Annotated in this window: 54 protein-coding genes (2 of these 54 cut by a window edge); 30 read left to right on the forward strand and 24 right to left on the reverse strand. The window is 38.0% G+C overall.

Annotation, left to right across the window (positions count from 1 at the left end):
- The 3 genes from ACQY77_RS10615 to ACQY77_RS10625 all read left to right on the forward strand — a co-directional run.
- Nucleotides 1-104 carry the 3' end of a DUF5687 family protein gene (locus ACQY77_RS10615; protein WP_421942167.1) on the forward strand. Its footprint begins 1,369 nt before the window's first position, so 104 of the gene's 1,473 nt are visible here — the last part of the coding sequence; the start codon falls outside the window, past its left edge; the stop codon is at nucleotides 102-104.
- A 2-nt stretch (nucleotides 105-106) separates the two neighbouring features.
- Nucleotides 107-796, forward strand: coding sequence for an ABC transporter ATP-binding protein (locus tag ACQY77_RS10620; protein ID WP_421942166.1), 690 nt, complete (start codon nucleotides 107-109; stop codon nucleotides 794-796).
- 175 nt (nucleotides 797-971) lie between these two features.
- Nucleotides 972-1,649, forward strand: a complete 678-nt coding sequence (locus tag ACQY77_RS10625) for an OmpA family protein (protein ID WP_421942165.1) — start codon at nucleotides 972-974, stop codon at nucleotides 1,647-1,649.
- A 242-nt stretch (nucleotides 1,650-1,891) separates the two neighbouring features.
- Here ACQY77_RS10625 and ACQY77_RS10630 read toward each other — a convergent pair whose 3' ends face one another.
- A complete protein-coding gene (locus ACQY77_RS10630; RefSeq protein ID WP_421942164.1) occupies nucleotides 1,892-2,236 on the reverse strand; it encodes a hypothetical protein in 345 nt (114 codons plus the stop codon).
- 76 nt (nucleotides 2,237-2,312) lie between these two features.
- Here ACQY77_RS10630 and ACQY77_RS10635 point away from each other — a divergent pair, with 76 nt between their 5' ends.
- The 3 genes from ACQY77_RS10635 to ACQY77_RS10645 are packed head-to-tail and all read left to right on the forward strand — an operon-like array spanning nucleotide 2,313 to nucleotide 5,123.
- Nucleotides 2,313-3,365 carry a Gfo/Idh/MocA family oxidoreductase gene (locus tag ACQY77_RS10635; protein WP_421942163.1) on the forward strand — a complete coding sequence of 351 codons (1,053 nt, stop codon included), beginning with the start codon at nucleotides 2,313-2,315 and terminating at the stop codon, nucleotides 3,363-3,365.
- Between the two features lie 46 nt (nucleotides 3,366-3,411).
- Complete coding sequence (locus ACQY77_RS10640; RefSeq protein WP_421942162.1) at nucleotides 3,412-4,185, forward strand: zinc-dependent peptidase; 774 nt, start codon at nucleotides 3,412-3,414, stop codon at nucleotides 4,183-4,185.
- 32 nt (nucleotides 4,186-4,217) lie between these two features.
- Nucleotides 4,218-5,123 (forward strand): DUF6263 family protein, encoded by a 906-nt coding sequence (locus tag ACQY77_RS10645; protein ID WP_421942161.1) that lies wholly within the window; start codon nucleotides 4,218-4,220, stop codon nucleotides 5,121-5,123.
- Nucleotides 5,124-5,277: 154 nt separating this feature from the next.
- On the opposite strand, the gene ACQY77_RS10650 is transcribed toward ACQY77_RS10645, so the two are convergent.
- Nucleotides 5,278-6,267: an alpha/beta fold hydrolase gene (locus ACQY77_RS10650; RefSeq protein ID WP_421942160.1), complete on the reverse strand. Its 990-nt coding sequence runs from the start codon at nucleotides 6,265-6,267 to the stop codon at nucleotides 5,278-5,280.
- A gap of 539 nt (nucleotides 6,268-6,806) precedes the next feature.
- Here ACQY77_RS10650 and ACQY77_RS10655 point away from each other — a divergent pair.
- The 3 genes from ACQY77_RS10655 to ACQY77_RS10665 all read left to right on the forward strand — a co-directional run bounded on the left by ACQY77_RS10655 (nucleotide 6,807) and on the right by ACQY77_RS10665 (nucleotide 10,019).
- Entirely contained in the window at nucleotides 6,807-7,211 is a 405-nt protein-coding gene (locus tag ACQY77_RS10655; RefSeq protein WP_421942159.1) for a DoxX family protein, read from the forward strand.
- Between the two features lie 17 nt (nucleotides 7,212-7,228).
- Nucleotides 7,229-8,299: an NADPH dehydrogenase NamA gene (gene namA / locus ACQY77_RS10660; protein WP_421942158.1), complete on the forward strand. Its 1,071-nt coding sequence runs from the start codon at nucleotides 7,229-7,231 to the stop codon at nucleotides 8,297-8,299.
- A gap of 169 nt (nucleotides 8,300-8,468) precedes the next feature.
- Nucleotides 8,469-10,019 (forward strand): L,D-transpeptidase family protein, encoded by a 1,551-nt coding sequence (locus ACQY77_RS10665; protein WP_421942157.1) that lies wholly within the window; start codon nucleotides 8,469-8,471, stop codon nucleotides 10,017-10,019.
- A gap of 67 nt (nucleotides 10,020-10,086) precedes the next feature.
- On the opposite strand, the gene ACQY77_RS10670 is transcribed toward ACQY77_RS10665, so the two are convergent.
- Nucleotides 10,087-12,405 (reverse strand): TonB-dependent receptor, encoded by a 2,319-nt coding sequence (locus ACQY77_RS10670; protein WP_421942156.1) that lies wholly within the window; start codon nucleotides 12,403-12,405, stop codon nucleotides 10,087-10,089.
- Between the two features lie 549 nt (nucleotides 12,406-12,954).
- Between ACQY77_RS10670 and ACQY77_RS10675 the strand changes: the two genes are divergently transcribed.
- The 4 genes from ACQY77_RS10675 (at nucleotide 12,955) to ACQY77_RS10690 (ending at nucleotide 17,915) form a co-directional block, all read left to right on the forward strand.
- Entirely contained in the window at nucleotides 12,955-13,536 is a 582-nt protein-coding gene (locus ACQY77_RS10675) for a TlpA family protein disulfide reductase (protein WP_421942155.1), read from the forward strand.
- A gap of 175 nt (nucleotides 13,537-13,711) precedes the next feature.
- Nucleotides 13,712-16,603 carry a DEAD/DEAH box helicase gene (locus ACQY77_RS10680; RefSeq protein WP_421942154.1) on the forward strand — a complete coding sequence of 964 codons (2,892 nt, stop codon included), beginning with the start codon at nucleotides 13,712-13,714 and terminating at the stop codon, nucleotides 16,601-16,603.
- 146 nt (nucleotides 16,604-16,749) lie between these two features.
- Nucleotides 16,750-17,064, forward strand: coding sequence for a YgaP family membrane protein (locus ACQY77_RS10685; protein ID WP_421942153.1), 315 nt, complete (start codon nucleotides 16,750-16,752; stop codon nucleotides 17,062-17,064).
- 65 nt (nucleotides 17,065-17,129) lie between these two features.
- Nucleotides 17,130-17,915 (forward strand): 3-keto-disaccharide hydrolase, encoded by a 786-nt coding sequence (locus ACQY77_RS10690; RefSeq protein ID WP_421942152.1) that lies wholly within the window; start codon nucleotides 17,130-17,132, stop codon nucleotides 17,913-17,915.
- A gap of 103 nt (nucleotides 17,916-18,018) precedes the next feature.
- On the opposite strand, the gene aat is transcribed toward ACQY77_RS10690, so the two are convergent.
- The gene (aat, locus tag ACQY77_RS10695; protein WP_421942151.1) at nucleotides 18,019-18,651 is read right to left on the reverse strand and encodes a leucyl/phenylalanyl-tRNA--protein transferase; all 633 of its coding nucleotides are present in this window, start codon (nucleotides 18,649-18,651) and stop codon (nucleotides 18,019-18,021) included.
- A 34-nt stretch (nucleotides 18,652-18,685) separates the two neighbouring features.
- On the opposite strand from aat, the gene ACQY77_RS10700 reads away from it, so the two are divergent.
- Together ACQY77_RS10700 and ACQY77_RS10705 are read left to right on the forward strand one after the other, a co-directional pair.
- The gene (locus ACQY77_RS10700; protein WP_421942150.1) at nucleotides 18,686-20,155 is read left to right on the forward strand and encodes a DUF1800 domain-containing protein; all 1,470 of its coding nucleotides are present in this window, start codon (nucleotides 18,686-18,688) and stop codon (nucleotides 20,153-20,155) included.
- Nucleotides 20,156-20,182: 27 nt separating this feature from the next.
- Nucleotides 20,183-21,382 carry a DUF1501 domain-containing protein gene (locus tag ACQY77_RS10705; protein ID WP_421942149.1) on the forward strand — a complete coding sequence of 400 codons (1,200 nt, stop codon included), beginning with the start codon at nucleotides 20,183-20,185 and terminating at the stop codon, nucleotides 21,380-21,382.
- A 48-nt stretch (nucleotides 21,383-21,430) separates the two neighbouring features.
- Here ACQY77_RS10705 and ACQY77_RS10710 read toward each other — a convergent pair whose 3' ends face one another.
- A complete protein-coding gene (locus tag ACQY77_RS10710) occupies nucleotides 21,431-21,796 on the reverse strand; it encodes a hypothetical protein (protein ID WP_421942148.1) in 366 nt (121 codons plus the stop codon).
- A 118-nt stretch (nucleotides 21,797-21,914) separates the two neighbouring features.
- Here ACQY77_RS10710 and ACQY77_RS10715 point away from each other — a divergent pair, with 118 nt between their 5' ends.
- The gene (locus ACQY77_RS10715) at nucleotides 21,915-22,283 is read left to right on the forward strand and encodes a YccF domain-containing protein (protein ID WP_421942147.1); all 369 of its coding nucleotides are present in this window, start codon (nucleotides 21,915-21,917) and stop codon (nucleotides 22,281-22,283) included.
- Here ACQY77_RS10715 and ACQY77_RS10720 read toward each other — a convergent pair.
- Nucleotides 22,280-23,254 (reverse strand): App1 family protein, encoded by a 975-nt coding sequence (locus ACQY77_RS10720; protein ID WP_421942146.1) that lies wholly within the window; start codon nucleotides 23,252-23,254, stop codon nucleotides 22,280-22,282. The genes ACQY77_RS10715 and ACQY77_RS10720 overlap by 4 nt on opposite strands.
- Nucleotides 23,255-23,313: 59 nt before the next feature.
- Between ACQY77_RS10720 and ACQY77_RS10725 the strand changes: the two genes are divergently transcribed.
- The gene (locus tag ACQY77_RS10725) at nucleotides 23,314-24,168 is read left to right on the forward strand and encodes a diacylglycerol/lipid kinase family protein (protein ID WP_421942145.1); all 855 of its coding nucleotides are present in this window, start codon (nucleotides 23,314-23,316) and stop codon (nucleotides 24,166-24,168) included.
- On the opposite strand, the gene ACQY77_RS10730 is transcribed toward ACQY77_RS10725, so the two are convergent.
- The 11 genes from ACQY77_RS10730 to ACQY77_RS10780 all read right to left on the reverse strand — a co-directional run bounded on the left by ACQY77_RS10730 (nucleotide 24,154) and on the right by ACQY77_RS10780 (nucleotide 32,606).
- Nucleotides 24,154-24,552: a hypothetical protein gene (locus ACQY77_RS10730; RefSeq protein ID WP_421942144.1), complete on the reverse strand. Its 399-nt coding sequence runs from the start codon at nucleotides 24,550-24,552 to the stop codon at nucleotides 24,154-24,156. The two genes, ACQY77_RS10725 and ACQY77_RS10730, sit on opposite strands and share 15 nt — an antisense overlap.
- Complete coding sequence (locus tag ACQY77_RS10735; RefSeq protein ID WP_421942143.1) at nucleotides 24,552-25,202, reverse strand: energy transducer TonB; 651 nt, start codon at nucleotides 25,200-25,202, stop codon at nucleotides 24,552-24,554. Before ACQY77_RS10735 ends, ACQY77_RS10730 begins: the two co-directional genes overlap by 1 nt.
- Nucleotides 25,203-25,322: 120 nt before the next feature.
- A complete protein-coding gene (locus tag ACQY77_RS10740; RefSeq protein ID WP_421942142.1) occupies nucleotides 25,323-26,009 on the reverse strand; it encodes a peptidoglycan DD-metalloendopeptidase family protein in 687 nt (228 codons plus the stop codon).
- 3 nt (nucleotides 26,010-26,012) lie between these two features.
- Nucleotides 26,013-26,642, reverse strand: coding sequence for a PAQR family membrane homeostasis protein TrhA (trhA, locus tag ACQY77_RS10745; RefSeq protein ID WP_421942141.1), 630 nt, complete (start codon nucleotides 26,640-26,642; stop codon nucleotides 26,013-26,015).
- A 3-nt stretch (nucleotides 26,643-26,645) separates the two neighbouring features.
- The gene (gene rbfA, locus ACQY77_RS10750) at nucleotides 26,646-27,023 is read right to left on the reverse strand and encodes a 30S ribosome-binding factor RbfA (RefSeq protein ID WP_421942140.1); all 378 of its coding nucleotides are present in this window, start codon (nucleotides 27,021-27,023) and stop codon (nucleotides 26,646-26,648) included.
- A 63-nt stretch (nucleotides 27,024-27,086) separates the two neighbouring features.
- Nucleotides 27,087-28,274 carry a GTPase HflX gene (gene hflX, locus ACQY77_RS10755; protein WP_421942139.1) on the reverse strand — a complete coding sequence of 396 codons (1,188 nt, stop codon included), beginning with the start codon at nucleotides 28,272-28,274 and terminating at the stop codon, nucleotides 27,087-27,089.
- A 178-nt stretch (nucleotides 28,275-28,452) separates the two neighbouring features.
- The gene (locus ACQY77_RS10760) at nucleotides 28,453-28,845 is read right to left on the reverse strand and encodes a hypothetical protein (RefSeq protein ID WP_421942138.1); all 393 of its coding nucleotides are present in this window, start codon (nucleotides 28,843-28,845) and stop codon (nucleotides 28,453-28,455) included.
- A 149-nt stretch (nucleotides 28,846-28,994) separates the two neighbouring features.
- Entirely contained in the window at nucleotides 28,995-29,780 is a 786-nt protein-coding gene (trpC, locus tag ACQY77_RS10765; protein ID WP_421942137.1) for an indole-3-glycerol phosphate synthase TrpC, read from the reverse strand.
- 28 nt (nucleotides 29,781-29,808) lie between these two features.
- Nucleotides 29,809-30,393, reverse strand: a complete 585-nt coding sequence (locus tag ACQY77_RS10770; RefSeq protein WP_421942136.1) for an anthranilate synthase component II — start codon at nucleotides 30,391-30,393, stop codon at nucleotides 29,809-29,811.
- Between the two features lie 31 nt (nucleotides 30,394-30,424).
- Complete coding sequence (locus ACQY77_RS10775) at nucleotides 30,425-31,822, reverse strand: anthranilate synthase component I family protein (RefSeq protein ID WP_421942135.1); 1,398 nt, start codon at nucleotides 31,820-31,822, stop codon at nucleotides 30,425-30,427.
- 340 nt (nucleotides 31,823-32,162) lie between these two features.
- Nucleotides 32,163-32,606: a cytochrome B gene (locus ACQY77_RS10780; RefSeq protein ID WP_421942134.1), complete on the reverse strand. Its 444-nt coding sequence runs from the start codon at nucleotides 32,604-32,606 to the stop codon at nucleotides 32,163-32,165.
- A 111-nt stretch (nucleotides 32,607-32,717) separates the two neighbouring features.
- On the opposite strand from ACQY77_RS10780, the gene ACQY77_RS10785 reads away from it, so the two are divergent.
- The 3 genes from ACQY77_RS10785 to ACQY77_RS10795 all read left to right on the forward strand — a co-directional run bounded on the left by ACQY77_RS10785 (nucleotide 32,718) and on the right by ACQY77_RS10795 (nucleotide 37,680).
- Entirely contained in the window at nucleotides 32,718-35,738 is a 3,021-nt protein-coding gene (locus ACQY77_RS10785; RefSeq protein ID WP_421942133.1) for an amidohydrolase family protein, read from the forward strand.
- On the forward strand, nucleotides 35,728-37,035 hold the full coding sequence (locus tag ACQY77_RS10790; protein ID WP_421942132.1) for an amidohydrolase family protein: 1,308 nt from the start codon (nucleotides 35,728-35,730) through the stop codon (nucleotides 37,033-37,035). Before ACQY77_RS10785 ends, ACQY77_RS10790 begins: the two co-directional genes overlap by 11 nt.
- A gap of 189 nt (nucleotides 37,036-37,224) precedes the next feature.
- A complete protein-coding gene (locus ACQY77_RS10795; RefSeq protein WP_421942131.1) occupies nucleotides 37,225-37,680 on the forward strand; it encodes a PA2169 family four-helix-bundle protein in 456 nt (151 codons plus the stop codon).
- A gap of 59 nt (nucleotides 37,681-37,739) precedes the next feature.
- Here ACQY77_RS10795 and cphA read toward each other — a convergent pair whose 3' ends face one another.
- Nucleotides 37,740-40,355 (reverse strand): cyanophycin synthetase, encoded by a 2,616-nt coding sequence (cphA, locus tag ACQY77_RS10800; RefSeq protein ID WP_421942130.1) that lies wholly within the window; start codon nucleotides 40,353-40,355, stop codon nucleotides 37,740-37,742.
- A gap of 289 nt (nucleotides 40,356-40,644) precedes the next feature.
- Here cphA and ACQY77_RS10805 point away from each other — a divergent pair, with 289 nt between their 5' ends.
- The 4 genes from ACQY77_RS10805 to ACQY77_RS10820 all read left to right on the forward strand — a co-directional run bounded on the left by ACQY77_RS10805 (nucleotide 40,645) and on the right by ACQY77_RS10820 (nucleotide 45,585).
- Nucleotides 40,645-41,520 carry a cyanophycinase gene (locus ACQY77_RS10805; RefSeq protein ID WP_421942129.1) on the forward strand — a complete coding sequence of 292 codons (876 nt, stop codon included), beginning with the start codon at nucleotides 40,645-40,647 and terminating at the stop codon, nucleotides 41,518-41,520.
- Nucleotides 41,521-41,557: 37 nt separating this feature from the next.
- Nucleotides 41,558-42,400: an isoaspartyl peptidase/L-asparaginase gene (locus tag ACQY77_RS10810; protein ID WP_421942128.1), complete on the forward strand. Its 843-nt coding sequence runs from the start codon at nucleotides 41,558-41,560 to the stop codon at nucleotides 42,398-42,400.
- 30 nt (nucleotides 42,401-42,430) lie between these two features.
- Nucleotides 42,431-43,114 (forward strand): hypothetical protein, encoded by a 684-nt coding sequence (locus tag ACQY77_RS10815; protein ID WP_421942127.1) that lies wholly within the window; start codon nucleotides 42,431-42,433, stop codon nucleotides 43,112-43,114.
- A gap of 314 nt (nucleotides 43,115-43,428) precedes the next feature.
- A complete protein-coding gene (locus tag ACQY77_RS10820) occupies nucleotides 43,429-45,585 on the forward strand; it encodes a carboxy terminal-processing peptidase (protein ID WP_421942126.1) in 2,157 nt (718 codons plus the stop codon).
- Between the two features lie 414 nt (nucleotides 45,586-45,999).
- On the opposite strand, the gene ACQY77_RS10825 is transcribed toward ACQY77_RS10820, so the two are convergent.
- A complete protein-coding gene (locus ACQY77_RS10825; RefSeq protein ID WP_421942125.1) occupies nucleotides 46,000-46,935 on the reverse strand; it encodes an SPFH domain-containing protein in 936 nt (311 codons plus the stop codon).
- Between the two features lie 169 nt (nucleotides 46,936-47,104).
- Here ACQY77_RS10825 and ACQY77_RS10830 point away from each other — a divergent pair, with 169 nt between their 5' ends.
- Both ACQY77_RS10830 and ACQY77_RS10835 read left to right on the forward strand, forming a co-directional pair.
- Nucleotides 47,105-49,147, forward strand: coding sequence for a M13 family metallopeptidase (locus tag ACQY77_RS10830; RefSeq protein WP_421942124.1), 2,043 nt, complete (start codon nucleotides 47,105-47,107; stop codon nucleotides 49,145-49,147).
- 153 nt (nucleotides 49,148-49,300) lie between these two features.
- On the forward strand, nucleotides 49,301-49,486 hold the full coding sequence (locus ACQY77_RS10835) for a hypothetical protein (RefSeq protein ID WP_421942123.1): 186 nt from the start codon (nucleotides 49,301-49,303) through the stop codon (nucleotides 49,484-49,486).
- A 20-nt stretch (nucleotides 49,487-49,506) separates the two neighbouring features.
- Here ACQY77_RS10835 and ACQY77_RS10840 read toward each other — a convergent pair whose 3' ends face one another.
- Together ACQY77_RS10840 and ACQY77_RS10845 are read right to left on the reverse strand one after the other, a co-directional pair.
- Complete coding sequence (locus tag ACQY77_RS10840) at nucleotides 49,507-50,205, reverse strand: ATP-binding cassette domain-containing protein (protein WP_421942122.1); 699 nt, start codon at nucleotides 50,203-50,205, stop codon at nucleotides 49,507-49,509.
- Complete coding sequence (locus ACQY77_RS10845) at nucleotides 50,198-51,082, reverse strand: hypothetical protein (protein ID WP_421942121.1); 885 nt, start codon at nucleotides 51,080-51,082, stop codon at nucleotides 50,198-50,200. The genes ACQY77_RS10840 and ACQY77_RS10845 overlap by 8 nt, the downstream gene beginning before the upstream one ends.
- A 386-nt stretch (nucleotides 51,083-51,468) precedes the next feature.
- Here ACQY77_RS10845 and ACQY77_RS10850 point away from each other — a divergent pair, with 386 nt between their 5' ends.
- The gene (locus ACQY77_RS10850; protein WP_421942120.1) at nucleotides 51,469-51,693 is read left to right on the forward strand and encodes a helix-turn-helix domain-containing protein; all 225 of its coding nucleotides are present in this window, start codon (nucleotides 51,469-51,471) and stop codon (nucleotides 51,691-51,693) included.
- Between the two features lie 44 nt (nucleotides 51,694-51,737).
- Here ACQY77_RS10850 and ACQY77_RS10855 read toward each other — a convergent pair whose 3' ends face one another.
- From ACQY77_RS10855 to ACQY77_RS10865, 3 genes are all read right to left on the reverse strand, one after another.
- Entirely contained in the window at nucleotides 51,738-51,917 is a 180-nt protein-coding gene (locus tag ACQY77_RS10855; protein WP_421942119.1) for a hypothetical protein, read from the reverse strand.
- A gap of 42 nt (nucleotides 51,918-51,959) precedes the next feature.
- Nucleotides 51,960-53,057, reverse strand: coding sequence for a CapA family protein (locus tag ACQY77_RS10860; protein ID WP_421942118.1), 1,098 nt, complete (start codon nucleotides 53,055-53,057; stop codon nucleotides 51,960-51,962).
- A 120-nt stretch (nucleotides 53,058-53,177) separates the two neighbouring features.
- Nucleotides 53,178-53,735 carry a C40 family peptidase gene (locus ACQY77_RS10865; protein ID WP_421942117.1) on the reverse strand — a complete coding sequence of 186 codons (558 nt, stop codon included), beginning with the start codon at nucleotides 53,733-53,735 and terminating at the stop codon, nucleotides 53,178-53,180.
- Nucleotides 53,736-54,386: 651 nt separating this feature from the next.
- On the opposite strand from ACQY77_RS10865, the gene pdhA reads away from it, so the two are divergent.
- From pdhA to ACQY77_RS10880, 3 genes are all read left to right on the forward strand, one after another.
- Nucleotides 54,387-55,382 (forward strand): pyruvate dehydrogenase (acetyl-transferring) E1 component subunit alpha, encoded by a 996-nt coding sequence (gene pdhA / locus ACQY77_RS10870; RefSeq protein WP_421942116.1) that lies wholly within the window; start codon nucleotides 54,387-54,389, stop codon nucleotides 55,380-55,382.
- Nucleotides 55,383-55,413: 31 nt separating this feature from the next.
- Entirely contained in the window at nucleotides 55,414-57,066 is a 1,653-nt protein-coding gene (locus ACQY77_RS10875; protein ID WP_421942115.1) for a 2-oxo acid dehydrogenase subunit E2, read from the forward strand.
- 193 nt (nucleotides 57,067-57,259) lie between these two features.
- Nucleotides 57,260-57,671: the 5' portion of a cupin domain-containing protein gene (locus ACQY77_RS10880; RefSeq protein WP_421942114.1), read on the forward strand. The gene runs 140 nt beyond the window's last position; 412 of the gene's 552 nt are visible here — the first part of the coding sequence; its start codon is at nucleotides 57,260-57,262; the stop codon falls past the right edge of the window.

Genomic DNA, 57,671 nt, shown 5'->3' on the forward strand with positions numbered 1-57,671 from the left:
TTTTCGGAGTGATTATGCTGTTGCTCCGCGGATTTTGGGTAAATTTTATCACCAAAAAACTGGAAGAAAAAAGACATAAAATAGCCGAAGGCTTTAGAGAATAATTATGATAATTGAAGTAAGAAATTTAAAGAAGATTTACGGCGATAAGACTGTTGTAAACATCGAACATTTAGAAATTGCACAGGGGGAAACCATTGGTTTAGTAGGAAACAATGGTGCCGGAAAAACCACCTTCTTCCGAATGTTGCTCGATTTAATCCGGCCAAGCGAAGGAGAAGTATTATCCAAAGGAGTTGACGTAAAAGTTGGAGACAGCTGGAAGGATTATACCGCATCTTTTCTGGACGAGGGCTTTTTAATTGATTACCTCACCCCTGAAGAGTATTTCACTTTTATTGGTAGTTTGCAGGAGATGAGTGTAGCAGATGTAGGCACTTATTTGGCCCAGTATACAGAATTCTTTAACAATGAGATTTTAAACAGTGGGAAATATATCAGGGATTTCAGTAAAGGGAACCAAAATAAGGTAGGCATTGCCGCTGCTTTGATGCAAAAACCGGAAATCTTAATTTTAGACGAACCTTTCGCCAACCTGGATCCCACCACACAAATCAGGTTGAAAAAGCTGCTAAAAGAACAAGTGGGGATGACTACTTTTATTTCAAGCCACGATTTAAACCATGTAACAGATGTATGCAATCGCATTATTTTGGTAGAGAAGGGCAGGATAATAAAAGACTTTATGACTGATGAAAATACGCTACAAGAGTTAGAAAGTTATTTTTCTGCCTAGTTTTTTGTACTAAGAATGATACATTATGAAAGAGTGGATGAAAATCTGCTCTTTTTTATTTGCTGAATTTTATTCCTTTAGGCTATAAAGCCCTCAAATAAATAATAAATATAAGAGAAAAAATTTTTGGCATCGTGTTTGAATATAGTACAGGGAATTATAAACTATAACAATCATGAGTATTTCAAAAGTAAGAATAGCAACATTAAGTATAGGTCTAGCTGTAGGCTCAATGGCGCTTCAAAGCTGTGACAGTTTAACTAAAACACAAAAAGGTGCAGGCATTGGTGCAGCAGCTGGTGGTGTAATAGGAGCTTTAATCGGTAAAAAAGCTGGTAATACAGCAGTAGGTGCTTTAATTGGTGGTGCTATTGGTGGTACTGCTGGTGCTTTTATTGGTCGTAGAATGGACAGACAGGCAGCTGAAATCCAGAAAGCGATACCTAATGCAGAAGTAATTAGAGAAGGAGAAGGTATCATTGTAAAATTTGATAGCGGTATTTTATTCGATTTCGATAAAACAGCATTGAAAGATGCAGCGAAGACAAACGTTCAGAGCTTGGCTTCCTCTTTAAACCAATATCCTGATACTGATGTAAAAATTATTGGCCATACCGATAATATTGGTAAAGAAGCTTACAACCAGGGTTTATCTGAGCGCAGAGCAGCTGCAGTTAAAGCATATGCAGTTTCTCAAGGTGTTCCATCATCACGTTTGGTAACTATTGGTAAAGGTTTAACAGAACCAATTGCAGATAATACCACTGAAACAGGCCGCGCGCAAAACCGTCGTGTTGAAATCGTTATTGTAGCCAACGATCAGTTAAAAGCAGAAGCTCAAAAACAAGGCTAATTAAAGTATATTCCCTCTACCTATGAGGTCATTATAGATCCAACCCTGGTGCCTGCACCGGGGTTTTTATTTTTAGATATAAAGTGGAAAGGGATTATTTTACTATTTCAAGAGGATTTAGTACATAGCCGTCAGTAGTTAGATATTGTGCCTAACGCCTGTACCTGAGTCATGATTTCTTTGCTCTTTGTTCCTTATTCCTTGCTTCATATTCCCCTCGTCCTGATACCATCATCTTGATACTAAGAATAAATATCTTCAAAATACCCTACAATTAAAGATTTCATCAGCATTTCCTGCTCCAACATGGTATAAGGAGGAATGGTTCTGACCAATTTCCAATGTGGCCATCCATCCTGATCAAGGCCTTCGAGTTCATAAAACCCCATTTCGCTCAATAATCTGCAGGTTGCAATGTGCATCAATTCTTCTTTTTGACGCTTGCTGTACTTTTTAGGCCCTTTACCCAGTTCTTGAATACCAATCAGGAAAAGCATTACTTTTATATCGGGGGTATCTGAATCGAATTCGGCCGAAATCCTTTGTTGCAACTGTTTCCATTTCGTATTTATCTCTGAGGCTTTCATAGTTTGCAAAGATAGTGTAAAAAGGTTTATCAGCGGCTCAAATGGTTTCAGGTTTTGGTCAAATCGTTTCCTAGTTATGGTACATTTGGTTACTTTTATAGATATGGTTAATAGTTCGAATAAAATATTTAATGCCGGCTTGCTTGCCTATGGCATGTCGGGTAAAGTTTTTCACGCTCCGTTTTTAAACGAGCACCCAGGATTTAATTTAAAAGCCGTTGCTGAGCGGAGCACCAAAAAAGTGCAGGAAGATTATCCTCATGTTTTAAGTTATGATCATATTGATGAGATTTTCAATGATGAGGAAATTGATCTGGTAGTAATCAATACTCCCAATAACCTGCATTATGAACACTCAAAAACTGCCTTACAGCATGGTAAACACATTTTAGTAGAAAAACCATTTACCGCTACAACAGCTGAAGCCAAAGAATTATTTGCACTTGCAGATTCTGTAGGGAAAAGCATTTTCTTTTACCAAAACCGCCGTTGGGATAGTGATTTTAATGCTGTAAAAAAGATTATTGCAAGTGGTCGCTTAGGTAAGCTTGTAGAAGTTCATTTCAGATATGATCGTTATAGAAATGTAATCGGTCCGAAAGCTTTTAAAGAAAATCCTTTAGCTGCCAGTGGCTTACTATACGATTTAGGGCCACATTTATTGGATCAGATAATCAGTGTATTTGGTAAACCACTCAGCTTCAACAAGGTTTTAGGTTTTAATAGAGAAAACACCCAGGTGGATGATTATTTCCAGATACAATTGAGCTACCCCGATAGCTTAAATGTAACCGTTACTTCGAGTATGTTGGTGGTAAATCCACAGGCTGCTTTTGTACTGCACGGATCAAAAGGAAGTTTTATCAAACAACGAACAGATTCGCAGGAAGATCAGCTGCTTGCCGGAATGAAATTAAATAACCCCGAATTTGGAATTGAAAAAGAAGGTTCTGAAGGGATCTTAACTGTTATCGATGATAACGGTAAAAAAACCGAAGAAAAAATTCCCTCAGAACTGGGGCATTATTTACCCTTGTTTGATGCCATCTACCAAAATTTAAGTACCGGAGCTCCTTATCCGGTTACCAGAGAAAATGTTTTAACTCAATTAGAGATACTGGAACAATAACACACGCCATTGATCACGAACCAACACACCAAAGAAGAAGCTACTAATGAATTCCTTGCCATACGCCTATTTAATTCCAATTGTTCTCCTGGGCCTATATTTTCTCCTCAAAAAGAAAAAGCCTGCCATTGAGCCCTTAACTGATGATGATAAAAAAATACTGGAAGCTTACGTAGGCTTCTATCACAATTTAGATTCTACAGATAAACTGCGCTTTGAGCAGAAAGTGGCTGAATTTTTTAGTGCTGTTCGTATTGAAGGGGTAGGCTTGGAAATGACTACGCTCGATGAGTTATTAATTGCATCAAGTGCTGTTATCCCAATTTTTGGCTTTGATGACTGGCAATACCGCAATTTATCGAGCGTACTTTTATACCCGGATACTTTTAATAAGGATTTTCAGTTTGAAGGTGCTGAAAGAAATATAATGGGCATGGTTGGAACAGGTTACATGAACGGGCAAATGATTTTATCCAGATCCGCCTTGAGACATGGATTTTCTAAAAGCGCAGGTAAAGAAAATACAGCAATACATGAATTTGTACATCTTTTAGATAAATCTGATGGTGCAACTGATGGTATTCCTGAAAATTTAATGAGCCATCAGTACACCCTTCCCTGGCTTAAAATGATGCATGAGGAAATTGACCGCATTGCAGATAATAAATCGGATATTAACCCTTATGCGATCACCAACGAGGCTGAATTTTTTGCTGTGGTATCGGAATATTTCTTCGAAAAACCAGAGCTTTTAAAGGATAAGCATCCTGAACTTTATCATCAACTTAGTATTATATTTGCTCAACAACCAGCAGGATAATATTGATTTATCTAAAAAAACGTTCTTAAAAAATGAAATTTTTAAATTTATTGGCGCTATGCCTGCTTTCTGTTGGCACTTTTGCTCAAAAAGCATATCTATTGAAGCAAAACTTTCCCATTGGAAAGAAGTATGATTTCTCTCTTGTATCCGATCAGATTATTAATCAAAAAATTGGCGATCAGAAAATCAGTTCTACTCAAACCATTGGGACCGATTATACATTTGATATCCGTAACGGCGAGGACTCAGATAAAGATATTGAAGTAATTTATGGTCGCATTTTCATGAAATCGTCTGCAATGGGAAATGGGATAAGTATGGACTCAGAGGACCAGGATACCACAAAATTAAATCCGTTTAAAGGAATAAAAGGTGCAACATTTAATATGGTGATGGCTCCTGATGGAACCGTTAAGTCGCTAACAGGAGTAGATCAAATGCTGAATAACATGGCCTCGAAAATGTCAAAAGACACAGCCATGGTTAATCGCATTAAAGCTCAATTAAGTATGCAATTTAACACAGTAAGCATGACGCAAACCATGGAAGCTTCATTAAAAATTTATCCGGAAAAGCCTGTTAAAATTGGAGAGAGCTGGACAATTAGCAGCAAGATCAAAATGACGATGCCAATTGAAACCACCACTAAATATACTTTGAAAGAAGTTAAAGATGGCGTTGCTTATTTGTTGGTGAGTGGAAAACTTGTTTCTAAAGGAAGTTTCGAAACCATGGGAAACAAAATGGAAACTGATTTAAGTGGTACTAATTCCGGCGACGCAGAACTGGACGTTAAAACGGGTTTAATCCTTAAAAGCCACATCCGTACCGAAATGATTGGGAAAATGAAAGCCATGGGACAAGACATAGATTTTGAACTTCAGGGTATAAATAAAGTGATTGGTAAAGAGATTGCTGATAAGAAATTTAATTGATAGTATCAAGATACTGGTATCAAGTATCAAGACAAGCTGCCAGAGGAGGAAAGAGCAAAGAAATCATTCCTAATCATGTCACAGATATAGCCTAGGCGCAAGGTCTAACGACTAATGACTAAATACTAAGTACCCTTCGGATCTTACTTTTTACTTATAAACTTCCTGTTAAAGCAACTAGAAACTCGGTTTGTATTTCAACATGTGGGATATGCCCGCAAGCATCAAACTCAATAATCTTTGCATTGGGAATTTTAGCTGCCGTTTCTTTACCCAAGAACCGATATTGGCCATGAATGGCTTGCTGATCGGGCGTAAGCAATCCCTTACCCACAATGGTTTTGTCTTCTTTACCTATGAACAATACTGTAGGTACTTTAATATTATTGAATTCATAACATACAGGCTGCTCGTAAATCATGGTAAAAGTCATTGCTGCAACTTTTGCCCAGGTAGGGTAATCGGCACTAAAGGTAACACCCGCTGCTACATTTACCAAACTTTCATATTCTGGTTTCCACAAGGTGAAATAAGAGCTTTGATAATATTTCCGAACGCTTTCTGCTGTGGTTTTTAACTCTGTCTGATACTGCTGTTCAGTACTCACATAAGGGACGAAAGTTTTATAGTCTTCTAAACCAATCGGATTTTCGAGCAATAATTTCTCTGTTTTATCAGGATACATCAGCGCAAAGCGAGTAGCTAACATGCCGCCCATACTGTGCCCTAAAATACTTGTTTTTTGAATACCCAAAGTATCTAGCAATTTCTTATTCCAGCTTGCTAACTGATGAAAACTGTAATGTATAAAGGGTTTTGATGATTTTCCAAAACCAATTTGATCTGGAACAATTACCCTAAAACCATTATTACTTAAGGCCCTGATTACCTCTGTCCAATAGTACCCGCCAAAGTTTTTACCATGAAAAAGCATTACCGTACGGCCATTGGCAGTGCGGGCAGGTGCAACATCCATGTAAGCCATCTTAATATCTTGCCCCTCTGTATGTATCGGTAAATATTTTATTGGATATGGATATTTTACATTTTCGAGTGTTATGGAAAGGGTATCTACTTTTTGCGCCTTAGCATGCGTAAACAGAAACAGCGAGATGGTAATTACAAGTAAGAATTTCTTCATCATTAATGGGTTAATAACTGATATCAAAAGCTAATCGGCCTAATTTAATATTTAATTTATATTTTCGGCCACCCTGATATATTAAAAACCATGCCTGTTTTTATTATTGTTACACAAGATTTGAGATTCAACCAGCTTCAGGTAGATTGATAACCACATCCCCAGCTTAAATCATCAACATAAAGATTTGGAGATCAGATTTATGAAAAAACCAGATAGCAGATTACTGCTAAAATCAAAAGAGATAACATTTTAACGAGCGGTAAGACATGACTGCCTTACCGCTATGATACTAATTTCAACTTTTTTAATTATCTCCAAATTTTGGGTAAAATTATTTTGGCTTTAGTCACTCAATCCGTTCAAAATAAACCAGGTACACTACTCTTTTTCATGCTGAAGATTAATAAAATTATTTGTTCTGGCTTTATAGCTGTTACGTTAAAAGTCGCATCAGTCTTTTGTAAAAACTATTCTATTCTCGCTGTCGTTAAAACATCCTTAAAGGACAGATTGTATGTTTGTAGTAAAACGCTATAAAAATGAATATGAATTGGGCATACTTATTAGGCAGACTGGCTATTGGATTGAGTTTCTTTGGACATGGATTGGTTCGCCTGCCAAAATTAGCTGGGTTCAGCAATTGGATGACTGGGCAATTTTCAAAGTCCTTTTTACCAGAAGCATTAGTGCTTCCCTTCAGTTATATTTTACCTTTTGCAGAGTTTATAGCAGGAATCATGATTATCCTGGGCTTATTTACCAGGCTGGGGCTAATCTTTGCAGGCTTTATTTCGCTGACACTAATTTTCGGAACAACGGCTATAGAAAATTGGGATGCCCTACCCTCACAGCTAATTCATATAGCCTTTTTAGCTGCCCTATTGGGTCTTTTACCTCATAACCGCTTTGCGGTTGACCATATCATCAAAAAACAACAGCATTAACTCTTTATTCTAAATACATGTCAAAATTATTTTCTCCTTTAAAATTGAAGGATGTTACTTTAAAAAACCGGATCGTAATTTCTCCGATGTGCCAATATTCTGCCATTGATGGTTTTGCCAACGATTGGCATTTGGTACATTTAGGAAGTAGAGCTGTTGGCGGTGCTGGTCTAATTATCCAGGAGGCTACAGCGGTAACACCTGAAGGCAGAATTTCTTATGGTGATCTCGGCCTCTGGAAGGATGAACAAGTAGAAAAACTGAAACAGATTGTTTCTTTTATTCATGCCCAAGGCGCCATTGCTGGTATTCAGTTAGCCCATGCGGGCAGAAAGGCCAGTTGTGAGCTGCCATGGAATGGTGGAGAGCAGATAAGTGAAGGCGAGCTAAGCTGGCAACCTGTAGGCCCTTCGGCGGTTACTTTCAAAAAAGATCAGGTCCTTATTCCTCACGAACTCAGCATAAAAGAAATACAGGAAATTGTAATGGCCTTTAGGGCTGCAGCCCAGCGGGCGAAAGAAGCAGGGTACCAGGTAGTAGAAATTCATGCTGCCCACGGCTATTTATTACATGAGTTTGTTAGTCCAATCAGCAATAAACGTTCGGATCTTTATGGCGGCAGTTTTGAAAATCGCATTCGTTTGGTAATTGATGTGGTTGAAGCGGTACAATCTGTTTGGCCAGACAACTTGCCTGTATTCGTAAGAATATCTGCAACTGATTGGGTTGAGGGAGGTTGGGATGAAAATGATTCTGTACAGTTAGCCGCTGTTTTGAAAGATAAAGGTGTGGATTTAATTGATACCTCTTCTGGTGGCAATGTGCCAGATGCCATTATCCCTGCTGCTCCAAATTACCAGGTACCATTTGCTGATAAAATTAGAAATGAAATCGGAATAAGAACTGGTGCAGTTGGAATTATTGTGGATGCACAACAAGCTGAGGAAATATTGGAACAGGGAAAAGCGGATTTGATTTTTATTGCCAGAGAATCTTTGAGAGATCCTTATTTTCCTATGCATGCCGCACAAATGTTAAGTGATGATCATGAATGGCCTAACCAATATGTAAGGGCAAAAAGGAACTAAATTTATGGGATTTTGAATTATAACTTAGATAGTTACACTTCATTCAGCATCCTTCATACGTGCCAGTTAAAAAAACTGGCACGATGTTTATATATTGAGTTGAAATAATATTTTTCAAAAGGACACATCCCCATCGTTTTGATTGTTTTTCATCTATTTTATAGAAACATTGAGAACATTTACATTACTACTGGGGTTTTTTACCTTACTTTATTTTAATGACGCTTTTAAAAAACAACCTTCAATAGGCGAGCTACTTACTAAGCGCTTTGAAAACGAAATTTATAAGGAATTCGATACGCTTGCTTTTGATGCTGTTTTTAAGCACTCCATTGATAGTTTATCACATAAACTGTCCAATACGCAAACACTGGGGAAATTCTACTTGAACAACAGCTATCACCCTCAACTGATTATAAATTTCTATCAGAATAATAATTTAGATTCACTGGTGTCCTTTTTGCAAAACAGTGAGGAACATGGATTTAATCCAAAAGCATTTTCTAGTGATGAACTTTTAAGGTTATTACAGGAACTTAAACAAAATAAGTATACACATGTTTCTCAAAGCTATGCTACACTGGCAAAAGTAGAGCTGTTAGCTGCCGATGCCTATATAAATTATGTTAGTTACCTGAAATATGGAGTTGTAGACCCCAGAAAGATATTCTCCAGGTATTTTATTACCGTTAAACGCCCCGATAGCCAGTTTGCTGTAAGGCTGCTGAATTCTGAAAGTATGACAGATACCCTGGTTGGCATACAGCATAAATCTTCACAGTACAAAGCACTCCAGGCTGCCTACTTGCAGACAGAAAATGATTCTATCGGTCAAATTTTAGCTGTAAATATGGAAAGGTTACGCTGGGTTTTACCTCCAACTGGTGAAGAGTATGTACAAGTTAACATTCCGGATTTTAACCTGGTTTACTTTAAACAAAAGGATACCTTAGCTACGATGAAAGTTTGTGTTGGAAGCAAGGCCGATCTTGATTATGATCAAAAAATGGAGCACTTTAAAAAGACAAACAACCTGGAAGACAAACCTAATAATCATGAAACGCCTTTATTGTTTAGTTCCATTACCATGTGTTACGCCAATCCGGAATGGAATATCCCTGAAAGTATAGCTAAAAATGAAATTTTTCCAAGTACCCTTAAAAACAGGGGATATTTGCGCAAAAACGAAATTAATGTATTTTATAAAAACAAGCTTGTTCGTAATCCATATAGAATTAGGTGGTCTACTTATTCCCGTGAAAAACTGCCGTTTCGGTTTGTGCAAAAATCAGGACTGAAAAATGCTTTAGGTAAATTTAAATTTGCCTTCGAAAACAATAGCAGCATCTATTTACACGATACCAACAACAAAAAAGCTTTTAAGTTTGCAAACAGAGCCGTAAGTCATGGTTGCATCCGACTGGAAAAGCCATTAAAATTTGCTGAACTTTTAGTATCTGATAAAGACAAATATGATAAATTGAGGGCAGAAGTTGGATTAGCACCAGTTAATAACATTAACAAACAATCAGTTTCTGCTAAAAGTATTGAAAAACCGAAATCCTTTGTTCCGGAATCAATGGCCTTTACACCCAAAAAGCCTATTCCATTATTGATCACTTATTTCACCGCATGGGAGAAAAACAATCGAATTGAATACAGGCCAGATGTTTACGGATTAGATCAGAAACTTTGGCTGGCCATGAATAAATCCAGGTAATTTTTAATACTGTTAAAGCTGCAGGGCTAAGTTTCGGTAACCTAACCCCGCAACCTGTAACTTTTAACTATTTTAAAATGCCAAACGGGATATATAATCCGAAGGTGATGTTCCTTCCCGGGTTGTAAATACCAAGTGCAGGATCTTCCTGACTTAAACGACCTGGTTTATACCTGCTTAAAGCATCATAATATTTCTGGTCCAGTAAATTATTTGCCGATACCGATAATCTAACAGGCTGTTTTCCTAAGTTAAAAGTAGCACCTATTCCGGCATTCAACAAGGTATAACCACTTGTAGGTGTTTCAAAAACTTCGTCTACACGATTCTGCTTAAAGGCAGAGTTAATGCCTACCGATAAGTAAGCATCATTTGTTCCTTTAATTTTAGGTTCAAAACGCAATTCATTTCTCAAGGTTCCGGCAGGAATGAAAGCCAACGGACGATTTAATGATGTGTTTTGCGCATGCACATATCCAAAAGTATTTTCGAAGTGAATAAATGGAACCGGATGGATGGTTAAAGTTGCCTCAGCACCGTACAGGTTTGCATTAACCTGACCATAACGATAAACAGGATAGTCATCTCCTTCAGCATTGATAATTTCTCCATTATTGGAAGTATAAATGAAGTTATGAACATAATTGTTATAGATGCTTGCGCTTGCACTTACAATTTTACCCTCATATTCCAGTGCAGCATCAACCTGATAACTTCGCTCAGGGCTTAAATCAGGGTTTCCAATTTCATAACGGAAAGTACCTTCATGAACGCCATTCGAACCTAACTCAGCAGGGTTTGGCGCTCTGAATGCGGAGCCGGCATTGGCTTTGAAATTCCATTTATCGTTAAACTGATGCGTAAAACCCAGCGCCCCACTTACATTCGAAAATTTGTTTTGGAAAGGCGCAAAAAGCTCCTCATCTTCTAAAAAAAGCTGTTTACCGTTATTTTTACGAAAATCATAACGTGCTCCTATGCTAAAAGTGTTATTTTCCCAGTTTTTCTTCGCATAGGCGAAAACACCTAAACCGTAAGTGTCATAATTCGGAATCAGGAATTCCTCATTAGCCTTATTTTCGCTGTGGCCAGCATCGGCACTTAATCCGAAAACAGGTTGCCATCCATTGGTTTCGTGTAAATAGTATTTTAAATCTGCATTGTAAGTTTTCAAATCGAAGAATAATGAAGGCTCAGGGCCGTCTTCCAGTTCTCTTCGCTGGTTTTGTTGGAAACCGAAATCAGCTTTCAGGTTTCCATTGCCGATGATGATGTTGTTGTTTAATGCAATTTTAAAATGTCTGATATCCTGGCGTGGATAATCTAAAGTTCTGCTTTTAAAATCAGATGATAAAAACGGATTCCCATCTTCTTTTACGAAATTGCCACTCGCATCCAAACTTGGGTCGTAAAAGCCAATGTTATTCTTAAAGCTTGATACATTTAGATGAGTATATCCCCAGCTTTTATTCAAGCCCACCATACCACTTAAATCGGTTTCATTAAATCCAGAATTAGGGAAGTAGCCCGTTGGCGTTTTAAATGAATAAGCATTTTTATAAGTTCCCCTGGCCCTCCAAACGAAGCCGTTTTCGTTCCCCGTTAACATTAAAGAGTTTGCCGTTAAGCCATTATTAGTTGAATAATTGGTAACCAATTCTCCCTTTATTTGTCCTTCTGGGGCCGTGCTTGGTTCTAGCAAGTTTATCACCCCGCCCAAAGCATCAGAACCATACATTAATGATGCAGCGCCACGCAGCACTTCTATCCGATCTGATTTAAACTGATCAATCTCAATGCCATGTTCATCCCCCCATTGCTGACCTTGCTGTTTAATACCATCATCTAAAGTTACAATCCGGTTATAGCCTAAACCCCTAATTACCGGTTTGGAAATAGATGGGCCCGTAGTAATTTGAGAAACCCCGGGTATTTTAGCAATAGCATCAATTAAGTTGCTGGCTGGCTGCAAAAGCTGGTCTTTGCCTAAAACTGCAGAAGAGGCGCTGTTTCTTTTGCTGGTACTGCTAATTAGTGTTCCTGTAATTACCACTTCACGGGTTTCTATCGCCGTTGGCTGTAAAGCAAACTCAACAGAATTAATTGCATTAAGATTAACAATTTTTGTGGCAGTTTTATAACCAATATAATGTACCTCAATTAAATAAGTACCTTTAACAGGCAGGTTTTTAATCGTAAATTCACCATCATTATTGGTTATTGCAGTAACCTTTAAATCAGGAATAAAAATCGTGGCACCAGGTAGTGTTTGTTGCGTACTGGCATCTGTTACTTTTCCTTTAATATCTCTTAAAACACCTGCAAAAGCGGTGTTACCTAATAAAGCAAATAGAATTACAAAGCTAAATAGCTGTAATTTTTTCATAATATGATTGTATAAATAGTATAGCATACGCCATCAACTCAAACAGTATTGACTGGCAGTATTGGATTTAATAATTACAAAATGGCGCAATTAAGTGCGCTAAGGAGAACTATACTATTGGGGGACCTCGTAAGGTGGAGCGTTTGAGGGCAACATAAGCACTTTTTAAAATAGGCTCCGTGCGATTGAATATTTTTGCTGAAAGAAAAATCCTGTAAATGTGATGAACCTGTACATAGTTTTTTTCAAAACTGGCATTACAAATTAAACAGTTATCACCATGCGCCTGAACATGAGTTAAGTGTTTACAGTTTACCTCTTTTTTTATAGGAATCTCCTCGTGATGATGTAAAACACTCCAAGGCGTTAGGGCAATAGCAAAGACGATCAGCATAATTGCTGACAGATATTTCTTAATATTTTGTCTTTGTATACTCAAGCGCACAAAAATAACAAATCCTCCCTAAATCTATATCTTTGAAAAGTAACATTACGTTTATCAATAGTATAACAATATAGACCAGGTGTTTCAACTTAATAACCAAGGAAATGAATGCGATGAAATTTTTTAAGAAAAACATATTCAATGTACTGTTTGCAGCCTTACTTTTGGTTATTGTTTTTGTGCCCGATGCTAAGGCACTATTATTGAAAGGCCTGATGCAGATAGGTTTTTACCAACCCAATGTGTCCAAAAAAGAAGAAGCTGAAAGCACCCATCTCAAAGGAATAAAGTTTAAAAATATAAAAGGCGAGCTTGTTGATTTGGGCGATTTGAAAGGGAAAATTGTCTTTTTAAATTTCTGGACCACCTGGTGCCCACCCTGCAGGGCAGAAATGCCTTCTCTAAATAAACTTTACCAAAGTTTTAAAACAGATAAAGATATTGTTTTCATTTTTGCTGATGCAGATGGCGAGCTTGCCAAGTCTACGGTATTTTTGCATGAGCGTAAATATGAGCTCCCTCTTTATCGGGTAGAAAGCCAAATTCCAGACCAGATTTTCAATGGATCATTGCCTACTACGGTTATTTTTGATAAGCAAGGACGCTTATCATTCCATCACGAGGGAATTGCCAATTATGCAGATCAAAAATTCATCGATTTTTTAAAAAAATTGAAAGCAGGTTAAACCCGGGTTTAGCTGTTTGCGAATAAATATGGTAACTTTTGCTAAAATAAAGGGCTAAATTCAGAAAGCTATTTTTTTTGTTACAATTTCCTTCGCTTTTTTTGTTGTAATCGCAAAATGTTGTAAGTTTAAAGTTTTTTAAGCGGAGTAGCTTTTAAAAATTTTATTCTGATTAATGTTACGTGTAGATAGCTCGAAAAACTGTAAAGTGGTATACTCATTGTGTAAACATGAGTATTTGGGCTATTTAATTGAACCTCACATTGTTCAGCTCAATCCTCAGGGAGATTTTTCTTTTACTTATCAAAGAATTTTTACGCATACTGCTGAAGAATTTAATGCCTGCCTGAGCGAAATCGACTATAAGCTGATTAAAATATTAGATGATATTGAGCAAGACGCATTAATCAAGAAATATTATAAGAAATTAATCAGGCCCACGGAGTTTTTCACTAAAATTTTTGATGATAAATTCTATGAAAATGTTCGCCCGAAAATAGAAAAAAAACTGGCTGAAGTTCTGGAACTGCTTAAAGTTAAAGATGAACTTTATCTCATGGATAAGGATGGCTGGCCTGTAGAACGTAAAATAGAACTTGCTGCTGAGCCGGCATCTATTTTATTTCATTTCAGAAGAAATGAAACAGAAACCAGGTACTTTCCTACCATCAAATATCAAAATCTGCGAATCGAATTCATGTTTAAGGATGCACAAATCATCAGCAATAAACCTGCCTGGTTATTGTTAAATGATGTGCTGTATTTCTTCGATCAGGATATTGAAGGTAAGAAGCTTCAGCCCTTTTTAAATAAACGTTACATCGCTATTCCGAAAACTACAGAAGCTACTTACTTTGAGAAATTTGTTGCTCCACTTATAGAGAAACATCATGTATATGCAGAGGGGTTTGAAATTCGAACCGAGCAGTTTGAAGCCATTCCTGTTATCAAAGTGCTTTACGTAGATGGGGGCCTTTCGCAAATACAACTCTATTTTAAATACGGAGAGTATATTTTCCCGGTAGAGAATGCGCATAAAGTAACGGTAAGACTAGAAAAAATCGGCGATAACTACATTTTCCATAGGATAAAAAGATCTGCAGAGTGGGAGAAAAAACAATATAACCTGTTGCTCTCATTAGGGCTTAAAAAAACCAGTTCTTTATTTAGCAATCTGGAAGTAGCAGCAGAAGAGGATAATCCGAGTTATGCGGCCATTAACTGGGTTAACGAACACATTGAGATTTTACAGGCTGCCGGTTTTGAAATTGAGCAGGCCACCGGGCAAAAACGTTTTGTTTTTGGTGCAAGCAAGATCGATTTAGAAGTAAAAGAAGGAAACGATTGGTTTGATATCCATGCTGTAGTATGGTTTGGTAAATACCAGATTCCATTCTTATCACTAAAACAGCATATCCTCCATAAAAAACGAGAATTTACTCTTCCCGATGGAGAGGTAGCCATTATACCCGAAAAATGGTTTACGCAATATGGCAGTTTATTCAGCCTGGCAGAAGCCGGACAAACACTGAAACTGAAGAAACATCACATCGGTTTAATCAATGATTTAGCTGAAGATAGCCTGGCCAATGTTACTTTAGAACGAAAACTTCAACGTTTATCTGATTTTGAAGATATTGCCGATACACAAATGCCTGTAAATTTTAAAGGCAGCTTAAGGGACTACCAAAAGGCCGGGTACAACTGGTTTAGCTTCTTACGGGAGTATAACTTTGGAGGTTGTTTGGCAGATGATATGGGTTTGGGTAAAACCATTCAAACACTGGCCATGCTTCAAAAAGCAAAAGAAGATGATCAACTGGCAGAAATACATACTACCTCGTTGATTATCATGCCTACCTCGTTAATATATAACTGGCTTACTGAGGCTAAAAAATTTACGCCAAAACTTAAAATCCTTGCACATACGGGTACCAATCGGAACAAGGATGTAGCAAATTTTGCCAACTATGACATTGTAATCACTACTTATGGGGTAACCCGTGTGGATATAGATGAGTTGAAGAGTTTCTATTTCAACTATGTAATCCTGGATGAGAGTCAGAATATTAAAAACCCCTCATCCAAATCATTTAAAGCAGTAAGGAGCTTAAAATCTAAGCACAGATTAATCTTAAGTGGTACACCTGTAGAAAACTCTGTTGGTGATTTATGGTCTCAGCTTACCTTCTTAAATCCAGGTTTATTGGGTACGCAGGCATTTTTCTATGAAGAATATGTGCAGGCTATTGAAAAGAAAAAGGATGAAGAAAAAGCCCGTAAACTCCAAACCATCATAAAACCCTTCGTTCTTCGCAGAACCAAGGAACAGGTAGCGGCAGAACTTCCTGCTAAAACAGAGCAGGTTATTTACTGTGATATGAGCGAAGATCAGGCGGCGTATTACGAAAAAACCAAATCGGCTTACCGCAATGATTTATTGCAAAGTATGGACGACGGGACTTTTGCGCAAAAACAAGTTCAATTGTTACAAGGTTTAACTGCTTTAAGGCAATTGGCCAACCACCCGGTGATGATTGATGGCACTTACCTGTCTGATTCAGGAAAATTCGAAAATGTAATCCACACTTTAGATAATGTATTAAAAGGCGGGCATAAAGTTTTGGTATTTTCTCAGTTTGTAAAGCATCTTGATATCTTCAAAAAACATTTTGAGGCTGAAAAAATTCCTTTTGCCTATCTGGATGGGGCTACCAGGAACAGGGGTGAAATTGTTTCCGAGTTTCAGGAAAATCAGGATTTAAAGGTCTTTCTGATCTCGATAAAAGCCGGAGGTGTAGGATTAAACCTTACCCAGGCAGACTATGTTTTCATTCTCGATCCATGGTGGAATCCGGCTGTAGAACAACAGGCTATTGATAGAACACACCGCATTGGGCAAGATAAAAAGGTATTTATTTATAAATTCATAGCAAAGGATACAGTTGAGGAGAAAATTCTGGCTTTGCAAAACCGCAAGAAATCTTTAGCCAGTTCATTAATTACCACTGAAGAAAGTTTCTTTAAATCATTAAGTAAGGACGATATCAGAGATATACTGAATTAATGATTGGGTTCTGAGTTATTGACGATATTTTCATTTATCCATCTTACGTTTTGCATTCAATCATTCATTCATTCTCTCATTCACTAATTAATCTTAAAACTCTATTCCAATCTTCTTGTTATAGTAATAGATAAAAACCTACTACCATGACAAATGAAAATTTAAATACAGTGATTAAAAATGCTAAAGAGGCATTAAAATATCCCGAGCTTTATCAAAATGTTTCCGCCTCTGAACGCTGGTTATCTGGCGCAGCTGGTACATTTCTTTTCGTTAAAGGAATACAAGCCCTTTTTTCCCATCCCGTTATCGGATTAACCAGTGCTGTTGCCGGTGCAGGTTTGCTTTATAGGGGAATTACAGGTTACTGCCCAATGAAAGATTATGCAGAGCAAGAAGTTGCAAACGCACCAGATGAAGTTGTAATTACAGAAACCTATGTTGTAGACGATTTGGCGTAATAAATTCAATACGAAATTTCCATTTCTTGATAAACTGGTTAACTTTAGAAAGTTAATCTATAAATATGAACAAATACGCATTATTATTTATCCCAACTTTTTTTGCCGCACAAGCAACAATGGCTCAAGATAAAAAAACTGATCCTGCGAAAGATCCGAAAACAACTGAAGTTTGGGAGCCTGTTCCTAAAACCGTAAGCCCGGGGAAACTTCCACAAGATGCTCCATCTGATGCCATAATTTTATTTGATGGCAGAAATTTAGATGCCTGGCATTCTGTGAAAGACCCGAGTAAACCAGCAGCATGGACCATTGACGATGGCTTTTTCACGGTTAAAAAAGGAACTGGTAACATTGAAACCAACAAGAAGTTTACCGATTACCAGCTGCATATGGAATGGAGAATTCCTGCAAATATTTCGGGTGAAGGACAGGCCAGAGGAAATAGTGGTGTATTTTTGGCTTCTACCGGCGGCGGTGATGATGGTTATGAAATCCAGATTATGGATGCCTATAACAACAAAACTTACGTTAACGGTCAAACCGGAAGCGTTTATAAACAGGCTGTGCCATTGGCTAATGCCAATAAAAAACCAGGAGAATGGCAATATTACGATATCATCTGGAATGCACCGCGTTTCAATGAAGACGGTACAGTGTCTAAACCGGCAAGTGTAACCGTATTTTTGAATGGCGTTTTACTACAAAATAATTTTATCCTAAAAGGAGAAACCAGATATATTGGTGCCCCGGAATATAAAAAACACGGAGCAGCTTCTATTAAATTACAAGATCACGGTGACCCAAGTCCGGCGATAAGCTTTAGAAATATTTGGGTAAGAGAATTATAATTCTATCGTTATTTAAATTATTAAAGAGCCTGCTAATTTTGCAGGCTCTTTCGGTATTTTACCACGTGTGCACAAGACGGTAAGTTCCCTAAATAAAAAGTGATTAAACTTTTTGCAGCATCTCCAGATAAGTATCCCTGTCAATCATTTCTGCACCGAGGCTCAGTAGGTGGTCATTAGGCAACTGGCAATCGATGAGTTTTATATCTAAATTACTGAGGTAAATAAGTGCAGTTTTAGACGCATTACTTGCATGGCTGAACATACTTTCACCACAGAAAACCTTGTTGATTAGTAAACCGTAAAGGCCTCCAACCAGTTTATCTCCCTGCCATACTTCAATACTATGCGCAAAACCTTTTTGATGGAGGTTAATGTATGCATTTTGCATTTCATCAGTGATCCAGGTACCATCTTGCCCTTTTCTCGGTGTTGCAGCACAATTTTGGATAACATCGGCAAAGGCCTCATCAATGGTTACCTGAAAAAACTCATCTTTCAGTACTTTTTTCATGCTTTTACTAATTTTGATCTGGCTGGGATAAATTACACAGCGCTCATGTGGTGAATACCAAAGAATAGGTTCTCCTTCGCTAAACCAGGGAAAAATCCCATTAGAATAGGCAACAAGAAGTCTTTCTAAACCTAAATCTCCGCCAATCGCAAGCAATCCATCTTCCTCAGCCAATGCCGGATCTGGAAAACTTACATCATCTTCTAGCAGTTGAAAAAACATAGGCGAAAATAAGAAAGAAAACAAAGATTAAACCATGGCGTTTTATTTAGGTCATACTTTAAAAATTGCCGAAACTATGAATGCTCATGATAATTTCCTGAAAGTAAAGCACCTATACAACCGTGCGGGCTTTGGGATTTCTTACGCAGATCTGCAAAAGTTAAGTAAAAAAAAGCTTAATAAAGTGGTCGATGGATTATTCAAATCGCCAGATAAGGATGAATCACTAGCCTTGGTGGATTCCAGCGAATCGAAAAGACAGTTATTGGTTCAGGCCGGGCTTTATGCTAAAAAAGACCTCACAGATGAAGAAAAGAAAATGCGGCAGGAAATTGTACGCATGCAAAACGAGGTAAGCAGAGATCTTAATATTGCCTGGGTTAATAAAATGATTAATACTGCAACGCCGCTAACAGAGAAGATGACCCTGTTCTGGCATGGGCATTTTGCCTGCAGAAGCAATAATCCGATGTACGCCCAACAACTCAATAATATTCAAAGAACACATGGTCTAGGCGATTTCAGAACCTTGCTTATAGAAGTTTCCAAATCTCCTGCCATGCTTCAGTACCTCAACAATCAACAAAACCGAAAAGGACATCCCAATGAAAATTTTGCAAGGGAGCTGATGGAGCTTTTTACCCTCGGCAGAGGCAATTATACCGAACAGGATATTAAAGAATCTGCCCGATCATTTACGGGCTGGATGTTCGACAAAGACGGTAGTTTTATCTTTAGACAGAATCAGCATGATGCCGGAACTAAAACTTTTTTTGGTAAGGTGGGTAATTTCCAGGGAGAACACATTATTGATATCATTTTAGAGAAGCCACAAACAGCAACCTTTATTGCTCAAAAGGTTTATAAGTTTTTTGTAAATGATACAACGAATGATGCTCAGGTGAAAGAACTGGCAGATCATTTCTACAATTCAAAATACAACATTTCGGAACTGATGAAAAAGTTGTTTACTTCAGAATGGTTTTACAATCCCGAAAATGTGGGCACTAAAATAAAATCACCTGCCGAATTCCTGGTAGGTTTGAGCAGATCATTTTACGTCACTTATAACAAACCACAGGTATTAATTCAGCTGCAAAGTAGTTTGGGGCAATATCTGTTTAATCCACCCAATGTGGCAGGTTGGCCGGGTGGTAAAAGCTGGATTGACAGCTCCTCTCTCATGCTGCGCATGCGAATCCCCTCTTTAGTTTTAAATGATGGAGAAATCGATTTTAGTGGTAAAGCCGATCCGGAAGACGAAGCTGTAATTGCTTTAAACAGAACAACCAAGCAAAAAACGGTAAAATCTTATGTAAATGCCCAGGCAAACTGGCCCAGGTTTTTAGATACTTTACCAAAAAATTTAAGCCCTTTAGAATTGACTGAATTTCTACTTCAACCCAAACTAAATACGAAGATTACTCAAATGGTAAGTGACAATAAAGGGTTACGAAGTACCGCAGTAGAAATAACAAGCATGCCCGAATATCAGCTTTGCTAGCACCTTAATCATTAACAAAAACTAAAGATGAACAGAAGAAATTTTTTAAGAAATACAGGTTTTGCGGCTGCAGGTTCATTGTTTGTTCCAGCTTTTATGAAACCATTAGAGGCCATGGCCCTGGATGAGCTTTCACTTTATAAAAATTTAGTCGTAGTACAGTTATCCGGCGGCAACGATGGTTTAAATACAGTGGTTCCCTTCGGAAATGATCTATATTATCAAAAACGAAGAAGCATCGCCATTAAACCGGAAGAAGTAATTAAGCTGAATGATATGCAGGGGTTAAACCCAAACATGGCTGCGCTACAGGAAATATACGACCAGGGTTGGATGACGATTATCAATGATGTGGGTTATCCAAATCCAGACCGCTCGCACTTCAGATCAATGGATATTTGGCAAACCGGAAGTGACAGTAATCAATTTTTATCTACAGGCTGGATTGGACGCTACCTGGATAGTAACTGCCAAACCTGCAAGTTTCCGTATACAGCCATTGAGGTAGATGATTCTCTATCACTCGCACTGAAAGGTCAAACTAAAAAAGGAATCGCATTGAAAGATCCTGCGGCACTTTTTCGCAATACCAATGATCCGTTTTTCAAATCAATGATTCAAAATGACAAGGAACATCTGGATGAAGATAATCTGGGCTATTTGTATAAAACCATGATCGAAACCTCTTCTTCAGCAAGTTATATTCAAAATACTTCTAAAATTTACCAATCAAAGGCAACTTATCCAACAAGTGGATTTGCAAACCAGTTGAAAACGGTTTCGAAATTTATTTCTTCAGGATTGAAAACGCGTGTATATTATGTTTCACTTAGCGGATTTGACACACACGTAAATCAAATTGGACAGCAAGGCAATTTACTTAAACAATACAGTGAAGGAATGGCGGCATTTTTAAAGGACTTGAAGAGCAATAATAAACTGGAAGACACACTGGTGATTACCTTTTCTGAGTTTGGACGTCGCGTAGAACAAAATGCAAGTAATGGTACCGATCATGGAACAGCCAATAACATGTTTGTTTTTGGTGGCAGATTAAAGAAACAGGGTATTTTTAATCCAGCGCCAAATCTTGGCGATTTAGATACCGGAGATTTAAAGTATCAGCTTGATTTTAGACAAGTTTACGGAACCATTTTAGATAAATGGCTGGATGTGAACAATGCAGATATTTTAAGCAAAAAGTTCAACACATTAGATTTTATTTAGCCTGAAAATCCAATGATACAAAAGCCGGCAAATTTGCTGGCTTTTGTATCATTGGGAATCAATTTTTCTTTTCAATACGTAATTTGCTTTGCTGTCATCCTTAGCATTTCGACTCGAATAAACCTGGAAGAGCTCATACCCATAACTTTTCATTTTATTTACTGCATCAATTGCAGAATTAAAAGCTAATTTCTTCCCATCATCATCTTTTATGTATAAATCGCCTGTATCATAAGGCTTTTGACCATATTCTAATGCAATCCAGGTTTTATCAGCAAAAGTGCTTTCAACTGCGCGTAGTTCAATTACATCAGTTTTAATTTCACTTAATCTAATGCCGTTTACGGTTTGTGCTTTGGCGGATGGCAGCGCAAAGCAAGCGGCAAATGCCGCCGTAGTGAATAGTGTTTTCATACAGTATTTCTTTTTGTGTGTTCCCTAAGATAGGAATAACGCATAAACGAATCAACGCTAAAACCAGGTTCCGTTGTAACAATTCTGGCCAGTAACCATCTTAAAATAAAAGAACGAAATGAATTTTATTGGCAACATTATCTGGATTATTTTTGGCGGAATATTTATCTTTTTCGAATACATTATCGGTGGTTTGGTTCTTTGTTTAACCATCGTTGGTATTCCATTTGGCATTCAGTGTTTTAAGTTTGCAATTGTAGGGCTGGCTCCTTTTGGTGTTAAGATTTCTGAAACTTCTTCCAATACAGGTTGTTTGTCGACAATAATGAATATGATTTGGTTGGTTTTTGGTGGTTTTTGGATTGCACTCACACACTTGTTTTTTGGCATTTTGCTTTGCCTTACCATTGTAGGAATCCCATTCGGCCGTCAACATTTTAAGTTAATGAACCTGGCCTTTACTCCTTTTGGTAAATCGATCAGTTAAATAATCAACCCTATTGTTTTAGAATGTTGTATGGCTTCGTCGCTGGTTTTAAAAAGACAGGAATGCACGCCCTTTGCTACTACTTTTTGAAGAAGTGCTTTCGTTTCTGACTCTTTTTCCGCTCTGATATTTCTGATATAGACCGCTGCAATATTTTGAGGATATTTTTCTACAATAGCAGTATAAATTGCAGGATCTTGTTGAGAATTATCACCAAAGAAAATAAATTTTTGATTCGGGAAAACATCCAATATTCGCATTACCCGTAACAATTTTCCTTCATGGCCTGTTTTACCCGTTTTAATCAAATCTCGCCAATGTTTTATGGTGTTCAATAAGAAGGCTCCATCTGGTAATTTGTTAAATCTAAATGTTTCTACCAGATAATCATATAAATTCCATTCACTGCTACTCACATAAAAAAAAGGATTAGGTTGGTCGGCAGTAGTTTGTGATAAAGCCAGTTGCTGATAATGATTCGCTGCCTGTGGAAAGGTTTTGCGCGTTCTCGGATTTTTAATAAAAAGTTCTCTCAGGCGTCTTCCAATGGTTGCCGAATGTGAGACCATAATGGTATCGTCAACATCAGAAATAAAAGCGTACTGTGTAATGTGGGGAACAAATACTTTGCCCTCGCCTGTACTTAAAACGGTACCATCAGCCGCAATGGCTTCAACTTTTACAAAATGCCAGCCCGCAGCAACATCATGTGCTGCTTCCCATTCAAATTTAAAAAATCCATCCGCTTCAGTCTTATTGTAAATGGTCTGATTAAAAAACTGAAGACGAACGTTAACGAAAGGATAGGGTTTTAAAATGAATAGTTTTAATAAATGGATAATGTTAACCCAAATATTGTTGCTGTAAACTTGCTCTGTTTTGGGCTTGTACTTAAACACATGGCCATAAACAACCAGGTTATGGGTATGACCGTAGCCATGATAAACTTTTACCTTTGCAGATTTATTCATTGTAATTAAAACAGAGTAAGAGATAAGTTGTTTTGCAAGTACCTATATCGGCTGAAACAATGAAACTACTTTTTATCATTAACCCTGGATCCGGAAATCACGAATTAGATTTAAAGGATATTATTTCTTCGTACTTTAATGATAAGCCGGCCGAGATTGATTTATATGAATTACCTAAAGATTGCTCTATCGAAAAAATAAAGCAGAAGATTGAGCAATCTGAAGCAGATCGGGTTATTGCTGTTGGCGGCGATGGAACTTTAAAGCTGGTTACAGAATGTTTGCTATTTCAGGATACACCTATCGGGATTATTCCAGCTGGATCTGCCAATGGAATGGCGAAAGAATTAGGCATCCCTACTGATATTCAGGAAGCCTTGGCTGTAGTTGAAAACGGAAATCCAAAGAAAATCCATGTGATTAAGTTACATGATGAGATTTGTATTCATCTATCTGACTTGGGATTCAATGCTTATCTCGTAAAAAAATTCGATACCTTGCCCGAAAGAGGTATGTGGGGTTACGCTAAGGCCACCTGGCACGCGTTATGGAACCATAAACGAATGGAAGTTGTACTGAACATTAAGGGCGAGCAGATTCAATCTAAAGCCGCAATGGTAGCTATTGCAAATGCAACCATGTACGGAACCGGCCTCCAGATTAATCCGGATGGGAAACTAGACGATGATCTCTTTGAAGTCGTGCTGGTAAAAGACTATTCTTACTTGGAAATTTTGAAAGTATGGTTTACGAAATTGCCTTTCAATCCTAAAAAAGTGGAGGTTTTTCAAACTTCAGAAGTGAAAATAACCTCTAAATATAAGGCTCATTTTCAGGTGGATGGCGAATACATTGGTAAGGTAAACACCATCGAAGCTAAAATTTTAAAAGATGCAATTTCAATAATTATATAGCCCTTTTTGATGCGCTTTGATGCTGAAGTAAAGCCTGAAGAATTCGGTAATAAAACAAACCTTGAAAAGGATTCCAAACCAGGCATCGCCCAGATTTAGCCACTCAGGCAATAAGGTGATAAATCCAAAAGAAAAGACCCAAACCACTAATCTGAATGGAAACTGAAGATAGTAGGTGATTAATCCGAACTTTTTAAGCAGCATTAGCCCAGTGGCAGAAATGAACAGCGAAATAAATAATGGGATAGTCAAAATTACCCTTGCCTGCGATAAGAACTGATCGGGGATTTCATTTAAGTGTGTAACTAAATCCCAAACAGGTTTAGCCAGGAGAAAAATGCTGATGATGTCTAAAAGACCAAAAAATCTAAGCGTATTGCGCATTATTTACAGTGTTTTTCAAGGTATTCATCGGCCAGTTTACTTCCCATATATTTTACGAATAAGAAATCTTCGCAAGCGCCCTGTTTGTCTCCTTGCTTTATTTTCTTCAGTCCATTTTTTATCCGCGAGTTTAAATAATCATCGTCTATACCCAGCTGGTTTTTAATGGCTATTATTTGCAGCTCCTGGCCAGGTTTAGCCTGATCGATATTTTTATAAAAATTGATAACAGAATTGGTTAGAGCCTCTTCATTTTGGTATGAACGGATTGCCTCCTGAATATCTTCTTTACTTTTACCTTCACAATAGCCCGCCAATTGGAAATTTACCGGGGCTATGATTGAAATAGTAGTGTCATATCCTGCCGGAACTTTCCATTTCCCGCTGCTTAAACGAACCAAACGCAACGCTTCTTCATCCAGTTCAGTTAAAATCCCTTTACTTACTCTTGAATAATAAACTTTGCCATTTTCATCAAGCTTAAAGCTGATGTTAACGGTACCCTGAATACAATTATCTCTGGAATAGGAAGGATAAACGGTGTTTTCCTTTAAGAAGCTTGCAAAACCCGATTTGCCGCTTTTAAACTGTACTTGTCCCTGGGCAACTGCAGCATAAAAAATTAAGCAAATGGCGATTAGCTTTTTCATATTGCTAATTTACGTAAAATTCTCGTGTTTAATCGCCAAATAAAGGCGCGACGAGGCTAAAACACATGTCGATTTGGAAACTGTTGGTCAGCAAACTGCTATGGTTAACAGCGTTGCAACCTATCCAAATGTATACTTTAATATAATATCTGGATCAGGACAATTGGCGAGATATTTTTCTCTTTCCGAATATTTACATACTCCCGGATAATCACCTTTTAATCCTTGCATGTCTTTTATAATCTGTATGTGCAGATGGGGTGGCCAAAAGCCATTCTCTTCTTTAGCACCCAATGTTGCAATTTTACTTCCTTCTGGGATGAACATCCCCTCCTTTAGGCCGGTTAACGAAGCCAGACTTAAGTGACCGTAAAGCACCTGAAAAGTTAAACCATCAATTTCATAGCTAAGAATAATGGTTGGGCCATAATCTCCGAAATTATTATTATTGGCAAAGCTATGTACTTTGGCCGGATAGAAATTGTAAATAGCTGTTCCGGCAGGAGCCCAAATATCAATGCCCAGATGCAATCTTCTGGGTTCTGCTTCGGTGTCGAAATGTTCGCTTCGTGAATAGATGGTGCGATGTTCCCCATAACCGCCAATGCCGTATCTGGCATGATGGTGCTGAAGCTTTTGGTTTACCCAGGCAGAAAATAAATAAGTATCATTTAATATATCACTGGTCAGTTCTTTATTTTTGGCAGTAAAATCTAAAGCATATAACTTATCCTCACTGCTATCAAAATCGATTACTTTTTGAATATGGCCTGCGTTAGAAGAGATTATTTCTGCAAAATTCTTCATGGGTTAATCAAAAATATAAACGTAGTTATAAATGTAATGCGAAAGCGCACCCCCGATTACAAACAGGTGCCAGAGTTCATGGCTATGCATCCATTTGTAAAGTTGTTTATCTTTCGCATAGTAATAGGTGCCCGCAATGTAGAACAAGCCACCAAACAACAACCAAAATATCGCCCCAAGTGGTAACGTACCCAACATTTTTTGAAGCAGGGGAACAATAAGGCAGCCCATCAAAATATAGATGGTTAAAGAAATGGCTGTGCTTTTTAAACGGTTGAAAATTTTAAGCAAACAGCCTACAATTGCAACAAACCATACTATTGCAAATAAACTCCAGCTTAGCCAGTCATTAAATACGAGTAGCGCAGTTGGGGTGTAAGATCCCGCAATCATTAAATAAATGCAGCAGTGATCAAATTTTTGCCAAAAACGAACGCCGTAATCTGTGCTCGGATAACCATGATACATGGCACTTACGCCAAATAAAACAAATGTGCCAATGCTATAAATCCAGGCTGCCGTAAATTCGATGGGGGTATGGCATTTCTGCAATAAGAGATACCCTGCCGGAATAGCCAGCAATGCAGGAATAAAATGAGTGAAAAAATTAACGGGTTCCCTTAGCTTCCTCACAAATTACTCACTGTCTTCTTCTGGTTGTCTTGGTTCTTTCGCAATTTTATCAAAAATCTGATCCATGCGCTCAACATATTCATTGGTATCGTCAACGAAAAACGTAAGCTCAGGAACTACCCTCACCTGATGGCGAATTCTTGAACCAAGTTTATATCTGATTTCACCTGCATGTGCGTTTACCGTATTAATGGATAGCGTGGTGTTGTTGGTATTAAAAAAACTTAAATATACTTTGGCAACGGCTAAATCTGGTGACACACGCACACGCGTAATGGTAACCAGGGTATTCGGCAAATAAGCTGCACCCTCCCGTTGAAAAATCTGTGCTAACTCCTCTTGTAGTACTCCTGCAAATTTTTGCTGACGTTTACTTTCCATTCTAATTATTTTTTCATCACTACAGGCAGCGCATTGGGCTCAGCTTGCAATGAAGGGTTTCACTTAATATAATAAATTATCGTACGGATATCGGGCCGTATGTACTGCCTTTACCTTATCGTACAACAGTGTTTTAAACTCTTCAATATTTTCCTTTTCAGTAGCCGAGATAAATAACACTGGTACTTTATCATGGCTCATCCAGCTTCTTTTAAATTCTTCTAAAGTTAGCTTTCCATCATCTTCCTCGTTATCAACCTCTGGCGAAACATAAGCATCAATTTTATTAAATACTAAAATCATGTCTTTGTCTATTGCCCCAATATCTTTTAAAGTTTCATTCACGGTATGAATCTGATCTTCAAAGTTTGGATGAGATACATCTACAACATGAATTAAAATATCTGCTTCCCGAACTTCGTCTAAAGTAGATTTAAAACACTCTACCAAATGGTGAGGTAATTTACGGATAAATCCAACCGTATCTGAAAGCAGGAAGGGTAGATTATCAATCACCACCTTACGAACGGTTGTATCCAATGTAGCAAAAAGCTTGTTCTCGGCAAAAACTTCCGATTTAGATAGCATATTCATGATCGTAGATTTACCTACGTTGGTGTATCCCACAAGTGCTACACGAATCAGTTGTCCCCGGTTTTTGCGTTGTGTTTCGTTTTGCTTATCAATTTGTCTTAAGCGTTCTTTGAAGAGGGTAATTTTTGATAAAATAATCCTTCTGTCGGTTTCGATCTGGCTTTCACCCGGCCCACGCATTCCAATCCCCCCTTTCTGACGTTCCAGGTGGGTCCACATTCTGGTTAAACGGGGTAAAAGATATTGTAATTGCGCAAGCTCTACCTGCGTTTTTGCTTGTGCAGTTTGTGCCCTTCCGGCAAAGATATCGAGGATTAAATTACTTCTATCGAGAATTTTGACGTTGAGTTCCCGCTCAATGTTACGCAGTTGCGATGGGGACAATTCATCATCAAATACAACCAAATCAATCTCCTCCGACTTTACATATGCTTTTATCTCCTCCAGTTTACCTGTGCCTACAAAAGTGGCACGCTCCGGACGAGTCATTTTCTGTGTAAAATATTTCTCTACTTTTCCGCCTGCAGTGTCAACTAAGAATTCCAGCTCTTCTAAATATTCTTTGGCCAGATCATCAGAAGTTCCGGGTGTGATAACACCAACCAGGACAGCTCTTTCCTGCTTTACAGCAGTATCATAAAATTTCTGTTTTCCCATGTATTAACTACAAATATACGAAATTTGCAAACGTGTAATCTCATTTACAACCAAGCTGACAGAATAATGGTTTTAGGGAAAGTATGGCTCGGGCTAATTTGACCACCGATGAAAGATAACTTATCCTTTTAAAACAAAAAAGCCGCCTTTTGGGCGGCTTAAGAGCATTTTATATTTATTATTGAAAAGAATACGAAGCATTTGCGCTTAAAACAGCACCTGTAGATTTTCCTTCGGATTTCATTACACCATCAACCCAAATTTGTAAGTTTAGGGTAGAGGTTGCTGATGTTCCAGTGGCACTAACTGCAGCGGCAATAGCGATAGCTGAAGAAGGAACTGTGTATTCAGGGCTGGTCCAGGTAGATCCGCTCAAACTGGTAAATGATTCGTTACCACCTTTACCATCGCTGACTACTGCAATACTTATTGATGAACCAGAAGAAGCGACAGCTTTATATACCACTTTGTGTGTGGTTACCGCTGGCGAATCATTATCTTTCTTACAAGAAAATAAAAAAGTTAAACTTAGAATTAAAGTTAAGGACAAAAAATGTTTAATGTTTTTCATGGGTATTTTGTTAAATATTTAGCTAAATAAGGCTAAAAGCTGTTCACACCCTAGTTTAAAATGAAAAATACCCATATACAGGCATAGAAATCTACCTGTTTATGGGTATTTTATTCGGAAACTTTAATTTTGGCCTCCTGTTATAACGACTAATGTAATTGACTTATAAAATCTTTTATGGCTAATCCCGGATTATCGGTTTTCATAAAATTCTCCCCGATTAAGAACCCATTGAATCCTGCATTTTTTAGATCCAAAATTGTTTTCGGTTCACTGATGGCACTTTCAGAAATCTTAAGAAATTGATCAGGAATCTGGTTCACCAGGTCAAACGAAGTTTGGATATTTACAGTAAAGTCTGCCAGATTTCGGTTATTTACACCAATAGCATCTAAATGTGGACAAATGCTTCTTTCCAATTCTTCCTGATTATGTACTTCCAACAGCACATTTAACCCCAGATTGTGGGCAAACTGGCCTAAATCACTAACCTGTTGTGGTGTTAAGATTGCCGCAATAAGTAAAATGATGTCCGCTCCCCAGGCTTTGGCTTCCAAGATCTGATATTCATCAATCATGAAATCTTTTCTTAAAATAGGGATCTCATTAGCAGCTCTTGCCGCTAAAATATCATCCGTTTTGCCACCAAAAAAATCAACATCTGTTAATACAGAAAGCGCTGATGCCCCGGAAGCATTATAAGCCTGGGTAACTTCCGCAACATCGGATGTGCCGTTGATCAGTCCTTTTGAAGGAGAACGGCGTTTAAATTCGGCGATAATTCCGGTTCTATCAGGAGCCAGCAAAAAATCTTTGAAAACGTGTGATGTCCGCTTAAAATGCAGTGCCTTTTCTAAATCCTTTACCGAAACCAGGCGTTTCGCATCAGCCACTTCTTCTTTTTTTCGAAGTACGATTTTATCTAAAATGTTCATGTTGTATGCTATTAAAAGAGGGGCATTATTAGGAGGTTAACCAATTTTCCATCATTTGTTTTCCGTGCTCTGTAAGTACGCTTTCGGGATGAAACTGCACGCCGCGCACATCAAGTGTTTCGTGTCGCAAAGCCATGATTTCACTTTTGTGATCTCTGGCTGTAATTTTCAAACATGCGGGAAAATTCTCTTTACTCACCACCCAGCTGTGGTAACGGCCAACATTAATCGTTTGGGGGCACTCCCAGAAAAGGTACTCATCGCCATCAACTACGGTTACAGGTGTTGCAATACCGTGCATAGGCCTGCCTAAGTTTAGCAATGTTCCGCCAAAGGCTTCTGCTATGGCCTGCTGGCCCAAACAAACCCCAAAAATACTTTTAGTAGGCGCATAGGTTTTGATAACGTCCAGCAATAAGCCAGCTTCTTCGGGTATTCCCGGCCCTGGAGAAAGCAATATCTTATCAAATTTCTCCACATCCGCCAGTTCAAATTTGTCATTTCTCCATACTTCAGCTTCATAACCAACCTCATTAATTAAATGAACAAGATTATAGGTGAAACTATCGTAGTTATCAATGACTAAGACTGTTTTTTTATCTTTATTTTCCATTACAATTCTTTATTATTTTGACTTCGGATGTTTAGATCCCCTCGGCCATCTGTATCGCTTTGCGCAATGCCGCAATTTTGTTATTTACTTCCTGCATTTCTGTTTCAGGAACAGAATCGGCAACAATACCGGCGCCTGCACGATAATGCAATTCATTGTTTTTACTCATGAAAGTTCTGATCATAATGGCATGATTAAAATCTTCGTTAAAGCCCATAAATCCGATGGCTCCGGCATAAAAATTTCTGCCTAATTTTTCGTTTTCATCAATCAACTGCATGGCTTTGTATTTCGGTGCTCCACTCAATGTCCCTGCAGGATAAGTATCTGCCACTACTTTAAACGCACTTACTTCATCCTGCAAATGACCACTTACCTTGCTCACCAGGTGGATAAGGTGCGAGTAATACTGAACTTCCTTAAATGATTTAACCTCCACACGGTTACAATGCCTGCTCAAATCATTCCTGGCCAGATCTACCAACATCACATGCTCTGCACTTTCTTTTGGGTCTTGCTCCAGTTTGCGGGCTTGTTCCGCATCTTCAATATCGTTTCCGCTGCGTTTAAAGGTACCTGCGATTGGAAAAATATTAGCTGTATTATTTTTGATGGTAATTTGTGCCTCCGGCGATGAGCCAAAGAGCTTGAAATTGCCATAATCAAAGTAGAACAGGTAAGGTGAAGGATTAATTGAACGTAAGCAACGGTAAACGTTAAACTCATCTCCAGAAAACGATTGTTTGTACGCCCTTGAAGGTACAATTTGGAAAACGTCACCTCTGTAAATGTGTTTCTGAAGTTTTTCTACCAGTTGAATGAAACCCTCATCTGTTAAGTTAGATGATTCTTCACCACGTATCTGGAATTTGTATTCAGGATAATTTTTATTCTGAATAAGATATTCCATCTTTTCAAGTCCGCCTTCTTCTTCGCCGTCAAAAGTATTTTTAAATAAGGTAATCTCATTCTTGAAATGGTCTATCGCAATGATATAACGGTACAAATGGTACTGCATTTCAGGAATTTCCTCCCCCTCAGGTGTTGCAGAACTAAATTTTATATCTTCAAAGTGTTGTACGGCATTCCAGGTAAAATAGCCAAACAAACCGCTGGATATAAATTTGATATCTGGAAGTTCGCTCGCTTTGAATTTATCTTTGAAGGCCGAAATCTCTTCTATTAAGTTTTCACTTTCTGTAATCTCTACAGCGCCATCAGGAAAATAAGTTTCTAAACGTGTTCCTTTTAAAATAATACCCGCTACAGGTTCGGCACAAACAAAGCTCATAGAATTTTCACGACTGTGGTAATCAGAGCTTTCTAATAAAATACTGTTTGGATAAACATCCCGTAAGCGGAGATAAATGCTTACCGGTGTTGTCGTATCGGCAAGTAGTTTTTTGTAAGTTGTATTTATTTTAAACATTATATGATGTGTAAAGGCGTAAGTACTAATTTTTTAACAAATAAAAAGCCCGACGTGTGGTTCTACGCCGGGCTTTAATGGTTCTTTTAAGGTTTAGGTTGATAAACTATATTTTTCATACGCAGCCAGCGCAATTCTTTTTTGAATTACTACGCCAAAGCCAAGTATGTATATTGCTGATCATGAGCCACAAAAATATAAAGAATTTCAAAAAATCAAAATATTTATCAAATTTTTGAAAAAATTAACAGCGAAACTTATATCTGGTTAGCAGTACGATAAAAAACCGGGCTAAACTTATATTATTCTTGCTATTTTCTTAATCTATTTTGCTGGATGGTTAAGATACGCCAAAAAACGTTCTGCTGGGATCTGCTTTTGTCATTAATAAGATTGCAACGATAACAATTATTAGGGCTAAGCCAAAAAAGATTGAAATGGTACGGTGCTTAGCAACAGCCTCTGCAATTTTTTTAGATCTGGCATTACCCACTGTGATTAAAATAATCGCAATTAGCATCATACTAATATGCTCCATTTTCCAATAACGCCCCATAGCAATACTGCTGTCTATTTTATACCAGCCATTTAAAAAGTATACGCCAAGCCCAAGAAGTAATTGAATATGTGCACTTATTAAGGTAAACACATTTAATTTTCTATTGCCTTCAGTGTAAGGTTTGTTCCCAAACCAACCGGATAATGCCTTGATTACAGCAATAATCAATAGAAGAAACACCACATAGCGCCATCCAGAGTGCGCACTTCTTAAAATATCATTCATAATTTTAAAATCTATCCCTCAAAAATAGGTAATAATTGTAAAAAATAGGTTAATCAATAATATCAACGCTAATTTATATTAGTTTTAAACAAATTAATCCCAAAACAAGCTATGAAGAAAATATTACTCGCCCTTGGGCTTGTGTTTTCTACTGCCGTTTCATTTGCTCAGCAAAATACATTTCCAGTAAATGGTTCTTTTGATACCAGACCAGGAATGTTTGCCTTTACAAATGCTACTATTGTAGTCAATGCCAACCAAACGTTAACAAATGCTACACTCTTAATTAAAGGACAAACCATTCAGGCTGTTGGATCGGGATTAACGGTTCCGAAAGGTTATGTGGTAATAGATTTGAAAGGAAAATTTATCTACCCTTCTTTAATAGATCCTTTTACCAGTTATGGTTTAACGGAAACTGCCCAACAAACGCGTAGCTTTGGAGGGCAACGCCAATCGATATTCTTATCTACCAAAAAAGGTGCTTACGGATGGAATGAAGCTATCAGACCTGAAACTTATGTGAAGAACATTTTTTCTGTTGATGCGAAAAAAGCGGATGAATTGCGCAAAATAGGCTTTGGAAGTGTCAACACCATCAACAGGGACGGTATTGCCCGAGGAGTTTCTGCGGCCGTTACCCTAAATGAAGGACCAGACAATAGCCTGATCTTGAAAGATGAAACAGCTGCAAACTATTCTTTTAACAAAGGTTCTTCTCAAAATGATTATCCTACTTCTTTGATGGGCGCTATCGCTTTGCTCCGTCAAACTTATCTTGATGCGCAATGGTATGGCAAACAAAAAGAGGAGTATAATATTTCACTGTCCGAGTTCGGTAAGCAACAAAATTTACCACAGCTTTTTGAGGTAGATGGTTGGGCCAATGTACTTCGTGCTGATAAAATTGGAAAGGAATTCGGTAAAAAATACATTATCAAATCTGGTGGAGATGAATACCAAAGGGTAAATGAAGTAAAAGCAACTGGTGCAACGCTAATTATTCCGGTGGCTTTTCCGAAAGCCTACGATGTGGAAGATCCTGCCGAAGCCAGAAACGTAAGCCTGACCCAGATGAAAAATTGGGAGATGGCTCCGGCGAATCCCGCAATTTTAGAAAAAGCAGGTGTTAAATTTGCGCTAACTACTTTTGGATTGGAAAACAGCAGAGATTTTTGGGCCAATATCCGCACTGCAATAGAAAATGGATTAACCGAAAAACAGGCTTTACAAGCTGTTACCGAAATTCCCGCAGCTATTTTGGGCGTTGCTGACAAAGTGGGTTCAATTGAAAAGGGTAAAGTTGCCAACTTCTTAATCTCATCGGATAATTTATTTAAGAACAGTAACATCATTTTCGAAAATTGGGTTCAGGGTAAGCGCTTTGTTGTTAACAAAATGGATGTTAGCGATTTAAAAGGCAGCTATAACCTCAATATAGATGGCCTGGGATCACTAATCTTAAAAATTAGCGGAACCAATGGAGGCTCTGCCGCATCAATTGAAAGAACTGGGGTAGATAGCGTTAAAACAACAGCCACATTTAGCCGAAATGGCGATTGGATAAGTATCAACTTTAACTTAAAGAAAAATCCGAAAGGGGATGTACGCTTAAGTGGTTATATTACTTCCGCTAATCCAATAGCCATTAAAGGTGAATCTGCTTTACCTGATGGAACAATGGGCAGATTTACTGCAACATATAAAGAGGCTCTTAAAGATACCCCGAAAAAAGAGGAACCTAAAACCGCTTTGGCAATGGGACAGATGATTTACCCGTTTACAGCGTTTGGTAGTGCCGAACTGGCCAGGCAAGAAAGCATTTTAATTAAAAACGGTACCGTTTGGACCAATGAAAAGGATGGCGTTTTACAAAATGCAGATGTATTATTGGAGAATGGTAAAATAAAAGCTGTTGGCAAAAATCTATCGGCGGGAGTTGCAAAAGTAATTGATGCTACAGGCAAACACATTACCGCTGGTATTATAGATGAGCACTCGCACATTGCAGCTTCTGGTGGCATTAATGAAGGCGGTCAATCGGTTTCGGCCGAAGTTCGAACTGCAGACATTATCAACTCTGAAGATGTAAATATTTATCGCCAGCTGGCAGGTGGAGTAACAACATCACATATTTTACATGGCTCGGCGAATCCTATTGGTGGCCAATCGCAATTGATTAAGCTGCGTTGGGGAAAATCTCCTGAAGAACTGAAATTTGCAGGTGCAGATGGTTTCATCAAATTTGCATTGGGAGAGAATGTTAAGCAAAGTAACTTTGGTACTGGAGCACGTTTTCCTGTCACAAGAATGGGTGTTGAACAGACTTTTGTGGATGAATTTACCCGTGCGAAAGAATATGCCAGGGCACTATCTGTAAAGGGAAATAATGTTCGCAGGGATTTAGAATTAGATGCGATTGTAGAGATTTTAAACAATAAACGTTTCATCACCTGCCATTCTTATGTACAAAGTGAAATTAATATGCTGATTCATGTTGCAGATAGCCTCGGATTTAAAATAAATACTTTCACCCACATTTTAGAAGGTTATAAAGTGGCCGATAAAATGAAAGCACATGGTATTGCAGGCTCTACCTTTTCTGATTGGTGGGCATACAAAAACGAAGTGGCAGAAGCCATTCCGTACAACGGAAAAATTATGCACAACGTGGGTGTTACCACCGCTTTCAACTCTGATGATGCAGAAATGGCCCGTCACTTAAATCAGGAGGCGGGAAAGGCGGTTTTATATGGCAATGTGCCAGAAGAAGATGCTTTGAAATTTGTAACGCTTAATCCGGCAAGAATGCTACATATTGACGATAAGGTAGGGAGCTTAAAGGCTGGTAAAGATGCGGATGTGGTCATCTGGTCGGCGAACCCATTATCCATTTACGCGAAGGCAGAGAAAACTTTTGTAGATGGAATTGCCTACTGGGATATTGAGAAAGATGCACAGTTAATAAAAGCGCAACAAACAGAAAAAGCACGCTTGATTCAAAAGATGCTAGAAAGTAAAAGTAAAGGTAGCCGTACACAACGCCCAGTAGGCGAAGCTCCTCGTTTATACAATTGCGAAACTTTAGAAAATTATTCAGCAGAACTAACCGAAAACGAACATGCACACTAACTTCAAATATTTATTAAGCCTGGCGTTGTCGGCATCCGGCATGATGTGTTTTGCCCAGGCCAATATCTCTCCAGCAAAAAAGCAAAGTAAAACCATTGCCATAACCGGGGCTACCATCCATGTAGGTAACGGAACGGTAATCGAAAATGGAACTATCCTTTTCGGAAATGGTAAAATTATTTCGGTAAGGGCCGATGGACAAGTACCACAAGATGATGTGGTTAGGATTAATGCCAGTGGAAAACATGTCTATCCTGGTTTTATTGCGGCTACAACAAATCTTGGACTAACAGAAATAGAAGCTGTAAAGGCAACACTGGATTTCCAGGAAATTGGCGATTTTAATTCACACATCCGCTCCATTGTAGCCTATAATACCGATTCAAAAGTACCGGCAACTTTACGAAGCAACGGAATTTTAATGGCACAAACCACACCACAGGGCGGAACAATCGCCGGAAGCTCCTCTGTAGTACAATTGGATGCATGGAACTGGGAAGATGCCGCATTGCGCACGGACGATGCCATGCATATGACCTGGCCTGTAACACCGCGCGTTAGAGGTGGTTTTGGTGGCTTTGGCAGAACATTGGCTTCGCCAGAGGTATTGGCAGAAAGAACGCAGGCTGCAATTAATCAGCTAAGCTCTTTCTTTGCTGAAGCCAAAGCCTACATTGAAATGGGAAAACCCGAAACCATCAATACCCGATTCGAAGCAATGAAAAAGGTATTTTCTGGTCAGGAGAAATTATTCATTACTGCAGATAGCCAAAAAGACATTGTAGCTGCAGTAAATTTTGCCAAAAAATTCGGAATTACACCTGTAATTGCAGGCGCTGATGAGGCTTATTTAATTATCGACTTTTTAAAAGAAAACAACATTAGTCTGGTAATTAAACAACCGCATGCTCTACCCAGTAATAATGATGATGATGTAAATATGCCCTATAAAAACGCTGCTGTTTTAGCCAATGCTGGTTTAAATGTTGTTTTGAGTATTGATGGTTACTGGCAGCAACGCAATTTGCCCTTTATGGCTGGAACTGCAACTGCCTGGGGCTTAGATAAGGAGAAAGCTTTATCAACCATCACCCTTAATGCAGCTAAAGTAATGGGTGTTGACAAAACTACCGGAAGTATTGAAGTGGGAAAAGATGCCACATTCTTTATTTCGGGGGGCGATGCATTAGATATGAGAACCAATAAAGTTGAACAAGCCTTTATACAGGGGAGAGATATTAATCTGGACAATCTCCACAAGCAACTGGATAAAAAGTTTAGTGCTAAGTACCAATAACAAAAATGGCCTGCAATTAAGCAGGCCATTTTTGTTAATATACTATAAGTGATAACAGACTTTGCTGTAAAATATGTCTCCTGCCCGCAAAAATCTAAGTTTATAGCTAGCACGAATAACCTTCTTAAAATTTTGACAAACCTTTTAAGTAAGCTCATGTTCCTTTAATACATCAAATCAATTAAAAACATGAAAACTACAACAGCAACAGCAGAAATATTAAACGATCTGGTATTAATTAATAATGATCGAATTGAAGGTTATGAAAAAGCAAGAAAAGAATTAAAAGATGAAGATGCGGACTTAAGATCTTTATTTTTAAGTATGATAGATGAAAGCCATAAATATAAAATGGCTTTGGCGCAAGAAATTGAAGTTTTAGGAGAAGAAGTTGAAAGCGGAACAACTAATTCTGGTAAAATTTATCGTGGATGGATGGATGTTAAGGCATTATTTACCGGTCATGATCGTAAAACTGTATTAAACAATTGTGAATTTGGGGAAGATGCTGCCCAAAATGCTTACAAAATGGCCCTTGAAGAAGAAGATTTACCAGCCAACATCAGAGATTTAGTTTCTGAGCAAAAAGCTGCATTGAGAGTTTCTCACGACGAAATCAAAAGATTACGTGATAGTCAGGTATAAATAACATTCAAAAGACTGAAAAAGGAAAAGCATCCAAATTGGATGCTTTTCCTTTTATATTACCCTTCTAATTCCCTATCCAGGTGTTCGGTTACCCTTTGGATGGTATTATCTATGGTATTGCTCAGTATAGTAAGGTAAGAGCCCTTTTTAGCGGTATCAATTGCATCTTTTAAACAAGCGGCACTGTTGTGATTAATGATAACTTCTTTATTAGGATCAACCTCTTTAATACCTTTAACTAATAGATCGGCCAATTCCGCCTGCACCCTTCCGCGAAGGTATTTTTCCTGACAGATGTAAATCTTATCAAACATCTGGGCAGCAATTTTTGCCGTTTCAACGATGTCTTCATCCCGTCTATCACCGGTTCCCGAAATTATGCCTACATGTTCTGTGGCTTCTACAGTTTGCAAATAAGCTTTTACACCATTAAACCCATCTGGATTGTGTGCAAAATCTACTAAAACTTTAAAATCCTTAAAGCGAAAAACATTCATTCGTCCGGGGGTATGTGCTGCAGAAGGAATAAAAGTTTCTAAGGATAAACGAATATCTTCCGGTTTATAACCCCATAGATATGCCGCCAGGGTGGCCGCCAATACATTCTGAATCATAAAATTAACAGATCCACCAAAGGTTAAGGGAATATGGGTGGCTTTATCTACCCTCAGTTTCCAATCACCGGTTTTAATGGTAATGTATCCATTTTCATATATGGCTGCAATTCCTCCCTTTCGGCAGTGTTCTTTAATCACAGGATTATTTTCATCCATACTAAAATAGGCTACATTGCATTTGGCATCTTTCGCTATGCGTACGCAATAACCATTATCAGCATTCAATACTGCCCATCCTTTTCGCCTTACTGCGCCAATTACAACCGCCTTTACACGGGTTAAATCATCTAAATTATGGATATCGGCCAAACCTAAATGATCTTCCTGAATGTTGGTTACTACCCCAATGTCGCAAGCATTAAACCCTAAACCTGCCCTTAAAATCCCACCCCTGGCGGTTTCCAATACGGCAAATTCAACTGTTGGGTCTTTTAAAATAAACTCGGCACTTACCGGTCCGGTGGTATCACCTTTCATCAACATGGTGTTATGAACATATACACCATCACTCGTGGTGAAACCTACTCTTTTACCATTGCTACGTACAATATGTGCGATTAAGCGTGTTGTAGTTGTTTTGCCATTTGTACCGGTTACAGCAATAATTGGAATTTGCGATAATTTTCCCTGCGGATACAGCATATCAATTACCGAAGCCGCTACATTACGAGGCAAGCCTTCGCTGGGAGCAAGGTGCATTCTGAACCCAGGAGCTGCATTAACCTCTAAAACCACACCACCATTTTCGGTTAAGGGCTGTGTAAGGTTTTGAGCCATAATATCGATTCCGCAGATATCTAAACCAATAACCCTCGAAATTCTCTCGCAAATGAAGATATTTTGTGGATGAACAATATCCGTAACATCTATGGATGTTCCTCCTGTACTTAAATTTGCCGTTGATTTCAGGTAAACGATCTCTCCTTTTTCGGGGATGGTCTCCAGCGTATAATCTTTTTTGGCTAATAAATCCAAAGTGTCCCGATCAACAGCGATTTCCGTGAGCACGTTTTCATGCCCATAACCACGGCGGGGATCTTCATTCTCCAGATCGATTAACTGTTGAATAGTATGAATTCCATTTCCGCGAACATGTGCTGGATCCCGCTGGGCTGCAGCCACCACTTTATTGTCGATTACCAAAACACGAAAGTCGTATCCGGTAATAAATTTTTCGATGATTACTTTCCTGGAATAGGTTTTGGCATACTCAAATGCCTCTTTTGCGGCTTCCATCGTTTTAACATTAATGGTAGCTCCTTTTCCATGATTGCCATCCAACGGTTTAAAAACAAGCGGAAACCCAACTTTATTCACTGAAGCTTCTAAATCATCGGGATTAGAAATCGTTACGCCTGAAGCCACCGGAATGGCCGCTTCGGTTAATAACCTTTTTGTTTCCTCTTTATTGCTGGCAATATCTACGGCAATTGAACTGGTCTTTTCGGTCATGGTAGCCCTAAATCGAACCTGATTTTTTCCGTAACCCAACTGCACCAATGAGCTTTTATTTAACCTGATCCAGGGGATATTTCTGCTTACAGCCTCTTCCACAATTGATCCGGTACTTGGCCCTAAACGTTCCAGCTCCCTAATTTCCTTCATCCTGCGGATGTCGTGCTCCAGATCATATTCCTTATTATCTATTAACGCCTGAGCAATATTTACCGCAGCTTCCGCTGCATAAATACCTACTTTTTCTTCAATATAATTGAATACTACGTTGTAAATGCCTTCTGTTTTGGTTTGACGCGTACGTCCAAATCCCGTATCCATACCGGCAAGCGTCTGAATTTCCAAAGCAATATGTTCAATTACATGGCCCATCCAGGTCCCTTCCTTTACCCTGGTAAAAAAACCACCCTCAACGCCTTTCGAACAACGGTGGGTAAACATGCTGGGGAGTAACTTCTCAATCCGCTCACTAAATCCATCAATCACATTGGTGGGCCTTTGCTCCAGATCTTCCAGATCTAAACGCATCTGAATGAGTTTTTTACGACTTATAGACCAGATATTCGGTCCTCTTAATACTTGTATGCTCAGTATCTTCATTAAATAGGTTGCTGTTAGTTTTAATCTACAAGCTTTTTCGCCAATCAAACTCCATTCCGACTGATAAAATTGCTGTCTGTAAAATATGCAATTAATTTGAATTCATTACTTCAATTAGCAAAATCAAATTATTAAGATTTTGTTTTATGAAAATGAATAAAATATTGGCTTTTAGTCATATTTATTTCAACGTTTGTGGATAAAGCGAACATTCTTGACAAAAAAAGTCGTGTTTTTTATCTTAAGCTGATATATTTGGGCTTTTTGATAGCACTATAATACACAACAAATGGTTCCGAAAGGTAAACTCATCATCATCGGCGGCGCAATAAATACAGGTAGTTTTGCAGAAACGCAGTTTGGACTACCTGAAAACATGAATTTTTTTGAGCGGGGAATTTTAAAGCGCATCACGACTGAATCTGTTAAAAATACGGAATCTCGTTTTGAAATTATCACTACCGCTTCTCTGATGCCAGAAAAGGTTGGAGAAGAATACATTAAGGCATATGCGCAACTGGATGTTCATAATCTGGGGGTTTTAAATGTTACCAATAGGGAAGAAGCCAATGCCGAAGAAAATTGTGAACGCATTAAAGCTGCCGATGTAATCATCTTTACAGGAGGTGATCAGTTAAGGCTTTCTTCCATTTTTGGAGGAACCAAAATCCATCAGATACTTCTGGAAAAATACCGCACAGAAGCTGTAGTAATTGCGGGTACTTCTGCAGGAGCTGCAGCTAGCTCTAAAAACATGATTTATCAGGGTAGTAGTAAAGATGCCTTGCTTAAAGGTGAAGTAAAAATAACCGGTGGATTAGGTTTTATAGATGATGTTATTGTAGATACCCATTTTGTTCAAAGGGGGAGAATTGGCAGATTGCTTTATGCAGCAGCCAGCAATCCCGGCAATTTAGGCATTGGTTTAGGGGAAGACACCGGTTTATATATATCTGACGGACATGTAATGGAAGCCATAGGCTCTGGCATGGTAATCCTGGTAGACGGCAGAAACATGGCCGACACCAATTTAACAGATGTTGAAATGGGACAACCGGTATCTATAAAAAATATGGTTGTACACGTAATGTGCGATGGGGACGTTTATGATTTAAAAGACCATAGCTTAGTTATCCATCATCCTAAGGCCGCGCCAATAGCCTAACCGGTATTGCGAAGCCAATTATCCCTGATCAAACAAAATGAAAATAATTATACACGGTGGTTTCTTCAGTGAATCATCTACCAACCAGGAGACCAAAAAGGCCAAGCAAGACGCTCTGGCAGAAATAGTTACCCTAGGGCACGAATACCTGAAAACGCACACAGCCCTGGAAACTGTTGTGTACACTGTTGCTTTACTGGAAGATAATGCCTTGTTTAATGCAGGTATAGGTTCTCAAATACAAAGCGATGGAAAGGTACGGCTAAGCGCATCTCTGATGGATGGAAAAACCGAAAAATTTAGTGGTGTAATTAATATTGAGGATGTTAAAAATCCAATTTCTATAGCTTTATCCTTACTGCCTTATGATGATCGTGTGTTGAGCGGAGAAGGCGCACAGCAATTTGCCCGAAAAAATGGATTTAAGTATTTTAATCCAATCACCGAGCAAAGACAAATTGAATATGAGGCCAAATTAAATCAACAAAATAATACAGGAACAGTAGGTTGTGTGGCGCTAGATTCTAAAGGTAATCTTGCCGTTGCAACTTCTACAGGTGGAAAAGGGTTTGAAATTCCCTGCCGGGTAAGTGACTCAGCTACAGTTGCCGGAAATTATGCCAATGCACATGCAGCCATTTCTTGCACAGGTGTCGGAGAAGATATTGTAAGTGGCGCCTTAGCGGCAAAAATTGTTACACGCGTTACGGATGGCTTTTCGCTAAAAGCTGCATGCGATAAATCTTTTACTGAACTTAAGACATTTGACGGTTTCGCAGGGGTGATAGGAATTACTGCAGATGGAGAGATTTATCACTGCGATTCTCATCCCTACATGGTTTGGGCGGCATTTGATGTTAATTTACAGGTATTTAACTAAAAAATTCAATTAAAGTATTATTTTTGTTGCATGTACAAAATTGTATTGGCTTGCATAAGCGTTTTTGCGTCATTTCAAGTTTACGCTCAAAACATCGATAAATCAGATAACCAGGAACTTAATTCTGGTGGATCTGCCATTAATATTGTTGTTTCTAAATTTGATGAGGCTGATGGGAATACATATTTTGATGAAGCAGAAAGTCTGGAGCGTAAAGGTGAATATAATGATGCGCTAACCATGTTCGGCAAAGCCGCATTCGAATATAACGCAGTCAGAAACTTCAATAGATACGGCCAGGCCATTATTAAAATGAGCAACATGCATTATCAGTTGGGCCGCTTTACTGATGCTGAACAAATTTTACTTAATGTTGCCCTGAAAAACTACTCTAAAATGGGTAGCAGAATAGGCCTGATGAATACTTACAATCTGCTTGGCAAAGTATATCTGGCTAATAATAAATATACCCAATCCATGTGGTTTTATACCCAGCAAGGCATTTTAGCGAAACAATTAAAGAGCAATAATTCCTATATTGAATCGGTTTTAGGCGTTGCACAGGTAAAAATTAAGAAAAAAGATTTCACGCTGGCCTTAAAAGATTTAAAAACTGCTGAATATCTGGCTAGCTCCATAAAATCTACTCAATACAAAGTCCAGATAAAAGATGCCAGAGAAGTAATCGCCAATAAAGGCACCGCGAAAAAGTAATGGCTGAACTGTAATAGCTTACAGATTAACTGTATTTCTTACGCATTAAGAGCTAAAAACCGTACAATACAGCTGGAAATACCCCAAATTATTTGTCATTAGGAAAACAAAAAACGTTTGTTTTCTTCTTCTACTAAAACAAAAATATCGTGTTAGCGTTGTTTCAATAAATTGCTTAATAGAAAGCTTTTAGCTAAATTTGATACGATTTAACAAGAGACGGTAATTTTTGCTGTCTCTTTTTTGTTTTTTCGATAAAATGGTACCATATTGGCTATATAGAATTAGAAATGGATTTTAAATTGTTTAAAGAGATGTTAAAGAGAATATTTTTGATAATTTTCACTGCTGCAGTACTAGCTTGTCATGCCGCACCTAAGCCACAACCCATTGTTGATGGTGTTACCAATATTAAGCCGGACGAGCAACAACAGCTGGTAATCAAAGAGGTTGTAAACCTGATTGAGAGCTACAATTATAAAAAAATTCAGATCAATGATTCTATATCCTCTCTGATTTTGGATCGCTACATTAAAGCACTTGACCCGGGAAGGAACTATTTCATTGCTTCAGATATCAAAGATTTCGAAAAATATAGAAATACACTAGATGACGACTTTAAAAATGGTGATCTAAGTGCTCCTTTCTATATTTATAATGTTTATGCGAAGAGGCTGAATGAGTATTTTACTTATTCTCTGGCACAGATTAAAACTAAGTTCGACTTTAATCAGAACGATACTTACATTTATGACAGGGAAAAAATGCCATGGGCAACATCGGTAACGGCTTTAAATGATACCTGGAAAAAGCGCGTTAAATATGAATTAATCAATTTAAATCTTGCCGGCACAACCGGCGCGAAAAATATTGAGACACTTACCAAACGTTACCAGAATTTACAATCTCAAACCTCAAAAGCAAACAATCAGGATGTTTTCCAGATTTTAATGGATGCATTTACTGAATCTATTGATCCGCATACAAATTATTTCAATCCAAGTAATGCGGTAGCTTTCAATGAAGATATGTCTCGTTCATTTGAAGGAATTGGTGCCCGCTTACAGTTGGAAAATGAGGTGGTAAAAATTTCTGAGATTATACCCGGCGGACCTGCTTTTAAAGGCAAACAGTTAAGTGCTGGCGACAAAATTATTGCAGTGGCGCAAGGTGATGGTGAATTTGTTGATGTAGTAGGCTGGAGACTTGATGTAACCGTGACTAAAATCAAAGGGCCAAAAGGAACCAAAGTTCGCTTAAAAGTGATCCCTGTTGGTAAAGAAATGTCATCCAAACCAGTAATTGTTGAATTGGTTCGGGAAAAAATTATTTTAGAAGACCAATCAGCAAAGAAAAAAGTAAAAACAATCAATACCAATGGTAAAAGTTATAAAATTGGTGTAATCTCTTTACCTGCATTCTACGCTGATTTTAAAGCTGCCAACTCGGGCGATAAAAATTATAAGAGTACTACACGTGATGTAAGAAAGCTAATTGATTCTTTAAAAACCTTCGATAAGGTGGATGCCATTGTTATGGACTTAAGAAGCAATGGCGGAGGATCTTTGGTTGAAGCCATTTCTTTAACTGGCTTATTTATAGATAAGGGGCCTGTAGTTCAGGTAAAAGACCTGCGTGGTAAAATTGAAGTAGACGAAGATGAGAATACTGGCGTAGCCTGGGATGGCCCGTTTGGTGTAATTGTAGACCGGTTAAGTGCTTCTGCATCAGAAATTTTCGCAGGTGCAATCCAAGATTATGGTCGTGGTATTGTGATGGGTACGCAAACCTATGGCAAAGGAACGGTACAGTCGTCCATTGATTTAAACAAATTGGTGAATCCAGGCATGCTCCAACGTGTTGCCGGTTTAATTACAAAAAATAAAACAACAGGTACAGCGCCAAGTTCAACTAATCCGGCTGATATTAATTTAGGTCAGATTAACCTAACCATGGCTAAGTTCTATCGTGTAGCCGGTAGCAGTACACAGCATAAAGGTGTTACCCCTGATGTAGTGTTTCCTTCTATTTATCCAATGGACAAAATTGGTGAAGATACCGAGCCTTCTGCATTGCCATGGGACGTTATCCCAACATCAAACTTTAAGCCTGTAGCCAATTTAGCAGCTGTTAAAGCTGGTTTATTAAAAAACAGCGAACAACGTATTTCAAGCTCTTTAGACTTTAAATACCTGAAGCAAGATATCTCAGACCTTAAAAAACGTGATGCCGAAGTTTCAGTTACTTTGAATGAAAATAAATTAAAAGCAGAGCGCGAGGCGCAGGAAGCAAAATCATTAGCTCGTCAGAACGAATTAAGGGCATTAAGAGGCTTACCTGCCATTAAAAAAGGTGAAAAAATAACTAAACAGGATGCCTTTGATTTTATTGAAGATGAATCATTAAAAGTAATGGGTGATTTTATGCAACAATCCGGCAATTATGTAATGAACCTGGGTACAGCATTCTAATGCAGCCCGCCCTAAACAAACAAGCCCCGGAGAAATATTTCTTCGGGGCTTGTTTGTTTTTTGTATCAAGAATCTAGTATCAGGTATCAAGACAACTTGCCGGATAGGCACTTTGTCTAAATACTAACGACTAAGTACTAACTACTCCAATAAGTATCAAGAATCTAGTATCAGGATCAAGACAACTTGACGTATAGCCACTTTGTCTAAATACTAACGACTAAGTACTAACTACTCCAATAAGTATCAAGAATCTAGTATCAGGTATCAAGACAACTTGACGTATAGCCACTTTGTCTAAATACTAACGACTAAGTACTAACTACTCCAATAAGTATCAAGAATCTAGTATCAGGTATCAAGACAACTTGCCAGATAGGTCTAAATACTAACGACTAAGTACTAAGTACTAGACTACTTCCCTTTCGGCTCATTCTGTTTATTCATTTGCATGGCCATCATTTGTTTCATTGTATTATTCATACCATCTGTGCTTCCATCTAAGAAAATTACATTTCCTTCGCTGTACTCTGCAAATTGTTTAATGGCTTCGGTCCACATGGTAAAAAGAATTACTGAAGTATCCAGATTGGCTTGTTGCATTTCATGGGCGGCGTTGGACATACCCTTTGCAACTTCTTCTCTAAATAAAGCAATCCCTTGTCCACGGAGTTGAGCCGCTTCTCTTTCCGCTGTTGCGGCTATTTTAATGGCATTACCATCCGCTTCTGCACCTTTGGTTTTGGTAATTAAAAGTGCCTGACCTTCATTTTCAGCAGCTGCTTTTAAGTTGTTAGATGCTACAACCCTGCTCATTGAACGCATGATTTCCTCATCAAAAGTAATATCATTCAGTTGAAGATCTTGGAGGTGATAACCCCAGCCATCTAAAACCTGATCAATTTGCTCTTTAACGTGCAACACAATCTCGTTTCGCTGAGCCAGTACATTGGCTTGTTTTTGAGTAGCTACATAGGCACGAATGGAGCCTTCTATCGTACGAATTAAAGCCTGCATTAAGTTCGTTGCATCAACGAATTTAAACGCTACATTTTTGATCGTTTCTTCATCCTGATTGATAACAGAATACAATAACATCGCTTTAAAATATACATTAGCCTGATCTTGAGTTACTGCCTGAAACGATAATTCAACTGACCGATTCTGAATAGATATCCTGGAGTAAATCTGCTCGATTAAAGGGATTTTCAGACTCAAGCCAGGCCTAAGTAACCTTTGGTACTTTCCAAATACTGTAATTACCGCAATGGTTCCTTGTTTTACTGTAACAAATGAGCTGAAGAGAATGATGATTCCTATAAAAATAAGAATGTAAATAGTGTATTGCATAAATTAGATTTTTTCCTGAAGTTATGAAAAAATTCATACAAACTACAGGAAGCATTTTGTAGCTTTAAATAACTAATTTATAAACTCATGAAACTGTAAGTTCGAAGTAACATTAATCTCTTCGTTTCTAAGCGCCTAACAGCTTCATCTCAATTAACTAAATTAAAAGATGAAAAAATTATTTATTCTGCCTGCCTGTGCACTACTTTTGGTTGCTGCATGCCAGAACAAAAACCATCAGCAAAATGATGGAGGAGACCAAAGAACGGTTTTCTTTGATACGGCAGGCATGGACACTACCGTAAAACCAGGGGACAATTTCTTTCTGTATGCCAATGGCAAATGGATAAAAAACACCGTGATCCCCAAAACGGAAACCGGCTGGGGATCATTCTACACGCTTTACAACGACAATATCAAAAACTTAAAATCGATTTTAGAGCAAGCGGCTAAAAACAAGGCCAGCAAAGGGAGTTTGGAACAAAAAGTTGGTGATTTTTACGCCAGTGGAATGGATTCAATAACAATTGAAAAACTCGCTATTACGCCTATTCAACCCTTACTCAGCAAAATTGATCAGATTAAAGATGATAAGGAATTAATCAATTTTGTATCGGAAGGGTATAAAAATGGTGAGGGAGACCTGCTGGGCTTCGGCGTTGAACCAGACGACAAGGCCAGTACTCAAAATATACTTTCGTTCTCGCAATCCGGTATCAACTTACCTGATCGAAGCTATTACCTGGACCAAGATGATAAGGCAAAGAAAATACGTGCAGAATATACCAGGTATGTAGAAAAGTTATTTACGCTTAGCGGAGATGCTTCCAACGCTTCAAAAAATGCCAGCGAAATTTTAAAATTAGAAACTTTAATTGCGCAATCGCATTCTACACCTGTAGAACTTAGAAACCCACAAAAGAACTATCATAAATTAGCAGTTGCAGACTTTCAAAAGCAAACACCTAACATCGACTGGAAAGTTGTTTTAACCAAAATCGGTGCCTCAACTGATACCGTATTGGTGAGACAACCTAAATATTATCAGGCACTTTCAACATTGATTAAAAGTCAGCCACTTGCCGCCTGGAAGAGTAAGCTTAAGCTTGATGCACTAAACCGTTCGGCAAATGCTTTAACACAGGCTTTCAGAGATGCCAGATTTAATTTCTATGGTAAAACCTTATATGGACAGCCATCTCAAACAGAAAGGTGGAAAGCGATGGTAAATACTACTGATGATAATTTAGGTGAACTTTTAGGGCAGCTTTACACCGAACAATATTTCAAACCAGAGGCGAAAAAAAGGATGCTCGAACTGGTAAATAATCTTCAAAAAGTATATGCTGAACGCATTCAAAAGTTAGACTGGATGACACCAGAAACTAAGAAAAAAGCACTGGAGAAATTGAACGCCTTTATCAAAAAAATTGGTTACCCGGATAAGTGGAAGAAGTATGATGATGTAGAAATTTCAAAGGATACTTATTATGCCAACCTCCAGTCTGCAAAGAAACATGCATATAAAGAAATGATGGATAAGCTTGGCAAGCCTGTGGATAAAACCGAATGGATGATGACCGCTCCAACGGTAAATGCTTATTATAATCCTTCATTTAATGAAATTGTTTTTCCTGCCGGAATTTTACAATTTCCATTTTTTGATTTCGCGGCAGATGATGCAATCAATTATGGTGCAATCGGGGCGGTAATTGGCCATGAAATGACACATGGATTTGATGATCAGGGACGCCAATACGATGCTCAGGGAAATTTAAAGGAATGGTGGAACAGTGTTGACGCCTCAAAATTCAAGGTAAAAACAGATAAAGTAGATTCATTTTATAACAAGTTTACTTTATTGGATAACCAACATGTAAATGGCTCATTAACTTTGGGCGAAAATTTAGCCGACCTTGGTGGATTAAACATTGCGTATGATGCTTTTAAACTAACCGAACAAGGAAAAGGAGACAAAAAAATTGATGGTTTTACACCAGATCAACGCTTCTTTTTAAGTTTTGCACAGGTATGGCGCATAAAGGATCGCCCTGAACGCATGAGTGTCCGCTTAAAAACCGACCCACATAGCCCTGAAATGTTCCGTGTAAATGGACCTGTTTACAATATGGAAGCTTTTTACAAAGCATTCAATATTCCGGCAACAGCTAAGATGTACATTGCACCAGAGAACAGGTTAGGGGTTTGGTAATCAGGAATGAATAAATTATTGAATGAGTGAATGGATAATCATTACATAATCACTCATATAAAAATGCCCGTTTCAGTTAATGTAACGGGCATTTTTATGTGCTGTAAAACAAAAATGGTCATTGCTTTGTCTTATGTTACAAATATTCAAATCATGAACGTAAAACGCACTTTCGGAACTGTACTCACTATCCTTGGGATTATAGGATTAATATATGCAGGCTATGGTTTTGTTAATCACGACCAAAATACAAGAGGTTTATTGGTGTATGGCATCATTGGCCTCATCTTCTTTGTATCAGGAATCGGCTTAGTACGAAATACTAAGGATGAGAGTTAACTTGAGTTATATAAAACTAGCTACATTAACTTTTCAATTAATTTTTCAGCTCTATTATTGTCTGCATCCATATCAATTTTAAGTGCTGAAAAGTTACATTTCTCGTAAATAGCATTAAATTGACCTCCTTTTAAAACCACGATATAATCCGATATATCGGTTAGGGTGCTAAGTATGTGGGAGCTTAACAATACAGTCTTCCCTTGCGATTTAAGTTTAAGCAGAATTGTATTAAGCAGTATATTTGAAGCGATATCAAGGCCATTGAAGGGCTCGTCGAGAATAATAACATCATTATCCTGAATAATTAGCCCGAGTAAGCCTACCTTCTTCTTCATGCCGGTAGAATAGTTACTGACATAATCATCTAATGGTAAATCGAGTAACTCCGCCCATTCATCTATTCTATCATGGCTCTTTTGCCGTGCAGTAGCACAAAAAATAACATATTCCCTACCTGTAATCTTCGGATAAAAATAAAGATCTGTGGGTAAATAGCCACATCTGGATTTCTGATCCTTGCCTACAGGAAAGTCAAACTGAATATGACCAGTATAAGCGCTATCCAAGCCATAAATACAATTAAATAAAGTTGTTTTTCCCTCGCCATTATTGGCCACAATACCAGTAATCTTTTTTGATTCAAAATGATAAGTAATGTTGTTTAACACATACTTTCCCAACCTATAGCTTTTTGATAAATTCTTAATTTCAACCATACGTTATTCTGGTAATTCTTTTAAGGGCGAACAAAAATAAAAGCGGGATAAGCATAAGATACTCCAATCGCTCATTGTAAAAAGAAATCATCACTAAGGAAAGTAAGAAAATTTTTAGCAATGTATAAGAGAGATGATTAATGGCACGGTAGACTGTGTATTTTAAAAGAAGAAGCAGTAAATGCAATACTATAATTGCTCCGGCCATCCTCAGAAAAAGCTCAAGGTCATGTTCAGATGCTAATAACAAAACAATTAAAAAAGGACTATTGAAGATCAAAAAACTGATTAAAGATGATCCGACAATTCTTATCAGTGTGTAAACTGGTTGACCGGAATATTGTAACAGATAGTAACTTGGTTCAAATTCGGTATTAAAATCCGTTGATAAAATAAATGATATACAAATAGCAGCCTCAACAACCTTAATGTTGTTGACAAATGCTCCGGCCAATGCAGCCACAAAAAGAACAACAAATCGTAAATAAGATGTTCTCAGTCCATTAATCCAATCTAATGAAAGTCGCGGGAAGATTGTAGGAATGATATGCACATTCTTAAATTTCATCGGAAAAACTGGGGCAACAATAATTGAAGTAAAAACTACAATTACATGAAAATATGCTCCATAAAGCACCATAGGAGCCAAAAGCGGAATACACAAGAGTAGGTATTCAAGTGTAAATATAAAGAATGACTGTTTAAAATAAATGTTAACAAAACCCTTATCTCCCCGAGTATTGTGAATTTCTATGAACAGAAAGGGTAATGAAATAGCCCAGTATACTAAGCTGTTAAAACCATATAGTTCTCGATGAAACAACTGACAAAGAAAAAATATTGCCAAAATAACACCAAAGGGGCCTATTTCCATCATTTGACGAAAGCAGTTCTTAAATTTCAAACTGAAATAAGCCCTAATCAACATAATCAAACATAAGAATAATTTGGGATGCATACTTTAATGATACATCCCAAACGGGTTTAATTTGCAGTAGTTGGGATGAGAACTAAGACGACAATTAATGCTAGTAACATAATTCTTCAATTTAGATTTTCCCTACTCTTTTTTGGATTTTCAGATTCTCCACAATGATGAATTGAAATTATCCAATTATTTTGTCGAAAGCTAAACGCTATTTGTTTAAATTATAGCCCTTAATTTTCAATAGGTTAGAGATAGTTTTTGCTAAAATTTCATAGATTAGTATACCCATTAACAAAACGAGTTGACATCCCCAATTCAGTCAATTACGCTCAAAAATGGATGATAAAAAGTTAGAAGCAATTAGTAGGAAAATTAGAATTAGACGTTTGATACTCGGATACAGCCAGGAATACATGGCCCAGGAATTGGAGATTTCTCAAAATGTATACTCAAAAAACGAACGCAACATCAGGAATGTGCCACTGGCAAGGGTACTTCAGATTTGTGAAATCCTCTGCATATCATTAGCTGGTTTGCTAGAAGATACAGAAGCATTTTAAATTAAGCAAAAGCACATGCTTACGGTAAGGCTTTGATTAACCAGTTACTTCCTTTTCTGCTTAATAATCTGATATTGGCTAAAGGCCACCAGGCAACCTGCTAAAATGATAATGCCTGCAGACAATAAGTTTTTCGGATTTTGCTGAATATAGTAAGCTGCTGCAAATACCAGAAATACAGCAGCGATGCCAATAATATAATGAATAATCAATCCTTTTTTCATGAACAAAGATTCGGAATTAAATTGGAAATAACCACCGGCTTGCTAATTTTTGACCGTAATCTTATTGTTCTCAAATTGGAGGGGATGACCGGTAAAATCAATATCTGTTAACTGTTGAATGCGTTTAAAAGCGTTATGATTTTCATCCAGGGTAAGCCTGTTGATTTTATCCTGCTTTACAGAAACAACATCTGCGTAAAGAAAGTCGCCTTTACTGTTTATTTTCAGTTGTAACAAAGGAGCATAGCCATTCCAGCCTTTTAAACTGAACATACCATAAGTACAAAAATTTCCCATGCTGTAGGCTATAAACTTATTTTTATAAACCTCAACTGCGCGCGTTACATGAGGACCATGCCCCAGCACCACATCGGCTCCCGCGTCAATCACTCCATGCGCAAAAGCATATACATTCCCTCTGTTTTCGTTATAGAAGATCTCTGTTTTTTTGGTCACATGTTCAAACCTGGCACCTTCTCCACCTCCGTGAAAAGAAACAATTACAATATCTGCCATAGTCTTTAGTCTTGCTACCAGTGCTTTAGCACTATCGATATTTTTGATAGAAACGGTATTTTCATTAGGCGCAAATGCACAAAAAGCATATTTAACACTGTCTTTTTCAAAGATTTCGAAGGGCTTATTTAATTGGCCAGCATAATGAATTTTTAAGGAATCGAGAATTCTTGCCGTATTCTTGCGGCCACGGCTGTCAAAATCTCCAACATGATTATTGGCTATACTGAGTACATTGAAACCAGCTTTCTTGTAAATCCCTGCGTAACGCTCGGGCATACGAAAAGCATAACAATTATTGGGGTTTATGCCATTGCATTTATTGGAATTGCCAGAATTAAGGAAACAGCCTTCCAGGTTGCCAAACACAATATCGCCCTTCAACAAACTATCTACTGCCTCAAAACTATTCACTGCATCATCAGGTGGAAGGTTGAGCTTTGATGGAAAAGCAGAGCCGAGCATAATATCTCCAACAGCAACAATACTGATGGTATCTTTAATCTTCCTCACGATTGTATCTTGCTTCTTTACAACTGGCGTTACTTGTGCATTGTTACTGGTGCAGCTGGCCAGTAACACAAAGGATAAAGCTGAAATGATAATGCTATGGATAAACTTCATGAATGATTTCTTATTCAATAAAAAATCCTCCAGAATTTCTTGTGGAGGATTGATATATTTTGAGTTAAACCCGAAGGTTCTTAAACTATTTAGTTGTCCAACTGTTTAACTGGCAACTAATTATTCTACTGTAAATTCCTTCTTAAATGATTCCAAAACTCGTCCACCTTTGTAAAAATAACGACTGTAATATGGCTCATTTAGATTGCTGATAACAACACCTCTTGAACTGGATGCATGCGCAAATCTGTTATCTCCAAGGTAAATACCCACATGAGAAATACTTCTGCTTTTTATCTTGAAGAAAACTAAATCACCCTCTTTTAAATCTTCTTTAGATAATGGATCAACCATACTAAAAATATCGCGTGAATTTCTTCTGATGGTAGTGTTGAAAACTTTATCATAGATCGCTTTCGTAAAAGCCGAGCAATCAATTCCTTTTTTGGTATTTCCACCGTAACTGTACGGAGTACCGATCCACTCGTAGATAAACTTATATAACTTTAAGTTAGCCGTCGCATCTACAGCAACCCCCATCACTTGCGAAAAATACTGTGATGCTAAGTTGTCAGGATCATTTAATTCTTTACCAGATTCTTTAGTTTTTGTTTGTGCGAATGCTGCTGAGACCGTGCAGATGGCGATTAGAGATGAAAACAAAAATTTTTTAATCATGTTATACAGTTATGTTTGGGTAATTCACTTACACATTAACGTACACCACATGGGCTTATTGTTGGTTGCCAAAAGTATTAATTATACAAATGTTATCCAAATGTAAATTGTTAAAAAGTAAAAGTTATTAACATTTGTTGTCTTTCCCCGATACAAACGTGTATCAAAATCACCCTAAAAAACTGTCATTTTTAAGCTTTTTATTTAGGTTAGCGGCCAGCAAGGTACAAACTCAACGAAAAGCTTTTAGCACCTGAAAAGATAAAATGGAAAGATCATCTGCCTAAATGGTTGCCATTTATTTACTTTCCGAAGCATCAATTAAAAATTTTTATTCAATTTCATGATTTTTTTACACTTGCAATGAAGTGCCAATTGCCTGACAAAACAACTTTTATAAATTACGACCAAAGCTAAATATGCAGAATTAAATTTTACCATCAATTAAAACCTATACTGTGATAAAGGGTGATTTTTTGATTCTGTAAAATCTCTTTTTTTAGCTGATAAAGCGTAGAGTTAACGATTTAATTGTAAAACAACAGTTAAATCTTAAAAGAAGCTCTTAACGTTGATGTTTTTACACTAAAAAGTGTCAAAAATTACAATAAAAAAATTAGATTTGCTGTCGCAAAAAAACAATACCAAGAAATGAGTGCAGTAGAAATAAATAAAGATACCTGGTTAAAGTGGTTTGAATCGATGTTGCTGATGCGCAAGTTCGAAGAAAAAACTGGCCAGTTATACGGACAACAAAAAATTCGTGGCTTTTGTCATTTATACATTGGGCAAGAAGCTGTAGTTGCAGGAGCAATATCTGCTATGCAAAAAGGCGATTCAATGATTACAACCTATCGCGATCACGCTCACGCCCTTGCATTGGGTGTTAGTGCAGATAGTATCATGGCCGAGATGTATGGTAAAGCTACTGGTTGCTCAAAAGGTAAAGGTGGTTCTATGCACATGTTCAGCAAAGAGCATAATTTTTATGGTGGGCACGCAATTGTTGGTGGTCAGATTCCTTTGGGTGCTGGCGTTGCTTTTGCCGAAAAATATAAAGGTACAGACAATGTAAACATCTGCTATATGGGAGATGGTGCTGTACGTCAGGGTGCTTTAAACGAAACTTTCAATATGGCAATGCTTTGGAAACTTCCAGTAGTATTTGTTTGCGAAAATAACGGTTATGCAATGGGAACATCGGTACAACGTACCACCAACATGACTGATATTTATAAAATTGGTTTAGGATTCGATATGCCTTGTGCGCCTGTTGATGGAATGGATCCTGTTGCTGTACATAATGCAATGGATGAGGCTATTCAACGTGCACGTAAAGGTGAAGGGCCTACTTTCTTAGAAATGAGAACCTATCGTTACCGTGGACACTCCATGTCAGATCCTGCGAAATACCGTACAAAAGAAGAATTAGAAGATTACAAAGCCAAAGATCCGGTTGAACATGCAAGAGAAACTATTCTTAAAGAAAAGTATGCTGATCAGGCTTGGATTGAGGAAGTAGAAGCTAAAGTTAAAGCTATTGTAGATCAGGCTGTGAAATTTGCAGAAGAATCTCCTTGGCCAGATGCATCTGAGTTATATAAAGATGTATATATGACTGAGAACTACCCTTACGTAATGGACTAACAATATTTAAGATTTCAATTAATTAGATATAATGGCTGATGTAATTAGAATGCCCAAAATGAGCGACACCATGACCGAAGGGGTTTTGGCTAAGTGGCACAAAAAAGTGGGCGATAAAGTTAAAAGCGGTGATGTTTTGGCAGAAGTAGAAACTGACAAGGCAACAATGGATATGGAATCTTATTGGGATGGTACACTTCTATACGTTGGCGTTGAAGAAGGTCAGGCTGTTCCTGTTGATGCTATCATGGCCGTTATCGGTAAAGAGGGCGAAGACTATAAAGCTGCATTAGCTGCTGAACAAGGTGCTGCTGAGCCTGCTGCTGAAGCACCAAAAGCTGAAAGCGCTGAGGCACCAAAAGAAGAAGCTCCTGCTCAGGGTGGTGCTTTAAGTGAAGATGAATTAGCCGCAAAAGGTATTACTGTTATCCGTATGCCTTTGCTTAGCGATACCATGACTGAAGGCGTTATTGCTGAATGGCATAAAAAAGTGGGTGATAAAGTTAAGGACGATGATGTTTTAGCTGATGTAGAGACCGATAAGGCAACTATGGAGGTTATGGGTTATGCTACCGGAACCTTATTACACATTGGTGTTGAAAAAGGCCAGGCTGCAAAAGTAAACGGCATTATTGCCATTGTTGGTCCGGAAGGTACCGATGTTAGCGGTATTTTAGCTGGCGGTTCTGCTCCTGCGAAAAAAGCCGAAAGTGCTGAGGCTCCTAAAGAAGAAAAACAAGCTACTGCTAATGCAAGTGCATCTGCTCCGGTTGCTGAAACTTCTTCAGATAGCCGTGTTAAAGCTTCTCCATTAGCAAAGAAAATTGCTAAAGATAAGGGAATCGATTTATCACAAGTTGCAGGTAGTGCAGAAGGTGGTCGTATCATTAAGAAAGATATTGAGAACTTTAAGCCAGCTGCACAAGCCGCGACTGCAAATACTGAAGCTGCAAGTGCTCCTGCACAGAAAGCCGCTCCGGTGATCCCTACTTATGTTGGTGAAGAGAAATTTACAGAGAAACCTGTTTCTCAAATGCGTAAAGTGATTGCTAAACGTTTAGCAGAAAGCTTATTTACTGCACCACATTTCTATTTAACGATCAGTATTGATATGGATAACGCAATGACTGCTCGTACAGCAATCAACGCTGTTGCTCCTGTTAAAGTATCATTCAACGATATCGTAATTAAAGCTGTTGCAGTTGCTTTGAAACAACATCCTGCAGTTAACTCATCATGGGGCGGAGATAAAATCCGTTTCAATGAGCATACTAACATTGGTGTGGCAATGGCTGTTGAAGATGGCTTATTGGTACCTGTGGTTCGTTTTGCTGATGGCAAATCTTTGTCTCACATTTCTGCTGAGGTTAAAGAATATGGCGCTAAAGCTAAAGCTAAAAAATTACAACCAGCAGATTGGGAAGGTTCTACCTTTACCGTATCTAACTTAGGTATGTTTGGTATTGATGAGTTTACTTCAATTATCAACTCTCCTGATGGCGCAATTTTATCTGTAGGTGCAATTCAAGCAGTTCCTGTAGTTAAAAATGGTGCTGTAGTACCTGGTAACATAATGAAGTTAACTTTAGGCTGTGATCACCGTGTGGTTGATGGTGCTACTGGTGCTGCATTCTTACAAACTCTAAAAGGATTGTTAGAGGAACCAATCAGGTTATTGGCTTAATTAGTTTCCACTCAGAATATTTTAAAGGCTTCCAATTTGGAAGCCTTTTTTTTGTTTATATCCCATTTACTTTTCTGTAGATTGATGCTGCGATATTGATCATATTGAAACGTTAATTTGCGTGATCAGCGGGAAACTTCTCAAATTCTAAACCCTTTTCCCTCTTCTTTGTTAAACATTAAAACACCTTACCATGGACAAAGAAAAACTGGTACAAGAAGCCTATCTGGTTGCACATAAAATAGAAGAGAATGGCAATTTCCCTAACAATCCTAATTTGCCATTAATGATTTACAAAGGAGCACTGCTTATTCATCCCGATGAAACAGAAGAAGCTATAAAGAAGATTTTTGCACAAAATGGATATACCAATACCTGGGTAGATGGCATTTTTGATTATCACCACTACCATAGCAATACACACGAAGTGATGGGTGTATACTGTGGCAAAGCGGATGTTCAGTTTGGTGGAGAACATGGTGTATGTATTGAGCTTGATAAAGGAGATGTAGTCGTGATTCCGGCAGGCGTGGCGCATAAAAAATTAAATTCCACTGAAGACTTTACTGTAGTTGGCGCCTACCCTTATGGAGCCGATTATAACA

The sequence above is a fragment of the Pedobacter sp. genome (assembly GCF_965279535.1).
In the GTDB taxonomy this organism is placed as follows: Bacteria; Bacteroidota; Bacteroidia; order Sphingobacteriales; family Sphingobacteriaceae; genus Pedobacter.

What these genes read in the sequence shown, in the direction of transcription:
- ACQY77_RS10815 (WP_421942127.1), top strand. Translation starts at nt 42,431, where the DNA reads ATGTACAAAATTGTATTGGCTTGCATAAGCGTTTTTGCGTCATTTCAA.
- trpC (WP_421942137.1), bottom strand. Translation starts at nt 29,780, where the DNA reads ATGAACATTTTAGATAAAATCGTACTTCGAAAAAAAGAAGAAGTGGCT.
- ACQY77_RS10740 (WP_421942142.1), bottom strand. Translation starts at nt 26,009, where the DNA reads ATGAAGAATTTTGCAGAAATAATCTCTTCTAACGCAGGCCATATTCAA.
- ACQY77_RS10715 (WP_421942147.1), top strand. Translation starts at nt 21,915, where the DNA reads ATGAATTTTATTGGCAACATTATCTGGATTATTTTTGGCGGAATATTT.
- ACQY77_RS10705 (WP_421942149.1), top strand. Translation starts at nt 20,183, where the DNA reads ATGAACAGAAGAAATTTTTTAAGAAATACAGGTTTTGCGGCTGCAGGT.
- ACQY77_RS10860 (WP_421942118.1), bottom strand. Translation starts at nt 53,057, where the DNA reads ATGAAGTTTATCCATAGCATTATCATTTCAGCTTTATCCTTTGTGTTA.
- ACQY77_RS10625 (WP_421942165.1), top strand. Translation starts at nt 972, where the DNA reads ATGAGTATTTCAAAAGTAAGAATAGCAACATTAAGTATAGGTCTAGCT.
- ACQY77_RS10760 (WP_421942138.1), bottom strand. Translation starts at nt 28,845, where the DNA reads ATGAAAAACATTAAACATTTTTTGTCCTTAACTTTAATTCTAAGTTTA.
- ACQY77_RS10785 (WP_421942133.1), top strand. Translation starts at nt 32,718, where the DNA reads ATGAAGAAAATATTACTCGCCCTTGGGCTTGTGTTTTCTACTGCCGTT.
- ACQY77_RS10850 (WP_421942120.1), top strand. Translation starts at nt 51,469, where the DNA reads ATGGATGATAAAAAGTTAGAAGCAATTAGTAGGAAAATTAGAATTAGA.
- ACQY77_RS10820 (WP_421942126.1), top strand. Translation starts at nt 43,429, where the DNA reads ATGTTAAAGAGAATATTTTTGATAATTTTCACTGCTGCAGTACTAGCT.
- ACQY77_RS10645 (WP_421942161.1), top strand. Translation starts at nt 4,218, where the DNA reads ATGAAATTTTTAAATTTATTGGCGCTATGCCTGCTTTCTGTTGGCACT.
- ACQY77_RS10865 (WP_421942117.1), bottom strand. Translation starts at nt 53,735, where the DNA reads ATGATTAAAAAATTTTTGTTTTCATCTCTAATCGCCATCTGCACGGTC.
- ACQY77_RS10630 (WP_421942164.1), bottom strand. Translation starts at nt 2,236, where the DNA reads ATGAAAGCCTCAGAGATAAATACGAAATGGAAACAGTTGCAACAAAGG.
- ACQY77_RS10730 (WP_421942144.1), bottom strand. Translation starts at nt 24,552, where the DNA reads ATGCGCAATACGCTTAGATTTTTTGGTCTTTTAGACATCATCAGCATT.
- ACQY77_RS10810 (WP_421942128.1), top strand. Translation starts at nt 41,558, where the DNA reads ATGAAAATAATTATACACGGTGGTTTCTTCAGTGAATCATCTACCAAC.
- ACQY77_RS10835 (WP_421942123.1), top strand. Translation starts at nt 49,301, where the DNA reads ATGAACGTAAAACGCACTTTCGGAACTGTACTCACTATCCTTGGGATT.
- ACQY77_RS10790 (WP_421942132.1), top strand. Translation starts at nt 35,728, where the DNA reads ATGCACACTAACTTCAAATATTTATTAAGCCTGGCGTTGTCGGCATCC.
- ACQY77_RS10775 (WP_421942135.1), bottom strand. Translation starts at nt 31,822, where the DNA reads ATGTTTAAAATAAATACAACTTACAAAAAACTACTTGCCGATACGACA.
- ACQY77_RS10635 (WP_421942163.1), top strand. Translation starts at nt 2,313, where the DNA reads ATGGTACATTTGGTTACTTTTATAGATATGGTTAATAGTTCGAATAAA.
- ACQY77_RS10720 (WP_421942146.1), bottom strand. Translation starts at nt 23,254, where the DNA reads ATGAATAAATCTGCAAAGGTAAAAGTTTATCATGGCTACGGTCATACC.
- ACQY77_RS10655 (WP_421942159.1), top strand. Translation starts at nt 6,807, where the DNA reads ATGAATATGAATTGGGCATACTTATTAGGCAGACTGGCTATTGGATTG.
- hflX (WP_421942139.1), bottom strand. Translation starts at nt 28,274, where the DNA reads ATGGGAAAACAGAAATTTTATGATACTGCTGTAAAGCAGGAAAGAGCT.
- ACQY77_RS10805 (WP_421942129.1), top strand. Translation starts at nt 40,645, where the DNA reads ATGGTTCCGAAAGGTAAACTCATCATCATCGGCGGCGCAATAAATACA.
- ACQY77_RS10795 (WP_421942131.1), top strand. Translation starts at nt 37,225, where the DNA reads ATGAAAACTACAACAGCAACAGCAGAAATATTAAACGATCTGGTATTA.
- ACQY77_RS10840 (WP_421942122.1), bottom strand. Translation starts at nt 50,205, where the DNA reads ATGGTTGAAATTAAGAATTTATCAAAAAGCTATAGGTTGGGAAAGTAT.
- ACQY77_RS10650 (WP_421942160.1), bottom strand. Translation starts at nt 6,267, where the DNA reads ATGATGAAGAAATTCTTACTTGTAATTACCATCTCGCTGTTTCTGTTT.
- ACQY77_RS10735 (WP_421942143.1), bottom strand. Translation starts at nt 25,202, where the DNA reads ATGAAAAAGCTAATCGCCATTTGCTTAATTTTTTATGCTGCAGTTGCC.
- namA (WP_421942158.1), top strand. Translation starts at nt 7,229, where the DNA reads ATGTCAAAATTATTTTCTCCTTTAAAATTGAAGGATGTTACTTTAAAA.
- ACQY77_RS10675 (WP_421942155.1), top strand. Translation starts at nt 12,955, where the DNA reads ATGAATGCGATGAAATTTTTTAAGAAAAACATATTCAATGTACTGTTT.
- ACQY77_RS10710 (WP_421942148.1), bottom strand. Translation starts at nt 21,796, where the DNA reads ATGAAAACACTATTCACTACGGCGGCATTTGCCGCTTGCTTTGCGCTG.
- ACQY77_RS10700 (WP_421942150.1), top strand. Translation starts at nt 18,686, where the DNA reads ATGGCGTTTTATTTAGGTCATACTTTAAAAATTGCCGAAACTATGAAT.
- cphA (WP_421942130.1), bottom strand. Translation starts at nt 40,355, where the DNA reads ATGAAGATACTGAGCATACAAGTATTAAGAGGACCGAATATCTGGTCT.
- pdhA (WP_421942116.1), top strand. Translation starts at nt 54,387, where the DNA reads ATGAGTGCAGTAGAAATAAATAAAGATACCTGGTTAAAGTGGTTTGAA.
- ACQY77_RS10690 (WP_421942152.1), top strand. Translation starts at nt 17,130, where the DNA reads ATGAACAAATACGCATTATTATTTATCCCAACTTTTTTTGCCGCACAA.
- ACQY77_RS10670 (WP_421942156.1), bottom strand. Translation starts at nt 12,405, where the DNA reads ATGAAAAAATTACAGCTATTTAGCTTTGTAATTCTATTTGCTTTATTA.
- aat (WP_421942151.1), bottom strand. Translation starts at nt 18,651, where the DNA reads ATGTTTTTTCAACTGCTAGAAGATGATGTAAGTTTTCCAGATCCGGCA.
- ACQY77_RS10770 (WP_421942136.1), bottom strand. Translation starts at nt 30,393, where the DNA reads ATGGAAAATAAAGATAAAAAAACAGTCTTAGTCATTGATAACTACGAT.
- ACQY77_RS10780 (WP_421942134.1), bottom strand. Translation starts at nt 32,606, where the DNA reads ATGAATGATATTTTAAGAAGTGCGCACTCTGGATGGCGCTATGTGGTG.
- ACQY77_RS10830 (WP_421942124.1), top strand. Translation starts at nt 47,105, where the DNA reads ATGAAAAAATTATTTATTCTGCCTGCCTGTGCACTACTTTTGGTTGCT.
- ACQY77_RS10875 (WP_421942115.1), top strand. Translation starts at nt 55,414, where the DNA reads ATGGCTGATGTAATTAGAATGCCCAAAATGAGCGACACCATGACCGAA.
- ACQY77_RS10680 (WP_421942154.1), top strand. Translation starts at nt 13,712, where the DNA reads ATGTTACGTGTAGATAGCTCGAAAAACTGTAAAGTGGTATACTCATTG.
- ACQY77_RS10855 (WP_421942119.1), bottom strand. Translation starts at nt 51,917, where the DNA reads ATGAAAAAAGGATTGATTATTCATTATATTATTGGCATCGCTGCTGTA.
- ACQY77_RS10685 (WP_421942153.1), top strand. Translation starts at nt 16,750, where the DNA reads ATGACAAATGAAAATTTAAATACAGTGATTAAAAATGCTAAAGAGGCA.
- ACQY77_RS10640 (WP_421942162.1), top strand. Translation starts at nt 3,412, where the DNA reads ATGAATTCCTTGCCATACGCCTATTTAATTCCAATTGTTCTCCTGGGC.
- rbfA (WP_421942140.1), bottom strand. Translation starts at nt 27,023, where the DNA reads ATGGAAAGTAAACGTCAGCAAAAATTTGCAGGAGTACTACAAGAGGAG.
- ACQY77_RS10620 (WP_421942166.1), top strand. Translation starts at nt 107, where the DNA reads ATGATAATTGAAGTAAGAAATTTAAAGAAGATTTACGGCGATAAGACT.
- ACQY77_RS10845 (WP_421942121.1), bottom strand. Translation starts at nt 51,082, where the DNA reads ATGATGGAAATAGGCCCCTTTGGTGTTATTTTGGCAATATTTTTTCTT.
- ACQY77_RS10725 (WP_421942145.1), top strand. Translation starts at nt 23,314, where the DNA reads ATGAAACTACTTTTTATCATTAACCCTGGATCCGGAAATCACGAATTA.
- ACQY77_RS10825 (WP_421942125.1), bottom strand. Translation starts at nt 46,935, where the DNA reads ATGCAATACACTATTTACATTCTTATTTTTATAGGAATCATCATTCTC.